The organism is Deltaproteobacteria bacterium, from assembly GCA_021737785.1.
Lineage (GTDB): Bacteria > Desulfobacterota > DSM-4660 > Desulfatiglandales > Desulfatiglandaceae > AUK324.
This window is the reverse complement of record JAIPDI010000043.1, coordinates 1-47,856: the sequence shown is the minus strand read 5'-3', so window position 1 is coordinate 47,856 and position 47,856 is coordinate 1. Positions and strand designations below refer to the sequence as shown.

General features: G+C 55.5%; 31 protein-coding genes, 1 tRNA gene and 1 pseudogene. 8 read left to right on the top strand and 25 right to left on the bottom strand.

Features of this window, described 5'->3' with window-relative positions:
• Positions 1-110: 110 nt before the first annotated feature.
• From K9N21_18375 to K9N21_18325, 11 genes and pseudogenes are all read right to left on the bottom strand, one after another.
• Positions 111-3,677, bottom strand: a complete 3,567-nt coding sequence (locus tag K9N21_18375; protein ID MCF8145879.1) for a response regulator — start codon at positions 3,675-3,677, stop codon at positions 111-113.
• A 394-nt stretch (positions 3,678-4,071) separates the two neighbouring features.
• Complete coding sequence (locus K9N21_18370; protein ID MCF8145878.1) at positions 4,072-7,077, bottom strand: PAS domain S-box protein; 3,006 nt, start codon at positions 7,075-7,077, stop codon at positions 4,072-4,074.
• A gap of 409 nt (positions 7,078-7,486) precedes the next feature.
• Positions 7,487-9,400 carry an MCP four helix bundle domain-containing protein gene (locus tag K9N21_18365; protein ID MCF8145877.1) on the bottom strand — a complete coding sequence of 638 codons (1,914 nt, stop codon included), beginning with the start codon at positions 9,398-9,400 and terminating at the stop codon, positions 7,487-7,489.
• A gap of 79 nt (positions 9,401-9,479) precedes the next feature.
• The gene (locus tag K9N21_18360) at positions 9,480-9,992 is read right to left on the bottom strand and encodes a chemotaxis protein CheW (GenBank protein ID MCF8145876.1); all 513 of its coding nucleotides are present in this window, start codon (positions 9,990-9,992) and stop codon (positions 9,480-9,482) included.
• Positions 9,993-10,141: 149 nt separating this feature from the next.
• Entirely contained in the window at positions 10,142-10,555 is a 414-nt protein-coding gene (locus tag K9N21_18355; protein MCF8145875.1) for a hypothetical protein, read from the bottom strand.
• A gap of 413 nt (positions 10,556-10,968) precedes the next feature.
• Positions 10,969-12,368, bottom strand: a pseudogene (locus K9N21_18350) (sigma-54 dependent transcriptional regulator).
• A 342-nt stretch (positions 12,369-12,710) separates the two neighbouring features.
• Entirely contained in the window at positions 12,711-12,950 is a 240-nt protein-coding gene (locus tag K9N21_18345; GenBank protein MCF8145874.1) for a CCDC90 family protein, read from the bottom strand.
• A 604-nt stretch (positions 12,951-13,554) separates the two neighbouring features.
• On the bottom strand, positions 13,555-16,239 hold the full coding sequence (locus K9N21_18340; protein ID MCF8145873.1) for a PAS domain S-box protein: 2,685 nt from the start codon (positions 16,237-16,239) through the stop codon (positions 13,555-13,557).
• 44 nt (positions 16,240-16,283) lie between these two features.
• Entirely contained in the window at positions 16,284-17,648 is a 1,365-nt protein-coding gene (locus K9N21_18335) for a PAS domain S-box protein (GenBank protein MCF8145872.1), read from the bottom strand.
• A gap of 277 nt (positions 17,649-17,925) precedes the next feature.
• Positions 17,926-19,335 carry a DNA repair protein RadA gene (gene radA, locus K9N21_18330; protein MCF8145871.1) on the bottom strand — a complete coding sequence of 470 codons (1,410 nt, stop codon included), beginning with the start codon at positions 19,333-19,335 and terminating at the stop codon, positions 17,926-17,928.
• Between the two features lie 263 nt (positions 19,336-19,598).
• The gene (locus tag K9N21_18325; GenBank protein ID MCF8145870.1) at positions 19,599-19,991 is read right to left on the bottom strand and encodes a phage holin family protein; all 393 of its coding nucleotides are present in this window, start codon (positions 19,989-19,991) and stop codon (positions 19,599-19,601) included.
• Between the two features lie 213 nt (positions 19,992-20,204).
• On the opposite strand from K9N21_18325, the gene K9N21_18320 reads away from it, so the two are divergent.
• The 3 genes from K9N21_18320 (at position 20,205) to K9N21_18310 (ending at position 22,520) form a co-directional block, all read left to right on the top strand.
• Positions 20,205-20,966, top strand: coding sequence for a Sir2 family NAD-dependent protein deacetylase (locus K9N21_18320; GenBank protein ID MCF8145869.1), 762 nt, complete (start codon positions 20,205-20,207; stop codon positions 20,964-20,966).
• 247 nt (positions 20,967-21,213) lie between these two features.
• A complete protein-coding gene (gene asd / locus K9N21_18315; GenBank protein MCF8145868.1) occupies positions 21,214-22,329 on the top strand; it encodes an aspartate-semialdehyde dehydrogenase in 1,116 nt (371 codons plus the stop codon).
• Between the two features lie 93 nt (positions 22,330-22,422).
• Positions 22,423-22,520: transfer RNA gene (locus K9N21_18310), tRNA-Sec, on the top strand.
• A gap of 69 nt (positions 22,521-22,589) precedes the next feature.
• On the opposite strand, the gene K9N21_18305 is transcribed toward K9N21_18310, so the two are convergent.
• From K9N21_18305 to K9N21_18245, 13 genes are all read right to left on the bottom strand, one after another.
• Positions 22,590-23,792, bottom strand: coding sequence for a Tm-1-like ATP-binding domain-containing protein (locus K9N21_18305; GenBank protein ID MCF8145867.1), 1,203 nt, complete (start codon positions 23,790-23,792; stop codon positions 22,590-22,592).
• 135 nt (positions 23,793-23,927) lie between these two features.
• A complete protein-coding gene (locus K9N21_18300; GenBank protein MCF8145866.1) occupies positions 23,928-24,437 on the bottom strand; it encodes a response regulator in 510 nt (169 codons plus the stop codon).
• A gap of 232 nt (positions 24,438-24,669) precedes the next feature.
• Positions 24,670-25,749 carry a phenylphosphate synthase subunit beta gene (locus K9N21_18295; GenBank protein ID MCF8145865.1) on the bottom strand — a complete coding sequence of 360 codons (1,080 nt, stop codon included), beginning with the start codon at positions 25,747-25,749 and terminating at the stop codon, positions 24,670-24,672.
• A 150-nt stretch (positions 25,750-25,899) separates the two neighbouring features.
• Complete coding sequence (locus tag K9N21_18290) at positions 25,900-27,582, bottom strand: phosphoenolpyruvate-utilizing protein (protein ID MCF8145864.1); 1,683 nt, start codon at positions 27,580-27,582, stop codon at positions 25,900-25,902.
• 252 nt (positions 27,583-27,834) lie between these two features.
• Complete coding sequence (locus tag K9N21_18285; protein ID MCF8145863.1) at positions 27,835-28,200, bottom strand: hypothetical protein; 366 nt, start codon at positions 28,198-28,200, stop codon at positions 27,835-27,837.
• Positions 28,197-30,008 carry an aldehyde ferredoxin oxidoreductase family protein gene (locus tag K9N21_18280; GenBank protein MCF8145862.1) on the bottom strand — a complete coding sequence of 604 codons (1,812 nt, stop codon included), beginning with the start codon at positions 30,006-30,008 and terminating at the stop codon, positions 28,197-28,199. Before K9N21_18280 ends, K9N21_18285 begins: the two co-directional genes overlap by 4 nt.
• Positions 30,009-30,343: 335 nt before the next feature.
• Complete coding sequence (locus tag K9N21_18275) at positions 30,344-33,412, bottom strand: FAD-dependent oxidoreductase (GenBank protein ID MCF8145861.1); 3,069 nt, start codon at positions 33,410-33,412, stop codon at positions 30,344-30,346.
• 48 nt (positions 33,413-33,460) lie between these two features.
• Complete coding sequence (locus K9N21_18270) at positions 33,461-34,609, bottom strand: (Fe-S)-binding protein (GenBank protein ID MCF8145860.1); 1,149 nt, start codon at positions 34,607-34,609, stop codon at positions 33,461-33,463.
• A gap of 276 nt (positions 34,610-34,885) precedes the next feature.
• A complete protein-coding gene (locus K9N21_18265) occupies positions 34,886-35,650 on the bottom strand; it encodes a 3-oxoacyl-ACP reductase FabG (GenBank protein ID MCF8145859.1) in 765 nt (254 codons plus the stop codon).
• Positions 35,651-35,768: 118 nt separating this feature from the next.
• Positions 35,769-37,412: an NAD(P)/FAD-dependent oxidoreductase gene (locus K9N21_18260; GenBank protein MCF8145858.1), complete on the bottom strand. Its 1,644-nt coding sequence runs from the start codon at positions 37,410-37,412 to the stop codon at positions 35,769-35,771.
• Between the two features lie 137 nt (positions 37,413-37,549).
• Positions 37,550-38,341, bottom strand: coding sequence for an electron transfer flavoprotein subunit beta/FixA family protein (locus K9N21_18255; GenBank protein MCF8145857.1), 792 nt, complete (start codon positions 38,339-38,341; stop codon positions 37,550-37,552).
• On the bottom strand, positions 38,338-39,327 hold the full coding sequence (locus tag K9N21_18250; protein MCF8145856.1) for an electron transfer flavoprotein subunit alpha/FixB family protein: 990 nt from the start codon (positions 39,325-39,327) through the stop codon (positions 38,338-38,340). Before K9N21_18250 ends, K9N21_18255 begins: the two co-directional genes overlap by 4 nt.
• Before the next feature lie 213 nt (positions 39,328-39,540).
• A complete protein-coding gene (locus K9N21_18245; GenBank protein ID MCF8145855.1) occupies positions 39,541-41,517 on the bottom strand; it encodes a respiratory nitrate reductase subunit gamma in 1,977 nt (658 codons plus the stop codon).
• 236 nt (positions 41,518-41,753) lie between these two features.
• Here K9N21_18245 and K9N21_18240 point away from each other — a divergent pair, with 236 nt between their 5' ends.
• Entirely contained in the window at positions 41,754-42,641 is an 888-nt protein-coding gene (locus tag K9N21_18240) for a LysR family transcriptional regulator (protein ID MCF8145854.1), read from the top strand.
• On the top strand, positions 42,638-43,300 hold the full coding sequence (locus K9N21_18235) for an HD domain-containing protein (GenBank protein ID MCF8145853.1): 663 nt from the start codon (positions 42,638-42,640) through the stop codon (positions 43,298-43,300). Before K9N21_18240 ends, K9N21_18235 begins: the two co-directional genes overlap by 4 nt.
• Before the next feature lie 72 nt (positions 43,301-43,372).
• Here K9N21_18235 and K9N21_18230 read toward each other — a convergent pair whose 3' ends face one another.
• Positions 43,373-45,457: a molybdopterin-dependent oxidoreductase gene (locus tag K9N21_18230; GenBank protein ID MCF8145852.1), complete on the bottom strand. Its 2,085-nt coding sequence runs from the start codon at positions 45,455-45,457 to the stop codon at positions 43,373-43,375.
• Between the two features lie 326 nt (positions 45,458-45,783).
• Here K9N21_18230 and K9N21_18225 point away from each other — a divergent pair, with 326 nt between their 5' ends.
• From K9N21_18225 to K9N21_18215, 3 genes are all read left to right on the top strand, one after another.
• Positions 45,784-46,557: an ADP-ribosylglycohydrolase family protein gene (locus K9N21_18225; protein ID MCF8145851.1), complete on the top strand. Its 774-nt coding sequence runs from the start codon at positions 45,784-45,786 to the stop codon at positions 46,555-46,557.
• A gap of 124 nt (positions 46,558-46,681) precedes the next feature.
• On the top strand, positions 46,682-47,107 hold the full coding sequence (locus K9N21_18220) for a hypothetical protein (protein ID MCF8145850.1): 426 nt from the start codon (positions 46,682-46,684) through the stop codon (positions 47,105-47,107).
• A 297-nt stretch (positions 47,108-47,404) separates the two neighbouring features.
• Positions 47,405-47,722 (top strand): hypothetical protein, encoded by a 318-nt coding sequence (locus tag K9N21_18215; protein ID MCF8145849.1) that lies wholly within the window; start codon positions 47,405-47,407, stop codon positions 47,720-47,722.
• Positions 47,723-47,856: the final 134 nt, after the last annotated feature.

Genomic DNA, 47,856 nt, shown 5'->3' with positions numbered 1-47,856 from the left:
ATCATGCTTTTCACCTACAATGGGTTAACAACTGGTCTATTTCTATACCAAAATGTAGGGCAAAAAGCAAGCTAAAAATGAGTCTATTTACAATTATTTCAATCGTTTAATTAACTTTTACTTTTTACGAGACCATCATTCTTTAAGCGCTGAAACTGCGTTTCCAGTTCTTGGATGGCTCTCCCGACCGCGTCCAGATCTCCGTCCACGGCCGCTTTTTCCATCTCAAAGGCCACCGAACGCAGGGCCTCGGCGCCCATGTTTGCAGCCGCTCCCTTGATGGTGTGGATCTGAAGCCGAACGCCCGGAGCGTCTACCCTCGACAGGTGTTCCTTAAGAGTCTGAATCTGCCTTGGGATCTCCAACAGATAGGCTCCCACAATCACCCCGGCCACTTCATCATCCCCCATCATCCGTTCCAGCATGCCGGAACGGTCCCAAATCAATGAGGCATGTGAAGAGATGAGTGATGCGGGTTTCGCGGGTTCATTGTCCATTGCTCTGAGTTCATTATTCTCTTTAGGGAGCCACTTCTTCAAGGTCTCTGCCAGGATCTGGGGCGAAATCGGTTTCGCCATGTAGTCATTCATTCCCGCCTTCAAGCATCTCTCCCGGTCCCCCTGCATGGCGTGGGCGGTCATGGCGATGATGGGGATGCCGGAAGTCGGAGCCCGGAGCCCGGAGCTCGGAAGACGGAAGTCAGAGGTCGGAGGTGCCTCTTCCCCCTTCCCCGTTCCGCGTTCCGCGTTTCGAATTCTCCTCGTGGCTTCCAGCCCATCCATCACGGGCATCTGAACATCCATGAGGACCAGGTCGTAGGGAATCGTCTGGAGCGACTTGATGGCCTCGGCGCCGTTGGTTACGGCGTCGGCGTCCAGGCCCAGCTTCTTGATGATGGCCAGTGCCACCTGCTGATTGGTGATGTTGTCCTCGGTTAGGAGGATACGGGCCCTGCGGCCGGCAAAAAGATTCTGGATTTCGCGGACCGTGGGACGCGTGGCTATGGGACGGGATATCGGCGTCTCATCCCTGCTTTTTTCCAGTACCTGGGAAAGAGCATCCTTCAGTTCCAGGGTTTGTGCCGGTTTCGTCAGGCAGGCGTCAAATCCGATCTCAATAAATCGGCCGGTGTCGCCGCGAACCCCCATGGAGGTCAGAATGACCATTCGGGTACTTGCCAAACGGCTGTCGGATTTGATGATGCGGCCGAGGGCCTCACCGTCCATGCCCGGCATTTGCATGTCGATGACGGCAAACTGAAAGGGATCGTTCTCATCCAACGCCTTGTTAAGCGACTCGATCGCCCTTTCGCCGTCCATGCTTTCGGATACGCGCATCCCCCACGATGTCATTCGGGCATTCAGGATTTCTCTGTTGGCGGCGTTGTCATCCACAATCAATACGCGTATCCCGTGCAGGTTCGCGGGAGGATGCGGTTGGGCCATCCCTCCCTGGGGTTGTTTTTCCAGACGCGCCGTAAACCAGAACTCCGAACCTTTTCCCGCTTCACTTTTCACGCCGATCTTTCCGCCCATCATCTCGGCCAACTGTTTGGAGATGGACAGCCCCAGCCCGGTGCCGCCGTACTTGCGGGTGGTGGACCCATCCACCTGGGTAAAGGGAGAGAAGAGATCCTGCAACCGGTCGGAAGGAATCCCGATCCCGGTGTCGCGCACCGAAAACCGAAGAAGTATATCGCTCTCACCCTTTTGCTTATTTTGTAGTTCCTCCACCATCGAAACGCGGATCAGCACCTCACCTGCATGGGTGAACTTGACCGCGTTGGCCGCTAGGTTGATCAGGATCTGGCGAAGGCGCCCGGGGTCGCCCCGTAGGAGGGCCGGGACATCCGGGTCCATGCCGCACACCAGCTCCAGGCCTTTTTTGTGCGCCTGGAGGGCCAGGGTGTCCGCAAAATCGTCAATTAGAGATTGCAGGTCAAAATCGAGGATTTCAAGATCGAGTTTGCTGGCCTCAATCTTGGAAAAATCGAGGATGTTATTGATAAGCACCATCAGCGATTGGGCGCTGGCCCGTACGGTCTCGGCATACCGTCGTTGCTCCTCGGTCAAATTCGTATCCAGCAGGAGTTCGGTCATGCCGATCACCCCGTTCATGGGGGTCCGAATTTCGTGGCTCATGTTGGCTAAGAACTCGCTCTTGGCCGCGCTGGCCAGCTCCGCCTGAACAGCCATCTCGTTGGCGCGGACCGTAGCGGTTTCAAGTTCCAGGTTGATCTCCAGAAGTTGCGCCTCTGCCTGTTTCAATTGGGAGATATCCACAAAGCTTTCGAGGAGATATTCCCGGCCATCGATCCACAGTCGCGTGACGGTCTTCAGCACCGGGATCGTCCCGCTCGAAGTCAGGATGCTTCTTTCCGCATTGTCCATTTCCTGCCCAAGGTCCATCACCGGGCATTTCCCGGTCTCTGCAGGGCATATGAATTCATTGCAGACCCTGCCGATCACACGATCGGCCGTGGCCCCGATCATTCGTACGGCCGCGGGATTGGCCTCCACAATGACGCGGTCTTCAACCCGGACCAGAATGATCCCGGCCTGAACCGACTCCATCACGGCACGCATCCGCGCGTTGGCGCTTTGCATGGCGTCCTGCGCCTTTTTTCGATCGGTAATGTCCAGAAACGCGGTATGGGTGGCAGGGGCGCCTCCGTGCATGATCCGGGTGCTGTAAATCAGGACCCACCGGGTTTCCCCGGTTTTATGGATGATCCGGGCCTCGTACTGGGTGGGCGCCTCTTTTCCTGCAAGACGGTCTCTGAGATGTTGAAAAAGCCTTCCCCGGTCTTCCGGATGGATCAGTTCCATGATTTGCTCGGAACCGAAGGCTTTCAATTCTTCATGTGAGTACCCTGTAATGAGTGCCATCGGTTTGCTGACAAAGCTGAGTCTCAGCGGGTCGGCCTGTGCAACGACCACACCTTGAAGCGAATCTTCCACAAGGTGTCTGTAGCTTTCTTCTCTTTCTCCGAGCCGTTTCTGTTCCCAGAATAATTCTTTTTCGATCATCTGGGAGTTCAACTGTATCAGACCGATAATAAACAGAACCGAAAAGACAAATACGCCAAGCAGGGCCATCCCGTGAAAAGCTCCCGAAGACATAAAATTATCGACGGCATTTGCAGGGATCAGGAAAAAAATCCCCCGGAGTGCCATGACCATGGACATTCCCAGTAGAGACCCCATGAGGAGCCTGTTCAGGCTTCCAAGAACCTGACGGATATCCCTCGCAAGGACGACGGCACAGGAGAGGAAATAAAAAGCCGATGCAGCGGAGATGATGCAGATGCGCGCATTCACACTCGGCCTGATATAGGTAAAGAGAGGGAAAAAAATCAGCATGACCAGAAATCCTACAACAATATGGAAGCGGGGTTTCACAGGCCATCCGGCAAAAGACCTGAACCCGAGATAGAGGAGGATCAAGGCTGAATAATTAAGTGAATTTGCAACAATAATCGTGATGGCATCAGGGAGAAGGTGACGCAGTGCAATGAGCATGAAGGCCAGACATTCCAGGAGGATTCCCACAGTCCACGCCTTGAATCCGGGATATGTCTTGCTGCTCACCGCATAATAGACCATTGAAAGGGCGAAGACGAAAAACGTCGCCCCCATGACGAAGGATAGGGTTCGAATATCAAGAAATTGCGTCATACAAACAGTCCTTCCCTGAGATGCCCTTACGAGCACTACAAACGGGCGCCCTGCAACACGGTGCCTCATTCGCTGTTCATAGTGACGCCGTCACGTGTTTGCCGGCTTCACTCCTCATGCCCTCACGGGCACATTACAAACGGGGCAGCAAGGAGCAGAGGTCAAAAGTCAGAGAAACAAGCTCTAAGCTGAAAGCTGAAAGCAAGATGTAAACCAAGAAGCGGTAACCAGCAACGAGTAAGCAGCAACGAGCAACAAAGACGGAGGTCGGAAGACAGAGGCCAGAAGTCAGCTAAAACCCAATGAACTCAAGAAACCCAACGAACCAGCAACGAGCAACCCGCAATCCCGCGTACCGCGGGATCTACGCTTCGCTCGGACCAGCAACCTATGCTCAATTTTCCCCAAGAGCCTTGTTCACGGCCGCCTTTAAGCTTGCCATCTGATACGGCTTGGAGAGGAAGACCTGGGGATTATCGGCATGGTCTCCGCACATGGCCCGGGCCTCATCATAGCCGCTGGCCAGGATCACGGGGATATCGGGCCGTATCTTTCGCAGAGCCTTAAGTGTCTCCCAGCCGTTCATGCGCGGCATGCTCAGGTCGGTGAGCACCAGACGGATATCTGCCTGCCTGTCGCGGAAGATATTTACGGCCTCGATCCCGTCTCCGGCCGTGAGCACCTCGAACCCGAAATGCTCCAGCATGGCTTCGGCTGCATCGCGGACCATCTTCTGGTCCTCCACCAGCAGGATAACGCCGCCCACGGCCATCTCTTGCTCGGTCACCGGTTTCTCCAGGACTGTCTCGGGGAGCCGTTCGGACGACATAGGCAGAAAGATCCGGAACACACTCCCTCCATATCCCCCTCCCGGATGCGAAGTAACTCCGAGCCCTATTTGTTCCGCATTGGCCCCGTCCCGCGTTCCGAGATCCGGGTTCCCCGTTCGCCGCGTTCCGACGTGGCTCTCCACCGCAATGCATCCCTTGAACGATTTAACGATCCCCAGAGCCACCGCCAGCCCCAGTCCCCTCCCTGTGAACTTTTCCGTAAAGAACGGGTCAAAAATTCGGTCGATAATCGCGGGACTTATCCCGCTGCCGCTGTCAGACACGGTCAGACAGGCGTAGACATCCGTTGAAGGTTGCCAATTTACAGGGAAACGGTGATCTCCCCGAATATCGCGCCTGTTTGCTGTTGAAAGCGACACGCGAATCCGAACTCCTGCATCACCCATGGCCTCCCAGGCATTGGTGACCAGGATGGCAAGAACCTGACCTATCTGGCCCGAATCGGCCTTGACCACCAGCCCTGGCATGGGAAGATCGGTTTCCACGGCCACCCGATCCGGGATCTCTCCCCGAAGCTCTGCCAGGCGGTCCAGACAGGTTTTGGAAAGATCGATGAGAATAGGGCTTGAAGGGGTTTGCCCCAGGAAGGTCAGCATCAAACGGCTCATATCCGCCGCCCGCCGCGTCGCCTTATGAGCTTCTGTGAGCCGTTTGGCAACACCTTCTCCTTCCGTGAGATCCATCCGGGCCAGCTCCAGGTTGCCCATAACAGCGCCCAACAGGTTATTGAAGTGATGGGCCACGGCCCCGGCCATGCGCGAAAGGCTTTCGGCCTTCTCCACCTGTTGAAGCCGACGTTCCAGGACGAGTCGCTCCGCCTCTGCCTCCTTGCGCCCCCTCACATCCAAGTGGGTCCCGGTCATCAAGAGAGGCGCCCCCTGCTCAGACCATTTGACCACCTTGCCCCTGTCCTCTATCCACACCCAACGACCGTCCTTGTGCCGCATCCGGAATTCGCACTCGTAATAAGGAAGCTTACCCGAGAAATGTTCCTTCAGCAACCGATCGGACCGTTCAAGGTCTTCCGGGTGGCATAAATCCATCCAGGTTCGGATGCTGATGGGCTGAAGTTCTTTCAGGGTGTACCCCAGCATTTCAGCCCAGCGATCATTGAACACCGTCTCCCCTGTCTGAACGTACCACTCCCATGTCCCCGCACGGGTCCCCTCGATGACCATGGCCAGCATTTTCCGCTCGTGGACCAGTTCATCCTGCACGCGTTTTCGCTCGGTAATGTCATCGCATACAAATACGATCTTTCTCAGCTCCCCCTTGCTGTTTCGAATTGAATCAAAGTTCCCTTCATGAATAAACGTGCTGCCGTCCTTGCCTATGGCGCGGTACTCTGCGGTGGTTCTGGAGAGTTCGCGGTTGGGCCCTTTCTGATGAAGGATCCCGGCCAGCCGCTCTACATCCCCGGGATGGACCAGGGCGAAGGCGGAAGTGCCTACCAGTTCTTCAGGTTCATATCCCAGTATTCGATGAGCCGGATTCACGTATTCATAGTTTCCCAGTGCGTCCATTACGCCGATCATGGATCCACTGTTTTCTGCAATCATGCGGAACCGTTCCTCGCTCTCCTTGAGCCGCTGTTCCCTGACGATCCGCTCGCTGATGTCCTCAACAAATGCGACGAAGTGCCCGCCTTCCTCAGCGCTGTACTGGGCGCTCACCTCCACATCAAATATGCTCCCGTCCTTGCGCCGGTGCCGGGACATGAACCGGTCCTGGCCCTGTTCCGCTATCCTTTGCATGCGCCGGGCACTGTCGTCCGCCTCCTCGAAGGCATCCAGATCATGGATATGCATGGTCAGGAGTTCCGCTTCGCTGTACCCGGTCAGGCGGCAATAGGCGTGGTTGACCTCCAGGATGCGGCCTTCCGTGTCCGTCATGAGAAACCCGTTCATGGCGGTATGGAGGATGGTCCGATGACGCTTCTCGCTTTTTTGAAGCGCCGCCTCCATCCGTCGACGCTCCCCCCGGATTGACATTAGCCGCCCCAGGAGCACAGTGCTCAGGGGATATATCAGCATGACCGGCAGACCGATTTTGCGGACCACCCCCAGGCCCACGGGCCAGGGCAGCAGAAGGAGCATGCACAGGAGCATGGCCACATGGGTCGCAACGCCCAGGAGAAACAATTCGCCTATGGAGGGTTCGCGGTCTTTGTTGCGCCGCAGATGTCGCCATGCCAGGCCGATGCCTGCCGCAGCCGCAATTGCGGCGACTGCCGGCCATGCCCCTGCCCCGCCCAGGGAGAGGCGGAAACCGGCCGTCATGAGCGCAGCCAACAGTGTCGGCACCGTCCCGAAGAAAAGCCCCGACATGCTGAGCAGGACCGAGCGCGTATCGAATACAATCCCTGGTGCAAACTGCCACGGGTTCATCATGACCGCGATGCCCATGAGGCCGATAATCATGCCGGTAACCAACTGCCGGGGCTCCGGCTTCCCGCCGCGAGGCCGCATTCCCAACATGTCGTATATCAAGGCCAGGGCCAGCAGAAGCGCTCCATTGTTGACCAGGCCGATGATGCTTGAGGAATTCATTGGATTCAGTTACCCGCAATCAAGATATCCCGAACAAAGACACACAAAGCACACAAAGGATTTTTTTGTAGAGAAACGGGAGCATGCCCTTTTCTCTGTGTTCTTTGTGACGCCGTGTGACCCTATACGACGCACCGGGATACAAACAGATTTTCTTGTTTTTTTTGTTAATTTGTTAAAGGGGTATTGGGAATAAGGGACTAAACCAAGAGGGCCCTTACACCCGTGAATTAAATATCAAAATACAGACAAAAATGAAATGAAAAACCCCACCTAAAGAGATGGGGCTATTCTTTAAAAATTGAATATCGGTTAATCGTCTGAGTCTGGAAAATCAAGAGGCGTTATATCGCCATAGTTGCACTCGCCTCTCCTTTCCCCTTTTGTCGGTTAACCTCGCTATTTGGGTCTAAAAATCATCGAAATCGTCACCATCCATGGGGATGATCTCTTTCGGATTCGTCTTTGCCTTCCCCATCGGACCGACAAGTGCCTTCAGGTTTGCTTTGCCTGTTTTCTGTGTGGGCTGGGTTGTGTGGGGTTTTGAAGACCGGGGATCTCCACCTGATGCGTTCCCTCCAACCATGTTGACCAGTTCGCCCACAAAGGACTGCATCTGTTCGGCCTGGGCGCTCATCTCTTCAGAGGCGCTGGCAGACTCCTCGGCATTGGCAGCCACCTGCTGCACCACCTTGTCCATCTCCGCCACGGCCTTGTTGATCTCCTCGATCCCCTGGGCCTGCTCGTTTGATGCCGCAGAAATCTCATCCACAAGACCTCCCACCTTTCGGGCGATTTCCATGTTCTCTTTAAAGGCCTCCTGGGTGGTTTGCGTGAGTTCATTTCCGTTTTTGACGGCCTTGATGGTATTCTCGATCAGATCGGCCGTGTTCTTGGCCGCGTCCGCGGCCCTCAAGGCAAGGTTCCGGACCTCGTCCGCCACCACGGCAAAGCCCGCTCCCGCCTCTCCTGCCCGGGCGGCTTCCACCGCGGCATTCAAGGCCAGAAGATTGGTCTGAAAGGCGATTTCATCAATGGTCTTAATGATCTTTCCGGTCTCTTCACTGGACTTGGTGATCTCCTGGATGGCGCTCAGCATGTCGGCCATATGGCGGTCCACCTTCTCCACGATCTTTCCGGCCTCTCCCATTCTGGACCTGGCCTCATTGGCGTTATCCGCATTCTTCTTGGTCATGGACGACATCTCTTCCAGAGACGAAGAGGTCTCTTCGATGGACGCCGCCTGCTCGGCCGCACCCTCTGCCAGAGACTGGCTCCCGGCCGAGACCTGCTGAGACGCGGAAGACACCTGGTCCGAACCCTCGCTCAGACCTTCGATCACACGGTTCAGGGGTTTGGTGATCCCCCGGGTGATGATAAGCGCCAGAAAGGCGCCGAGTAGCAGGGCAATGCCCCCAACCACCCCTACAATTAGCTCTGCCCGTTGGTTGGATGCCACCATCTTCGGCCCCAGCTCGTCTTGTGCGGATTTGATGTCCAACTTGACCTCCTCAACCGCCTCTGCGATCTCCGGTCCGATTCTGTCCAATGTCCCGGAAATGACCTCATTCCGCTCAAATATGATGTTGACAAGCTCCTTAAAGGCATCTTGATATTCCTGATCCGCTCCGTCGACCTTGCTGAGCAATTCTCTCCGCTCTGCGTTTTCCAGATGCCTGTCCAGTTTCTCCAATTCTGCGTCAAGTTGAGCAAATTCCGCGTCCACTCTGTCGACGTCCTTCTGGACATTCGATTCCATAAAATTCAGCACGTACAGACGGGCCAACAATAGACTCCTCAGGGCAAGCCCCGCATGAAAGCCCGCTTCTACATCCTGATCCCTTTCCGCCGATAACATGATAGCGGACAGATCTTTTTCCATCTTTGGCCCGTCAACACTCAAAATATCTTGGAACAGATGATTTCGTTGCTTTTTATACTCGACGACCTTCTCAAATGCCCCCTGGTACTCCTCCACTTCCTTATCAACAAAGGCAATCTTCTTGGCGCGTTCGGGATCTTCTATATTCTTCTTCGCCGCCTCTAAATGGTTATGCATATCTTTTAGATGCTCCTGGTATTCGTGGAGATCCTGGTCATTTCCTCTGATAATAAAGTCCTTTACATTCATCCGAACCATGAGCATGTCTGATTCAAGAAGACTGGCGAGATTAGTATCCCTTGCCATTTCACGGTACTCCGTGAAGCCGTCCGAAGCGGTTATCAGTCCGTTGTATGCAGCGACCCCCACAATAACCAGCAACAGGAGGACCGCTGAAAATCCAAGAACAATCTTCTTTCCTACCCTCATATTTTTGACCATAATCTTTATCCTTTCTCTATTTGTGTTGTTTTTTTTGGGTGAATCATCAACGGGTATAACCGGTAAAGATCATATCCCATTATGCCGCCTGCTCCAGCAGATCTATCTCCTGATCGCTGAGGACCCGGTCGATATCGAGCAGGATCTTGACGCCCCCTCCCACTTTTGCCATGCCGAGGATATAATCCGTATTGAGCCTCGCACCAAAGGTGGGAGTGGCCTCAATGTCTTCCCCTTTGATGTTCAGGACCTCGGACACCGAATCCACCACAATGCCGATCATGACCGTCCCGGTCTCGCCTTGAATCTCCACCACAATGATGCAGGTCCGTTCCGTGTAATCGATCTCGTCCATCCCGAACCTGCGTCTCAAATCCACCACCGGGATCACCTGGCCCCGAAGGTTAATGACCCCTTTCACAAAATCGGGGGTCCGGGGCACGGATGTGATCGTCATCATCCCGATAATCTCCTTGATCTTCAGAATCCCGATGCCGTACTCCTCTTCGGCCAGGGTAAAGGTGAGATACTTGCCCTCCTGGTGCGCCATGGCCTTTACGGCCTGGTCCATCTTTTCCGCCAATTCCGACATTTCTGTTTCACATCCTTTCTTGATAATTTCCCAAAAATACGAGAGACTCCCGGGTGTCGACGTGTCGCCGGATCCCCACCCCTATCTAAATCCCTCAATCCCTCAATCCCTGAATCCCAGAATTCCTCAATCCCGGAACCCCTCAATCACTAGACCACATCCATCTTCACCACCTCCCCTGTTCCCTGATTAAGATTGATACGTTCGCGACGGAGCATATTTTGAAGGGCCAGCGACAAATCGGAATAGTCGCCGCCCGTAAAGGTGATGAAGCGGGGATAGAATTTGTGGCCCTTTAACATGGTCTCCCTGCCCGCATCAGGAAGTATCAGGGCAACGGGCAAATTGTATATCTCGCCTCTCATCAATAACAGGTGGTTCAGGATATCCTGGCTGCCTACGACAAAAATCATCAGACAGATATTGCCCCTTGGCTGCTCAAATCTGCGGGACAGTCTGTGGACGGACCTGTAAACCTCCACATCCTGATCCAGTTTCCGCAGGATTTGTCTGACCTGGTGCTCCTCTTTCCGCATTCCAGATGAAAACAGCAAGACGGACATCGTTAAAAAAATTCCTTTGCAATGGGCCAATATTCTGAAGGTTGATCAACGGTTTTATCCACCCCCACGACCCAATACAAGTTACATGCCAGGCTGTCACAGGAATGAAATAGAATAGATATTCAAAATGATTACAATTGCTTAGATAAGAAACGTAAAGATATTTGAAGGGCTGGGATGGCGGATGACTTCAGGGTCCGTCCTGATTTCAGGAAATGCCTTGTCCTGAAATCAGTATAAATGTGAGGGTGTGATTATGATGAGAGCTTTAGAGTTACGCAACAAAACATTTTAAGGTCGTAAAATAAAACCCCTTTGTGGCTCCGTGGCTTTGTGTGAGTCCCGTCTGGGGGGATTAGTTCCGGGTATCCGCGTCAACCTTAAGCCACTGACCACGCGAACACTTGACAAAATCATGAAGGGGTTTTGGAGAGGTTATATTTTTTGAACCGGGCGTACACATTGGAGCGGGTGATTCCGGAGATGCGGCAGATCTCCTGTATATCCCCGCCTGTAATCGCGATCAGGCGCTCAAAATAGTCCTTTTCGGCCGATTCTATGAATGCTTTCAATTGAGGCAAGGGCCCACCCGTGGCCCCGTCCTTATCGTGCTCGTGCGACGTCCGGCGGTCCCCGCCGACGGACGCCCTGGCCAGCCTGGACCGGATGTAGGTTGGGAGGTGAATCGGAAAAAGGGTCGGGTCATCATAGGATGATGAAAGGGCGCTTTCAATGGCGTGAATCAATTCGCGGACATTTCCAGGCCAGCGGTATTGCGTAATCGCCTCCAGAAACTCGGGTGAGTAGCCCTTTTGACCTGGCCCGTATTTGCCGGACAGCCTCGCAAGGTAAAATGAGGCGATGTCCCGGATGTCTCCTGAGCGGTCTCTCAAGGCCGGGACCTGTATGGCCAGGGTTTGGAGGCGAAAAAGGACATCCTCCCTGAATGTTCCGTCCTTGACCATCCCGTCGATGTTGCGATTGGTCGCGGCGATCAGCCTGAAATCACTGGCCGTGTCTTTTTTGCCCCCCACCGGCCGGAACCGCCGTTCCTGCAAGACCCGCAGAAAGGCCCTCTGTTGCGCCGGTGGAAGCTCCCCCACCTCGTCCAGAAAAAGGGTGCCGCCGTCCGCCTCCTTGATCAGGCCTTCCGCGCACGGTCTGCGCCGGTAAACGCTCCCTTTTCGTGCCCGAAGAGAGTGCTCTCAATCAGGTTCTCCGGAAGGGCCGCGCAATCCACTACCACAAAGGCATGTTCCCTGCGTTGGCTGTTATCGTGTATTGCCCTCGCAAACAGCTCCTTTCCGGTCCCGGTCTCCCCGGTGATGAGCACATTGGCATCGGTATCAGCCGCCTTGGCCACCAGGTCGAGGCACCGCTTGATCTCAGGACTATTCCCGACAATCCCTTCCCGGTTCAGAACCAGGGGGGTCTTCCGTGTGGATTTTTCCTCGCGGTATTGAAGCACTCGAATGAGGGGGAGTTTTATTTTTTCAGCATACAGGGGTTTTTCAATATAATCCCATGAACCGCTCTTGATGGCCAGTTCGGCCCCGTCCCTGCTTCCCTCTCCTGTAATGATCACCACCTCAGGAGAACCGAAAACCTTCTTGATACGCGAGATGGCCTCGATCCCATTTCCATCAGGGAGGTTGACGTCAAGAAAGACAATGTCAAAACTACCCGCGGATGCCACCGCCATTCCTTGTTTCAGGCTCAAGGCATACGCGGATTCATGCCCCATGGAGATGCAGAACCTTGAAAGCGCTTCACACAGGGCCGAGTCGTCATCGATGATCAGAATGTGGGCCATGGTTGGTTACTCGTTGCTGGTTGCTCGTTGCTGGTCGAAGCGTAGCGGAGATCCCGTCTTCAGCGGGATTGCTCGTTACTGGTTGCTGGTTTTTGCTGACATCTGACCTCTGGTTTTCTGGTTTTTGCTGACATCTGACATCTGACCTCTGGTTTTCTGGTCACGGCAGACGTTCTTGTACGGCTCTTTTGAGCCTGCGGTTCGTATGTCTTTATTTTGAGGGCCGAATTTTGGATGCAATGGAATGCTTGCAGTGCAAAACGACACTGCTGATGCCAAATCTCAACCCTGAATCCCGCTTCAGCGGGAAACCTCTGAACCCGTGAACGGTTACCAGGATGGTTAAAGCAGTTTAACCAGAGTGGCAACAATAGCGGCCTGGGCAATGAGCATCCCTGCGACCCATCTGATAATTTTCATTTCAGTTAAGGCCAGCTTTTCATCCAGATATTCTCTTGTAACAAGTCTGTCTTCAACGAGTTCTGCAATAATTTTAGTCTGCTCTGCAGCCTGCTCTTCCGTAAAGCCGACGGCCTTGAGCCGCTTCACGTTCTCAAATGTGTCAAAAGTTATTGTACCCATAAGACAAGCCTCCACTTATGCGGTATGGGGCACGACGGAAAATATTCAACCTCATCTGGTTTTCGTTTGATAGAAATTTCTCAATACGTATCGGAGACACACAATACAAGGAATTTAGTCTTTCCGGATAAGGGGTGTAACATGTCTCTCTAGTCTTCGTTTAACATCGTCCTTCTGGCTTAAGGAGACAAATTCCTGCGTCAAAGGCCAAACAAGACTGATTCGCTCTGCGGGTGTCCCGGGAACGGCCATCTCATTTCTACGCTCCGACATTCGAAAAATAGCTGTCTCATCCCTGTCCGTGATTTTACCATACCACTGTTCTCAAACAACATCAACCATATAATATCACTGAAAATAAACGGGAAAGACAGCGACACCTAATGCCCTTACGGGCGCATCACAAACTTTGCGCGTATACGAAACAGCTAAATCGTTCCTTTGTTCGTAGTGACGCCGTCGGGCGTTTGCCGGGTTCGCAGCGGAAGCCAGCAAAAAACCCAATGAACTCAAGAAACCCGACAAACCCCAAAAACGAGCAACCAGTAACCAGCAATCCCGCGTACCGCGGGATCTACGCTTCGCTCCGACCAGCAACCCGTCATCAATCCAACGCCTTTCGAATGGCATGGGCCATTTCGTGCATGGCAATCGGTTTCGGGACAAAGGCGCGGATACCCATCTCTCTGGCAATATCTTCATCGATCTGTTCACTGAATCCGGTGCAGAGGATGATGGGGATGTCGGGTCGGATGGCCATGAGTTCCTTTGCCAGATCCTTGCCCGTCATATGGGGCATGGTCTGGTCGGTAATCACCAGATCGAACCCTTCGGGCGCTTCACGAAAGAGACCCAGGGCGTCCAGACTGTCGGTTTTTGCCAGCACCCGATAGCCCAGCTTTTCGAGCATCTGCTTAATCACGGTCACCGTGGCCTGTTCGTCATCCACAAACAGAATCCGCTCCGTGCCCGTGGGAAGATCGGCGCTCACTACCCGCTTTAGGGAGACGTCCGCATCCACCACCGGGAGAAGGACATGAAAGGCGCTCCCCTTGCCCTCCTCACTCTCCACCATAATGTGGCCGTCACAGTTCTTCACAATCCCGTGGATCACGGCCAGTCCCAGGCCCGTCCCCTGACCCTGCTCTTTGGTGGTAAAATAGGGTTCAAAAATCTTGTCGATGATCTCCGGCGGAATTCCCGAGCCCGTATCGCTGACCGACATCCTGAGAAAACCTCCCGGGGCAATCTCCCCAAGTCTGCTTGCCTCCTCCGGTCCCACATGCGTTTCCGTCAGGGTCACCATTAATTCACCCCCTTTCTCCAGCATGGCATGGGCCGCATTGGTACAGAGGTTCATCAGGATCTGGTGCATCTGGGTCGGATCGGCCAGGATCGTATCCCGGTCGGTCTTGAGTCTATAGCGGATTTGAATGGTGGAGGGAATGGTGGATCTCAGAAATTTAACCACCTCTTTCACGATCAGGGAGGCCTTCAAAGGGATTTTTTCTTCCTCTTTAACCCGGGCAAAGGTCAGGATCTGCTGCACCAGGTCTCTGGCCCGCTCACCTGATTTGTAGATCTGTTTCATATTCATCTGCAGCGGGCTTTCCGGCGGGAGATCCATCATGGCCATCTCCGCATGGAGCATGATGGGGGAGAGGATGTTATTGAAGTCGTGGGCGATTCCCCCAGCCAGATTGCCGATGGCCTCCATCTTCTGGGCCTGGGTCAGTCTCCTTTCCATCTCCATCTCGGATGTCACATCCCGCTTGACCGCCACAAAATTAGCGATGACGCCTCCCTTGTCCCTGACCGGCGAGATGGAGGCCTCCTCGGTGTAGCGCGATCCGTCCTTCCGTCTGTTGACCATGCGATTCGTCCATGTCTTTCCGCTGGTGATGGTCTGCCACAGGTCCTTATAAAACGCCTCATCCTGTTCACCGCTCTTCAAGATCCGCGAGTTCTTTCCCTTGATCTCGGCCTCCCTGTACCCGGTGATTCGTTCAAACGCAGGGTTGACGTACTGGATGTTTCCCTTGTCATCTGTAATGACGATCGCCTCGCCGGCTTGCTCGATGGCGGACATCAGCCGTGAACGTTCCTCCTCAGCCAACTTTTCTCGGGTAATGTCCCGACCGAGGATAAGGGCCGCGGGTTTCCCTTCAAAATCAATGACGACCGAGGAGGACTTGAACCATACCCGTTCGCCGTTACGTCGTAAAACCTGGAAATCAATGGGTGGATTTTCCTGGCCCATGTGGATTTGCGAAATTCGTTCGCGAATGAGGTCTCTGAACTCCGGCGCGACCCTGTCAATGGCGTCCAGGCCGATCATTTGGTCGGGGCTTTGATATCCGTAAAGACGCGCACCCGCAGGGTTCACAAAAACGAACTTTCCATCGCGCACAGCAAGGATGGCAAGGGGCGCCGACTCCACCAGTGTGCGGAACCGCCGCTCGCTTTCCTTCAGCGCCGCTTCAGCCTTTTTTCCCTCCTCTAAGACCCGAGCCAGCTTCAGGCTGCTATAGCTCAAATTGGAAATGAGATCGGCAAAACGTGCATAAAAGCCCATCACCGCATCGATGGTCTCCCGGCCCCACCGGGGAACCCGATCCAGGGCTTCCATATAGGCTGTCTCATCAAAACCATAGCGCCGGGCCTGTACCTTGAATACGTCATAGTCCGGCGTTTCGTCCTCAAAAAAGAACTGACCTAAAAACAGATTTCCCAGATGTTTACCGCCCACCACAATTGGGGTGGCAATATCCCACATATTATTTTTGCAGCGATAGATTTTGAATTCTCCGGGTTTGATGCCTGAGGAGAGTTCAAGGTCGCTTTCCATACAATTCTTCCGAGTCTCCGGATGGATGCGATGAAACCTGGTGCAGATGTCCTGCCACCCGGTGGCCACCAGGACCTCCCCTTTCATGTCTATCACTGCAACACCGATATTTGTGAGACGATAGAAATCGTCCATTATGGTCTGAACGACCCGCGCATTAAGGATATCGGCCAGGTCAAGTGCCCCCACATCTCCTGCGGGGGACAGAAGGGCGTCCAATTTGGCCCTGATACGGCACTCGCTCTCCTCCAGAGCCTCCTCTGCCAGCTTTTTCTCTGTAACATCGGATAGAACACCCCGGACGCCCGTTACCGCCCCACCTTTGAAAACCGGGCTGCTCGATGTCCTCACCCACACCACATCTCCCGACTTGTTCAGAACACGGTACTCACTGGGCTGGAGGCGATCCTTTAACACATTCTCCCAAGCCAGTGTAACCATAGCGCGATCCTGAGGATGAACAAATTCGATATAATCCCCGCCTACTATATGTTCCGGCTCATATCCCAGGACCTCCCGCCTGAAGGACTCATATAAGAGATGCGGCCATCCAGATCGACGCTGAAGATGACGTCGTTAATCCTCTCCACAAGATCACGATATTTCTCTTCACTCTGTTTAAGCAGTTCCTCTTGTCGTGTCTTTTCGGTGATATCCTCTGAAGGCTCGAGAGCCCGAATGATCTCTCCTTTTTCGTTCAGTATGGGGATGCCCTGGATGCGCCATATCTTACCGTCGGGCGTGGTCTTGACTACTGTTTCCAATTTTCCCGTTGCAAGTGATTTTCGAACCGGGCAGTCCGGACAGGCATCTTGACGCCTTTGCCATATTTCATAGCAAAATTTTCCGGTTAATTCCTCCCTTTGCATCGCCACGGATTGACAGGCCGCCAGATTGGCCCACAGAATGCGGCCTCCCACGTCCTGCAAAACAGCGTGGTCAGGCTGGTGATCCAGAATGGTCGTTTTTTCAATCTCAGCATCTTTAATGGCCTTCTCAGCCTCTTTGAGTTTGGTGATATCAATTGCGACGCCCAGGATGCAATTCTCTTTGTCCGGCAGCGACAGAGGGGCTTTGACCGTATAAAACCAGCAGGTCGTGCCATCCTTTCTTGTCAACGGTTCATCGGTAATTATCTTTGAGCGTTTCGTTTGCATGACCTCTTGATCGTCCGCTATGAATGATCTGGCTTCGTCTTCGCTCAGTTTTCCCAATTGCGCCAGTTCCATGTCCGTTCTGCCGACCAGCTCATCCGGCGAGGCATGATAAAGACTGGCAAGTGCATTGTTTGCCAACAAATATCTGCCGTCTTGGTCTTTTACAAACACACCATTCGGTGTCGCATCAACAACCGTCCTCAAAATGATTTGGGATTCTTTCAGTTCCATAAGCGCGCGGTTGATTTCAGTAATATCCCGTACAACGCCGATAATGCCTGTCGGCTCGTCGTCCGCACTGTACACAAAATTTGCCTGTACCTCGGTCATGACCGTTACGCCGCCTTTGCCGACAAGTTCAACCTTCACTTGGACAGGCTCCTTGGTTCTCGTCCCTTTATTGTGTTCCGCGAGTTCTTCATCATAAACCTTTATACAGCGTTCATACGAATCAAGGGTCATCAATTCCCTTAGGGTTCGAGCCATCGCTTCTTCAGGGGTAAACCCCAGCAGCAGCCCGACAGACCGGCTGAGATAAGTGAGTCTCATCTCCATATCCATGGTCCAGATGACATTCGTCACGTTTTCAGCCAGGAACCGGTATTTCTCCTCACTTTCCCGAAGGGATGCTTCAGTCCGTTCGAGATCACGTACCTTCTGTTCCAGTTCTTCGTAAGTAGGTTTTTCAGGCATGTTGAACCTCGGTGCTGGTCGAAGCGTAGCGGAGATCCCGTCTTTAGCGGGATTGCTCGTTACTAGTTACTCGTTCTTGGGGTTTGTTGGGTTGATAGGGTTTATTGAATTCGTTGGGTTTTTGCTGAACTCTGACTCCTGGCGTCTGACCCCTGGTTTTCGTTAATCGTTACTGATTGCCGGTTGGGGGTCTCACCCTCTCACCCTCTCAACTTCTCACCTTCTTCTTCCAACAGCCGGTTACTCATTTCCCTTCATTGCTCACACTGTCTACTGCTTACTCCCTACCGCCTACTGGTTTTTCCCGATCTCCGGTCACGTCATCCCCAAACAGGCAGTCATAAACGTCCTGGACCGATCCCACCCCCGATACCTTCATCTTCTTGGGAGATTTCAGGCCCTCAAGGCTGGTTCTGGGGAGAATGGCGTGTAAAAATCCTAACTTGGCGGCCTCGTTGAGCCGCATCTCAGGCTGACTCACCCCACGTACCTCGCCGGCAAGTCCTACCTCGCCGAACACCACCAGGTCACGGCTGATGGGCCGGTTCAGGAAGCTCGACATCATGGCCGAAACAATCCCCAGGTCCGCGGCCGGTTCGTCCACCTTCAGGCCTCCGGCCACGTTCACGAAGATATCCTGATCCCCCAGTTCCATGCCCAGCCGTTTTCCCAGTACGGCCACCAGGAGGGAAATCCGGTTGTGGTCCACACCGATGGACGTTCTTCGGGGCATGCCCAACGGGCTCGGTCCGACCAGGGCCTGGATCTCCACCAGGAGGGGCCGAGTCCCTTCCATGCACGAAATCACCGCTGATCCCGGCACGTCTTCGGGTCTCTCTTGAAGGAAGATCCTGGAAGGGTTTCCCACCGCATCGAGCCCCGAGTCCGTCATCTCGAATACGCCGATCTCGTTGGTGGAGCCGTATCGGTTCTTTACGGCACGCAATATCCTGAACAGGTGTCCCCGGTCCCCCTCGAAATATAGGACCGTGTCCACCAGGTGCTCCAGGACCTTTGGACCGGCAATGGCCCCGTCTTTGGTCACATGGCCCACCAGGAAGACCGGTATCCCCGTTCCCTTGGCATAGGCCATCAAGCGGGAAGCCACCTCCCTGACCTGCCCCACGCTTCCGGGGGCTGAGGGCATATCCTCCGTATAGAAGGTCTGGATCGAGTCGACGGCCACGATGTCCGGCTTCAGCAGGGCCACACGCTTAAAAAAATCCTCGATACAGGTGCCTGTCATGACATACAGATCCTTCGAATGAAGGCTCAGCCTCTCGGCCCTAAGCTTTATCTGCTGGGGGGATTCCTCGCCTGAAAGGTACACGGCCCGCAAGTCCTGATGCGCCAGTCGATCCAGCACCTGGAGAATAATGGTCGATTTCCCAATTCCGGGGTCCCCGCCGATCAGGATCAGAGAGCCGGGGACCACGCCGCCCCCGAGGGTCCGGTCGAATTCGGAAAGCCCGGTTTTCAATCGCATCTCCGGGGCCAGGGAAATGGCCTCCAGACGTTCCGCCTGCCCCATTCCAGAGGCCGGGCCCCGGGTCTCCTTCCCCGGTTTCTTGCGGAGTTCCTCCACCATACTGCTCCACTGACCGCAGTCAGGGCACCGGCCCATCCACTTGAGGGCCTCATACCCGCAGTTCTGACAGACAAAGCTGGTTTTTTCTTTTTTAGTCATTTCTAAATAGTTGAATGAATCCTGAGACGAAAATGGATATCCTGATTATCACCGCAAGGCACGGGGAACGCAAAGGGACTTATGTTTATGCTTTTGCTGATCGCGGTTCAATAGACAGAGAAATATGAACAGGGCACGGAGGCCGCAAAACAGGAAATCGGCCCTTGTGGTATTTCCAGCCCTGGGAAACCTTTTACCGTTGTTTCACCGGGGTGGCTTTGTGTGAGATAGTTTTGACTTACGGCTATGCCGGAGATTCGATCTCACTCCCACCGGCCGTCATCCCTCTTCCTGAGATCCGTGTACCCCACCCTCCCCTGGTCCGTGATAAACGAACTCAGGAGCCAGTTTACCAGGCTGATAATCAGGGCGCCCCATACGGCCGACCAGAACCCTTGCACCACGAAGCCGGAAATGACGCCCGAGGCCATCTTCAACAGGAGCGCATTGATGACAAATGTAAAGAGACCGAGGGTCAGGATATTGATGGGGAGGGTCAGGATGAGGAGGACCGGCCGGAAAAAGACGTTCAGGACCCCCAGAATAGCGGCCGCAAAAAACGCGCTGAAAAAGCCGCTCACCTGGATCCCGCTTATCAGATAAGAGGCAACTGTAATCGCAGCAGTCAAAATCAACCATCTTATGAGTAATCCCATGGATTTTTCTCCTGATGTGGACCCATTTTCTGTATTGTTTAAGGGGTGAGTGCATCCGCACTCCTCTGAACAGACGCATTGTATGCATGACCGTTTGGGATGTCAAACAATTCACTCAAATCGACTTAAATGGATGGCATCAATGCCGCAGATCTGTTATAAAATGGATCAAAATTCAGGAATTCAGGAATTCAGGGATTGAGGAGCTCAGGAATGGAACCATTGATCGCAAAGGGGGCCGAGATCATCGCTGCGGCCCAAAAGATCCTGGTATTTACCGGGGCCGGACTCAGCACGGAATCGGGAATTCCCGATTTCAGAAGTCCCGGGGGCATATGGGAGAAGTATGATCCTGCGGACTTCTATTTTCAGAGGTTTATTTCTGATGAAACCGCCCGGGAAAAATACTGGCAGATGAGCACCGAGTTTTACGGCGTCATACAGGATGCAATGCCCAACCGGGCGCACGTTGCCATCAAAACCCTGGAAGACCAGGGAAAACTATTAGCCATCGTGACACAGAATATCGACCATCTCCACCACAAGGCGGGCAACTCCCCGGAAAAGATCATTGAACTCCACGGTACGGCAATCTCGGTATCGTGCCTGAGCTGCAAAAAGAGATATGACAGGGATGAGATCCAGGGCCGGTTGCGTTCAGGGACCAAGGTCCCCTATTGTGATGACTGCGGCGGCATATTAAAGCCCGATACCATCTCGTTCGGCCAGGCCATGCCCGAGGCGGAGATGGAACAATCCATCCGCTATGCAGGCGAATGCGACCTCTGTATCGTCCTGGGCTCTTCCCTGGTGGTCTACCCTGCAGCATCCGTGCCCCTGCACGCGGCCCGGAGCGGGGCCAGGCTGATGATCGTCAACCGGGACCCCACGCCTCAGGATACGGAGGCGGATGTCGTCATCCGCATGCCGGTGTCAGAGGCCCTGGACCAGATGCTGGGGAGTTTTTTTTCTTGAAACCATGATGTATTCAGGCTATTTATCGTATAAACAGGTTCCAAGATTCAAGGGTTCAAAGTCCGCCCTGGTGCGACGTGTCGGAAAATGCTCAGTGTGTGCATTCGCAGGCTTGTACAACGCCTCTCGGTTATAGTCGTCATCATCGGTCTGGCCCACGGGTTCAATGTCGAGGCGTTTTTGTTTCTATGTTCGATGTTGGGCGTTCGATGTTGGATGTTTTTTTAATACGGTAAGGAGATCTTTCATGTTGCGAATCGGGTTTGTTGGATGGCGGGGCATGGTTGGATCGGTCCTCATGGGCCGGATGAACCAGGAGCAGGATTTTAAAGATTTTGAACCGGTCTTCTTCACCACCTCCAATGTGGGCGGAAAAGGTCCGGACGTGGGTCTCAATATCCCGCCTTTAAGGGATGCCTATGACATCAGCCTCCTCTCCTCGCTCGACATCATCGTCACCTGCCAGGGGGGCGACTATAGCAAAGACGTCTATCCCAGGCTCAAAGCGACCGGTTGGGATGGCTACTGGATCGATTCGGCCTCGGCCCTGAGGCTGGCCGACGATGCCATTATTGTCCTCGATCCGGTGAACAGGCCTGTCATTGAGGCCGGGCTGTCAGCCGGCATCAGAACCTATGTGGGCGGCAACTGCACGGTCAGTCTCATGCTCATGGGGCTCTCAGGCCTGTTTTCAGCGGGCCTGATTGAATGGATTTCGGCCATGACCTATCAGGCCGCGTCGGGCGCAGGGGCCAAAAACATGAAAGAACTCATCGCCCAGATGCGTGTGCTGGGCAACGCCTCAAAGGAACTCCTGGATGATCCGGCATCTTCGGCCATTGACATCGACCGGATCGTAACCGAGCAGATGCGGGGGGCCGCCTTTCCCACGGACAACTTCCTGGCCCCCCTTGCCGGGAGCCTCATCCCCTGGATCGATTCGCCCATGGAATCGGGCCAGACCCGGGAGGAATGGAAAGGCCAGGTCGAGACCAACAAGATTCTGAACAGCAAAGCGCCAATACCGGTGGACGGCCTCTGTGTGCGGGTGGGGGCCATGCGGTGCCACAGCCAGGGTCTTACCATCAAACTGACCCGGGACATTCCTTTGAGCGAGATTTCAGAGATCATTCAAAAAGGGAATCCCTGGGTAACCCTGGTTCCCAATGACAAGGAATCCACCTTGAAATACCTGACTCCCGCAGCGGTGAACGGGACCCTGACGGTCCCGGTGGGGAGACTTCGGAAGATGCTCCTGGGACCCGAATACGTGACAGCCTTCACCGTTGGGGATCAGCTCCTGTGGGGGGCGGCCGAGCCAATACGGAGAATACTCAACATCGTCATTGAACATCTGTCCTAGCTGTTCAGCCTCGGCCGGTTTTCTGATCCGGGAACGGGAATATGTTGACAAACCGAACCCTGTGACTAAAATAGGATCTCCATACAGCCATGGGGAAGTGGAAAGCTCACTGGTGGGGCTCCCGGACTTCAAATCCGGTGTACCGGGCTAAAACCTCGGTAGGTGGGTTCGATTCCCATGCACTTCCGCCATAATGATATCAAGTAATTAAGGCACTTTCTTAAAGGGAAGTGCCTTTTTTATTTCAGGGCCGAAAAATTCTAAAAGCGATCTATGGCGTCCAACACGCTGGCGGCAAATTCCGGGTCATTGATATGGGCGGGGGATTCGATGCACCGGATGCCGGCAGGGAGGTTGGCCCGGAGTGTTTCTGAAAATACCCGTCTTACCTCCGGGGCTTCCAATGGACCTCCGGGTGAATCAAAGGCGGAAAAGCCGCCCATCGGGATGAGGACCGATACCGGACCTTTTGCCCTCCGGCACAACTCCGCGACGCGGCCTGCAATGGCTTTCATCTCCTCCGGACCTGTCGCCACGGTACTGATGGCCGCATTATGCGCATGGAGACGCCGGCCGGGATAGCGTTCCTTTGCCAGGGCAAGGGGGCCTGTCACCAGGAAGTCTGTATTGCCCGGAACCAATACCGTAGGCACCCCCTTTTCGAGGGCCGCCAGGCCCCTGGCCGGACCCGCGTCGTAATCCCCGCCGAACAGGTGATCGCCCAGTTCATGGAGCGAAAGGTCCACCACCACCTCCACCTCTTCATCGCGGATCAGCTCATCCATGGCCTCGCCGCCGGAACCCACCGTATGGAATGTAATAACCTCTTTTCCCCTTTTCTCAAACCCCGCTCTCACCTCCAATGCACACGCCTCAGTGGTCCCGAGGGTGGAGAGCGCCACCAGGGGAGACGTTTCACTGAGATTCTTCCGGATCCCCTTTACCATCCCGGCCAAGGCCAGTCCCCCCTCCCGGATCACCTTTCTGGTGATCCTGTTGAGACCGGAGAGGTCGCAGACCGAATGAAGCATCAGGATATCCTTGGTACCCACAAAGGGCCGTGTATTTTTGGAGGCCATGGTGGAGATCATGACCTTGGGAAACCCGATGGGGAGCGTCCGCATGACTGCCGTGCCGAGGGTGGTTCCCATGGAACCGCCGATCTCTATGACGCCCTCTATCTCCCCCTTCTCGTAAAGGGGAGCAGTGCATTGGATTGCCCCCCTTATCATGACATCCAATGCATCTCCCTCGTGACCGATATTCTGAACCTCGCTGAGAACGCTCCCGGCCGATTTTGCCACACGGTCTCTGCTGATTTCCACAGGGAAGGGGCTCTGTCCCCGTATCCCTGCATCCATGACGATGACGTCCAGGCCTTCCTCTTCCAGGCACTCCTTCAGGAACATCGTCTCTTTCCCCTTTGTATCCATGGTGGCGATAATCAGAACGCGATGGGTCATGTTCAACAGGTCCTCCCTTCCATCCCCAGCCTTCGGATGGCGGTAATCGATATCGTCAATATACAGCGGATTACACCGGATGAATCCGCGTCCTTTTCTTATGGGTAATTCCGGTCACCGGCCTGAGAGACCGGATTACGACGTCCCTTCGATTTTTCCAGCCTTGAATTTATCCCAGAATTCCTTATTGTGACCCTTCCAGTCGCGGCCCCATTTTCTGTCAAAATAGGAAGCGGTCACCTGCCGGCGCCAGGACTCCCACGGGGATTCACCCTTGTCCTGGGATTTCAGTATATCTATCAGGAAGGTCGTGATGTTCGGCATCTCCTCCTTGGGGAGGTAGGAATCGGCGCCTCCCTGCATGGACTTGACCAGATTATCAGGACTTAATGCGTTGGCGGTCAACATGACGGCCGTTATGTTTCTCCGTTTGGCGATGTTCAACAGCTTGTACCCGTCAACGCCCATGATATCCAGGATCGCCAGGTCAAAGGCCTCTCTCTCCAGGAGTTCCCTGGCATCCTCAAAGGTGGAGGCACTGGTGACCTCGCACATATCCAGTATCTCCTCCAGCACATCCAGTACGTCCGGTTCATCATCCACCAGCAAGACCTTCTTGCCATCCAGCAGCATCGTATCCGCCATGACTGACTGACCTCCTTGATTGAGACGGGCAGGGTGAGCCTGCCCGGCAAATTGGAACATTCTCACGCCCGTTTGTATATACCAGAAAGGGACAAATGAGAAGGAAAAAGCGCTTGTGGATACGGGTTGCCGGATACTGGGGTTTAGTGAGCTTGTTGAGTTCATTGAGTTTATTGGGTTTACGGAGTTTGCTCGGCTTTGGGTTTTCAGCTTTGAGCTTCTTTCCTTGCGCCTACCGCTTAAACCCCTTGAGCATCAGGTCGATGATATGATCGGTATTGCCCTTTTCGGGCTGCTTCAGGACCTCTTCAGTGAAATGTGTCTTGCCCGCTGCGGTTACAGGTCGTGATTGGGTTGAAAAGATGTTTTCCGGAAAGGGCAGATCCCTGTCAATGGCCCATTCGATATCCTGGGGGGATCCGTAATGCGCTTCTATGCGAATGCCCATCTTTGCGATCTCCACCACCTCGCCGACGCTGAGGCAGGGGATTGCCTGCTGATCAGAAGGGACACCCTCCACCACCGTTCCGCGCCCATTTGCCACGACCATCTGATCTTTTTGACCGATAATGCTCTGTCTGATGGAGAGGGACTTTTTTGCGATCACGAAATTGTCGGGGGAAACCATCCCCTGTACGATACTTTCCCCAAACCCCCAGTTGGCATCGATGGTAATTCTGGACCGATCGCCGGTGATGGGATCCACTGTAAACATCACCCCAGCGGACCTGGAGTTGACCATCTTCTGTATGCCTACGCTGATGTACACACCGTCCTGGGGAAATCCGACTTTCGTCCTGTAAGCGATGGCCCTGTCGGTAAAGAGACTCGCCCAGCACTGATGCGTGGCGGCGATAACCGCATCGTTCCCCCAGATCCAGAGATAGGTATCCTGCTGTCCTGCGAAACTGGCTTCCTCAAGGTCTTCTGCCGTGGCGCTGGACCTTACGGCCACCGGGAGGTCCCTGCTGCCGCACCTCTCACACAGGGCGCCATAGGCCGATAGGATTTCGGCCCGGACATCATCCGGGATGGGCGTGGAGATGATGGCCTCGCGAATCCTGGTCCCGGCCCTGGATACTGCCTTGATGTCATCGGGAGGCACGCCCGCCACGCTCTCTCGCACCAGATCCCAGAGTCCCGCGCCCTCCATGTAGCGCTGAAACCCCCTGCTCGTTACGGCAAATCCAGGGGGAACCCGGATGCCGGCGTTCACCATCTCTCCCAGATTTGCATTCTTTCCGCCCACCAGGGGAAGCGCCTTTTTGCTGCATTCTTCAAACCAGAGGACATATTGATAGTCGGATACCATGTTGTTCTCCTCCTGCCCATTCGCCGAATTGCCGGACGGGCGTCCCTTCCATCGATGATCAACCGGCAAGCCTGCCTGATCCCCGGCCGATCCCATCTCCGGAAGGAATCACGCGTCCGCTTCTCTACAGAAGTCCTTAACCGGTGACGCTTATTTGTCTAATATATAGACCACGCCGTTGTCTCCATCCACCTTGATTCGTTGGCCTGTCTTAATCTTGCCGGTTCCCTCAAACACGTTGATGACACAGGGGATGCCATACTCCCTGCTGACAATGGCCGAATGGGAGAGGCTCGCTCCCCTGTCCACCACTACCCCATTCAGAAGCCCGAACACCGGGGTCCAGCTCGGCGCCGTGGAGGCAGCGACCAGGATATCCCCTTTCTGGACCTCTTCCAATTGCTCCTCTTTCATAATGACCCTGGCCGGACCTTCTGCAACGCCCCCCGAACCGCAGATCCCATACAGATCCGCGTTCAGTTCAGGCTTGGGCACCGGCATGGCGCCCACCACCACCTTCAGGGCGATGGGATCATTGGACTGAACCAGGACCCCCATGGCGTCGTCCATGGTAAATCCTTCCCTGAGGATGGCTGGTGGGTTCTCCTTACTGCACCATTCCTTCCACTCCTTTTTTCTTCTTTCGGTGATATGGCGGAGGTTGAAACCATCCGGGACCATGGCAACGGCCCGCATCTCATCAGGCATGAGGAAGAAGGTGTCTTCAGGGTCATCGATCACCTGGGCGGCCGCCAGCCGCTTCCCGATGGCCAGACACGATCTTCGCATGAGGGCGTGGGTGTGAAGATCCAGATAATGATTGTGTTCCTCGCTGAAAGCGCCTGTCTTCTGGGCCAGACCGAGAAGCATCTTGAACCATCCCTGCTGGTCCTCAGGGATTCTCTCCAGGACCTCCTCTGTGGCCTCTTCGCGACGTCGCGCCAGCCCTTCCCTCTCCTTGTCCAGGTTGAATTCCCCCCCCTGTTTGAGGAAGAACTTCACACTGGTAATGGCCGGTGTCGGGTCTTCCACCCAGGCCGGGAGGTTGATCTCCGCCATGCGCTGCATGCGCCACCCGTCCTCATCGAGTAATATCTTCAGTTGTCCCAGCCAATTTCTTCCGGCCTCGCTATCCCCCAGGGAAGCCAAGGCCTCTCCTGCCCCGCTGTTCAGTATGACATCGGCAATCCCCAATTCCTCGGCCGTCTTGGAGAGTTTCCACAGTTCCCTGTCCACCTGGAACACCTTGTTGTCGAAGCCCCGCAGCAGGTCGTGAAAGGTGGGATGGGTGTCATCAATTCCCAAGGCCTCCTTGCAGATATTCTCAAAGAGGATGAAGGCGGTGTCCACCCCGTACATCATATGCATGTGGATTTCCCACATCCGCCGGCAAACATTGATGGTGTCCTCGAAATTGGCCAGAAGCTCGGCGTTGGTGGCGGTCTCCACGTCCGTCGATTTCAACCGCTTGTAGTGTCCGAGCATTTCATTTACATATCCCCCCCACAGGCCGTCATAGTCGTCGATGAAGGGGCGAATGGCCTCCCGGAACCGGACTCCCCGTGCGTCTTGTTCCTCCTTATCCATGACCAGGTTGAGGGTCAAATATCCCCCGCCGTCCTTGAAGCGCCAGTCCCATCCCTTGACTGTGGGCAGGCTCAGTTTCTCGGCCCCGTACTGCATCCCGTGACGGCAGAAATTGATCCAGAACCATCCGAACATCGGCGTCCAGGGGGGAACGGAATGGGTGGCGTCCAGAAACCACGCCGGTGATTTTTCAAGGTCCACCTTTTCATCAAACTCCAACCCAGGTACCACGTCATACATTTTCATCTTTGCACCCTCCCTACTCACGAGATTGACGGTTTCTGCCAACGAACGGGTCCCCAATGCGGTCGCCCTCCCTCAAAATATGCAATACGTCAGCGGCATCGCCTGCAAGACATCTCAATCGATCACAGAAAGCACAACAAGAGATGAAGCGCCCTTGTAGGGCTCGCCTGGTTGCAGGTAATTTCCGACGTGGATCATCACATCAAGAAGACACCATCAAACACAAACAGATTTGGTGCGGGTCTCATTTTATTACTCGACGATCGTGAGTGCATCCGCATCGCACCACAAGACGCACTGTGGATCCGGGGGCTCACCGCAAAAATCACATTTCAAGGGGATCGCCGTAACAGGCTCCTTGAATATGGACTTGACCGGGCATGAGGCCCGACACACAACACATCCGTCAACCTCCCTCCCCTCCACCCGCACCACATCCTTTGAATTGCACATGGCCTCGGTATAGGGTCCCGCAATGACGGGGATGCAGAAGTCTTCCCCGAGAAATACCCGGATTCTCGACCTCCGGGGATTGACGGCATCCGTGTGCTGTAGGGAACAGATGACCTCGCAGAGCTTGCATCCCGTGCATTTGGTATAATCGATCTTTATCCTCACATCTCCGCCCCTTCCTTTTCCAGGCCCAACTCCTTCAATTTCGCGGGCGTCGGCACGCCTTCTTCATCCCAGCCTCTGAGGACATAATACTCGGACAGCATCCGATCCAGATGAACCACCTGATTCTTGACCCGGGGCTCATCCGTCATCCTCTTGGGAAGCCGGTCATCCTTCTTGCTGAGTCCCGCCTTCAGATTGAATATCCGTTCCAGGTTCCAGATCCGCTCGCCGATCAGCGACAGCTCCGCTTCGGTATACGCGACCCCGGTGGTGATGCGGAGCCAGGAGAGGAGTTTTTCGCCCCAAAGCGGACCATGGTAAATAATCCAGCACAGGACGCCTGAGTCCACCACGGCCACGTAGTCCTGGTCCTGTTTGGTCTGCGCCACATGGTGCAAGGGGTCTTTCCTCCCTTCATAAAAAGGGAGGGTGGCCTTGGTATGACATCCGCCCACATTATTGGTGGCATACTGAAGCCCGATGACTTCGATTCCCTGGGGATGCCAGGCGGGCATCCCCATCCCCTTGATCCCCATAAAAAGCTCGGGGTGGCCGTATTGCCGGGCCAGGGCATCCCCCCCCTCCGCCAACAGGGCCCCGAAATTTTCCCGAAGGGCCGTCATTTTCATCAGCTGAAACATGGCGTCCGTACTGCCGAATCTCAAAGGGAAGCCGACGTCCTTTTCCGGGAGATACCCGCTTTCAGAAAGTTCCATGGCGCAGGAGATAATGGCCCCGGCAGAGATGGTGTCCATGCCCAGTTCATTACAGAGATAATTGGCGCGAAAGATATCGTCCAGATCGCCGATGCCGCAGTTGGACCCCAGGAGGGCCATGGACTCATGTTCCGGACCTTTGGCCGTGCCCGGATATGCCAGGTCTTGTATCCGGCTCCGTTTCCCGCATGCGAACGGACAGCCGAAACATCCCTCGTCCCTGACACGGAGGCTGTCGCGGATGACATCCGGGTCTTCAAATTTGCAGAAGGGTTCAAAATAGCCGGACTGAAAGTTGAGCGCGGCCTGGGTCCCGGTCTTGTTGGCCCGCCCCGGAAGACTCCATGTCCCGTACCGGCGTCGCTTCTCCAGTGACTGATTGGCCCGGCCCTCTTCAAAGAATTCCATGACCGCCTTCTTGAAGCCGTCCACGTCCGCCACGGTCACATCGCCCGTGCCGCTGACCACAAGTCCTTTCAGCTTTTTGGAGCCCATGACCGCGCCCAGGCCAGACCGCCCTGCGGCCCTCCCCCCATCGGACATGATGCAGGCGAATTTGACCAGGTTCTCTCCGGCAGGCCCTATGGTCACGATGCTCATGTTGTTGAGTTCCCAGTTGTCGAACTCCCCGCTCATCTCCGAGCGGAGCAGGTGCTCGGTCGCTGTGGCCCACTTCCCCCAGAGGTGTGCGGCAGGCCTGATCTCCACCCTGTCATCCCGGATAACCACGTATACAGGGTCCGGTGATTGCCCCTCGATGATCAACAGATCATACCCGGCAAACTTGAGGTTCGGCCCGAAGTATCCGCCGCAGCAGGGGTTGGCGATGGCGCCGCTCAGAGGGGATTTGGATACCACAATATATCTCCCGCCGGCCGGGACCCCGGTCCCCACCAGCGGACCGGTCGCGAAGATCAGTTTATTTTCAGCGCCGAGGGGATCGATTCCCGGGTCCATCTCATCAAAGAGGAGTCTCAGGCCCGCACCGCGACCGCCGATATACTCCCTGAGCAGATTGGACGGGACCTCTTCAACAGAGCAGTTTTGCCGCGAGAGGTCGATCCTCAGCAGTTTTCCCTTCCAGGCAAACATGATGATCCTTTCAGATAGCAAGCGCCGAAAATGCCAAAATTATAAATTCCCAAAGCCACTAAGACACAAAGATCTCTTTTATCCAAAGGCCATTACCGAATAACGAACCCATCAAGACCTCTTCGCGTCCTTTGCGCCTTCGCGGTTCACCAAAACTTCTCCGCACGTTGTCCCGCAAGGCGGGATTACAGTCAAAGACTCTAAAGTGACAGCGTGATAACCACGCTTTTGAACTCGGAGCGCGGAGTTCGGAACGCGGAACGACAAAAAACGAACGCCTCACGCCTCATGCCTGACGCCTCACGCCTCATGCCTGACGGCTTGCGCCTAATGCCTTACCCTGTCGCCGCCTCAATCAAACACAAGGTCTGTTCCTCGCTGAACCCCTTGATGTCCAGGGCGCCGCTTCTGCACGAAGACACGCAGAGCCCGCACCCCTTGCACAGGGCCTCATGGACCACCGCCCTCTGTGTCTCCGGCATCACCTCGATCGCATGAAAGGGGCATATCTCCTGGCAGACCCCGCAACCGGCGCACCTCTGGTCATTGACCACGCAGATGGTCCCCCCCGCCATAATCTCCGATCTCGACAGGATGGTCATGGCCCTGGAGACCGCAGCCCTTGCCTGGGCAATACTCTCATCCATGAACTTTGGGCCGTGGGCCAGACCGGCCATGAAGATGCCGTCCGTGGCGAAATCCACCGGCCGGAGCTTCATATGGGCCTCCATGAAGAAGCCGTCCTCGGTGAGGGGAACCTTGAGGAGCTGCGACAGGGTCCGGTTGCCGGCAGGGGGGATTGTTGCAGCTGCCAGGGCGACCCGGTCTGCATCTATCATCAACCGCTGGCCCAATACCGGCTCTGTTACCGTCACCCTCAGGACAGACCGCCCCCCCGCTTCCACCATGCGGACATCCGGTTTGTCGTCCGCATCATACCGGATAAAGACCACCCCTCGATCAGCCGCCTCTTGATAGTAGTCCTCCCTGAACCCGTAGGTCCGCATGTCGCGATACAGCACGGTGATCTCCATCTCAGGGTGGATGGTCTTCAGTTTCAACGCGTCTTTTACGGCCTGGGCGCAGCATACCCGGCTGCAGTACGGCCTCTCCGGATCTCTCGATCCCACACACAGAATCATGACCAGGGCGCTGCACTCCCTGAACGCCTCCGGATGGGCGTCCATCGCATCCTCCAACTCGAGGAGGGTGGACACCCTCGGGTCTTCGCCGTACAGAAAGGTGTGCGGCCTGAATTCCTCGGCCCCGGTGGCGACGATCGTTACCCCGTGACTGATGGTTTTGATCAGGCGACCGTTTCCCGTGCGTATCCGACTGGAGAAATTCCCCACGTAACCGGAGAGGTCCACCAGTTCCGCCTCCGTATACACCTGTATCCCGAGGTCGGCATACACCTCGCGGATCAATCCCCGGACATAGGCCCCCACATCGCCCCCTTCGATGGTAAACCGGATGCGACGCCCCATGCCCCCCAGTTCTTCATCCTTTTCAACCAGGTGGACATGGACTCCCTGCCGGGCCAGGGCCAGGGCGCTGACCATGCCCGAAATCCCGCCCCCGATCACCAGGGCGGCCTTGGCTGCAGCATAGGATAACCGGCCCAGCGGACTCAGGAGGCGCGATTTGAAAACCGCCATCCTCACCAGATCCTCTGCCTTCCGGGTAGCTGTCTGCCGATCCCCCATATGGACCCAGGAACAGTGCTCCCGGATATTGGTCATCTCAAACAGGTGCGGGTTCAATCCGGCCTTTTTGAGCACACCCTGGAATACCGGTTCATGGGTCCTGGGCGTACATGCGGCCACCACCACCCGGTTCAGACGCTTCTCCCGGATGGTGCCCGCCATCCGGGTAATGGCATCGATGGAACAGGCAAAGGTATCCTCCTCAACATGGACGACCCCCTCCAACCCTTTGGCATATTCAACCACTCCGGCCACATCCACTCCCTTGACGATATTGGTCCCGCAGTCACAGACAAATACGCCGATCCTTGGCGGTTCCCCGGCAATATCCCGCTCAGGGGAATAGGATATCTCTGTGATCTGCGTCCCCCGGCGGTCTGAAAGGAATTCTGACGCCAAGGAGGCGGCGCCGCTGGCCATGGTCACGGAATCGGGGATATCCATGGGGCCGCGAAAGGTTCCGCACGCAAAGATTCCGGGCCGGGAGGTCTCCAATGGGAAAAACCCCCGGGTTTCACAGAACCCGTGTCCGTTGGTCGCGACGCTTAAACGCTTCGCCAGTGCCCGGTTGCCGTCCGGAGGGGACATGCCGACGGACAGCACCACCAGATCGAAGGCCTCATCCTGTACGCCCGTGCCGTTCACGCGATACCTGAGCACCACGTCTCCGGTCCCGGGTGTCTCTGTCAGAACGGAGGTCTTGCTCCAGATGAAGCGGACACCCGGGGTCTTTCTTGCCCGTTCGTAATAGCGCTCGAATCCTTTGCCATAGGCCCGGATATCGTTATGGAGGATAACGGCGTCGAGATCGGGGAGATTTTCCTTTGAGAGAATCACCTGTTTCATGGCGTACATGCAGCAGACCGCCGAACAATAGGTATGGCCGGCGGTGGCATCCCTGGATCCCACGCATTGGATCCATGCGATCTTCTTGGGCGGTTTCCCGTCCGACGGTCTTCGCAATGCCCCCCGATTGGGTCCCGAGGCGCTCAGGAGACGCTCAAACTCGAGGCTGGTAACGATATTTTGAAATCTCCCGTATCCGTACTGGCTCTGCTGTTCAGGCTGAAACGGCTCATAGCCCGGCGCCAGGATTACGCTGCCCACCTCTATCTTCAGTGTTTCTTCATGCTGGTGGAAATCAATCGCCTGATTCCTGCAAGCCGGTGCGCAGATCCGGCATTCTTTTCTTAGGAGAAACAGACAGTGTGCCGGATCGATGACGGAAACCGCCGGCACGGCCTGGGCAAAAGGGAGGTGAATCGATTTGAGGGTACTCAGGCCCTCGTTGTAGGGATCCGGGACACTTACCGGACAATACTCGGAACAGGTCCCGCACCCGGTGCATTTCGCGGGGTCGACATATCTCGGTTTCCGGCTCAGGAAGACCTCGAAGTTCCCGGCATCACCCTCGATCCCGTCCACCTCCGTGTCCGTGATGACGGATATATTGGGGTTTGTGGCACATTCAATGAACTTGGGAGACAGGATGCACATGGAGCAGTCATTGGTGGGGAAGGTCTTGTCCAACTGCGACATCCTCCCCCCGATGGACGGCCCCCTGTCCACAAGATAGACCTTGAAGCCTGAATCGGCCGTATCCAGCGCGGCCTGAATTCCGCTGACACCTCCGCCTACCACCAGGACCGCGCCGACCTTGTGTCTATCTGATGACGGGACAGAATGTGTGGGGTCCATGGGCCGAGTTCCTGTAGGGTTCAAGCGCCGAAATTCGACGTGTAAAATTTAGAGTGCCGACGCCACCACTTCTGAAATATCCTTCACCTGAATGACATCTTCCAGCTCATTGGTGACGATGCTGTCTTTGAAATTGAGGATGCAGTAGGGGCAGGCCGTGGCCACGATCTCAGCGCCCCGGGCCACGGCCTGGTTTATCAGGATGTCGGAAAACCGCTCCCCTTTTTTTGTCTCCATCCATATCCTTCCCCCCCCACCCCCGCAGCAGAGGCTGTTTTCCCGGGAGTCGGTCTCATCCATCAGTTCCAGACCGGGAATGCTCCCCAGAACATATCTCGGTTCATCGTATATCCCGTTGTGGCGGCCGAGATAACAGGGGTCGTGATATACCACCCTTTTGTTAAGTTCCTTTGTAAACCCGAGCCTTCCCTCCTGGATGAGGCCTGCTGCATACTGGGTAAAGTGAACCACCCTGACGTCTCCTCCGAGTCCGGGATAATCCTCCTTGAAGGTGGTATAGCAATGGGGAGAACTGGCCACGATCTCCTTTACGCCGGCATCATGAAACGCGCTGATATTTTCCTTTGCCAGGTTCTCGAAGAGTTCGTTGTTCCCGGCCTTGCGGACACTCTCTCCGCAACAGGTTTCCTTTTCCCCCAGGATGCCGAAAGAGACCCCTGCCGCCTGCAGTATAGACGCCGTGGCACGGGCAATGCTCTTGAGTTTCGGGTCACAGGCAGGAACGCAGCAGGGAAAATAAAGGAGGTCCATGTCCGGGGTGTATGTCCGGACAGGGAGGTCCCGCGCCCAATCGGCCCGTTTCGCCCGCTCTTCCCCCCATGGATTGCCGTTGCCTCCCAGACTCCCCATGGCGCTCCGGAGGCTGGGTTGCGCCATGCTGTACTGGTATTCCAACAGGATGGACCGGACCGACCGCATGATATCCGTAACAGCCACGCCCCGGGGGCATCGGCTCACGCACAGGTTGCATGTGGTGCACAGCCACCACGCCTCATCCTCGATATCCGCCAGTCCGAACCTGGCCTGACAGATCATCTGGTGGGGCGAAAGGCTCCTGACACTGTTCCAGGGACAGCTCACCGTGCAGAGCCCGCATTGAAAACAGAGCCTGAACGCATCGCCCCCTGCATCCCTGATCAGGTCCGAAACCTCTTTGATCGGTGCTACCGCTTCCACGAATCAGCCTCTATCAGTGAATAATGAAGAGTGAATAATGAAGAATGACATGACCCCCCTCATCAACAAACGTTCGAACGCGGAGCTCGGAACGCGGAGCGCGGAACGGTTCGAGCGAGGAGCAGGGAGCTTGGAGCTACGAACATTGAAAGCAGCCTCATGCCCACCCTGTTGAACGCGGAGCTCGGAACGCGGAACGACAAGAAACGAACCACTTTCGTCTCACGCCTTGCGCCTTGCGCCTTTTTTCTCCCCCCTGCTCCCTGCTCCCTGCCTTCAATGCATATACCGCCCCCCATCCACCACCACGGTCTGCCCGGTGATGAAGTCGCTCTCCGGGGAGGCCAGGAACAGGGCCGCACCGGTGATGTCGTCCGGGGTCCCCAGGCGCTGAAGCGGGGTTTTGGAGGTATCATATTTGGTCACATCGGTGAGAGAACGGCTCGATTCGGTGTCGGTGAACCCCGGCGCAACCGCGTTGATGCAGATGTTGTGGGGGCCCAGTTCCACGGCCAGGGCCCGGGTCATGGCCAGGATGCCTCCTTTGGATGTCACATAGTGGACAAAGCCGTGGGATCCGGTAAAGGCCGTTTCCGAGCAGAGATTGACGATTTTTCCATACTGCTGCGCCTTCATGTACGGATAAACCGAACGCACGCACAGGAAGGCCCCCTTGACGTTCACCCTCATGACCCGGTCCCATTCGTCCAGGCCGATCTCGTCGAACGGCTTCCGCACCAGACCCTCGTACACCGCGGCATTATTGATGAGGATGTCCATACGTCCGAATGCCGCTTCGGTTGCCTCGGCCATGGCGCGGCAGTCGTTCTCGCTGGAGACATCCCCCTGAAAATACCGCGCATCCCCCCCTAGGTCCTGGATCTGCCGCACCGTTTCCTTCATATCCTCCAGGTCCTTGTCCCTGAGCACGATGTTCATGACCATGACACGGGCCCCTTCCTGCGCCAACCGAAGCGCGAAGGCCCTGCCCAGTCCCCGCGCCCCGCCCGTCACAATGGCCACCCTCTCCTTCAGCCGCATGTTAAAACTCCTTTCGTGCGCCAAGCGCTAAGGGCAAAGCGCATAGCGAAGCGCCCGCAATGACCTGCCCCATGCCCTGCTCCCCGCCCCTTGCTCCCTGCTCCAAGCCCCCCGCCCCTTAAAACTCCGGCTTCCGGAGCCCGTAGTCCTCGGCGATCACCTGGTAGCAGTTGTAGCTGGACCCCCGTCCGATGGCAGGTCCCCCGGCAACGCCCGAGGAGCACATGTACAGGCCTTTGACAAAGGTCCTGAGTCCGCCCGGCAGCCCCCGGAACCGGCCGCTCTGGGAACCGCCGCAGTTCCCTTCGGACCAGCCCCCTTCCCGCATGTCCAGATGGGTGTCCTGAATATCAATGGGCGTGGCCACACGCTCCCCGATCAGATTGTCTTTGGTCATGTTGGGGGCGTATTTGCGCCACTGCTCCATCATGGCGTCGATGAACTCATCATGGAGTTGCCGCCATTCCTTCCGGGAGAAGATGCGGGCGGGCGCAGTGAACTCTTCCACATGGATGCTGTGCTTCCCTTCCGGGGCACGGGTGAGGTCCCAGATACTGTCCGGGGCCGACAGGAGGTGGAACTTGGAGGGCATGCCCAGGAGGAAGATCTCGTGCATGTATTTGTCTTCCGTGTATGCCAGATCCTTTGGCAGATAATAGGTGCGGGGGGTGCGGTTGATGTCCGGGTTGTCCTTGGCCGCCTTGTAGTTCGGGAGTTCGTGAACGGCGATGGGTCCCCAGAAGAGCTGGGCTCGGTCGAAGAAATAGGTGTCCACCTTGCGCTTCATCGGGGTGTTCAGGTGATCTTCCCCGATCATTCGGAGAAACAACTGGGGGGTGGCATTGTCCGAGACCACCATCTGCTTGGCCTCGATCTCGGTGCCGTCCAGCAGTTTGATGCCCCTGGCCTTCCCGTTTTCGATCAGGACCCTGTCCACCTCGGAATTGATGAAGTACTCCACCCCCAGTTTTTTTCCGGCCGACACCAGGGAGTCTGTAATGGACTGGGTGCCTCCCCGGGCAATGGCCGCGGTCTCCCATCCCAGGACCAGATGGAGGGTGGCAAAGGCATACATGATGCCCGGCACATCGTCCGGGTAGATACCGCATGAGGTGAGGAAGCCCCGCATGGTGAGGATCCGCAACTCCGGGCTTTCAAAGACAAAGTGGGCCCATTCCTTGGCGGTCATGAACTGCATGGAGGGATCCAGTCCGCTCCTGGGATCGCTCATGAGCTTTTCGATTTCATCCGGCACGCCATAGGGCGTGGGCACCGAGTACCTGTGCCTCCCAAATGCCGGACGGATGATTTCTTTGTATTTTTCCGTCCAGTACAGATACGCCTCGGCATCGGCCTTGGAAAAGCGGACAATCTGGTCGTAGGTCTTCTTGACATTGGTCTCGCTGTATTCGGTTGTTCCGGTCTGAGGGTCCTTTACCGGAAACCCGGCATAGGCCACATACGAGGTCCCGTCGTCAAACACGGCCGCTTCATTGGTGTCCGGAAACGCATACTCCAGCCCCTCGTCGCGAAGGTTGAATTCCCTGTAGGCCGGATGGCCGTAAAACCGCGTGAAATGGGCGCAGAAGTTGCCCCGGAAACCGGGGGCCGGCGAGTCGTCAAAGGAAACGGCCCCCCCGCCCAGATGATCCAGCCGCTCGAAGACCCCGACTTTCAAACCGGCTTTGGCCAGATAGGGGGCGATAATCGTCCCGTGATGTCCCCCGCCAATTACTATCGCGTCATAAGATTTGTCCGCCATTCGTTATCCCTCCTAAGATTAAAAATGTAATGAAATCTCTTTCAATAATCCGTCTCGGATTTGCAATTCCAAAAACGTGACACTCCCATTGTCATGCAGGGTCTCACTCGAAACCCAACACGACAACGGCATTCTGATTACTTGAGCCCCATGAACACCGCCGCCAGCTTTTCCGCCATCTCTTCGGGCGCTCCTTCCATGAACTGACAATCCCTCCCCATATCCGGGGGGGATGAGAGGGCCGTTATGGCCATTTTCTGGAGGGCCTCCGGGTTTACGCCGATCTCCACCGCGCTCCATGAAGGGATGGACCGGGCCCCCTGGATCATCTTGAGCATCCGGGTCCTGGAGATGTACCTGAGCTCTCCTACCTCATTACTGACCGTCACCAGGGCAGGCATCTTTGCCCTCACCCGTTCGCAGCCTTCGGGGATGCCCTTTTTTACCACCACGCTGCCGTCTTCGATGGTGATGTCCCGTGCCAGACTGATGCAGGGAAGCCCCAGCATTTCTCCCAGGAGCAAGCCGACCTGGCCGGAATCCCAGTCGCCTGCCTGCCTGCCGGTCAATATCAGATCGTAGTCTCCTATCTTTTGAATGGCTTTTGCCAGGGCCGCGGCAGTGGAATGGCTGTCAAGCTTCTCAAACTGATCGTCCTCCAAAAGGATCAATTCGTCCGCTCCGGCCGCCAGGCTCTTTCTCAATACCGTATCGGAGACTTTTTTCCCCAGACTCAAGACAGTTATCTTCCCACCCATATTTTCCGTCAACCGAACCGCGGCCTCCAGGGCATTTTCGTCAAAGGGGCTGATCACCTGGGGCGCATCGACGATCACCTCCAGCTTCTCCGCATCCACGCTCACGTCGGAAAGGGGCGCCTCCGGGTCCGGGATCTGTTTCGCACATACGATGATGCGTATCTCTGTCATGACAACTCCTCCAGTTTCTCCACCAGCGCGGGAACGATATCTTCATAATCCTCGACAATGCCGTAATCCGCCACCTTGAATATGTTGCATGCAGGGTCCGTGTTGATGGCGATGATCTTCTTGGAATGGACCATGCCCACCAGGTGCTGAATGGCCCCCGATATCCCCACCGCCACGTAGACATCCGGAGAGATCATGGTGCCGGTGAGCCCCACCTGATGGTCGGAGGAGATCCACCCCTTGTCCACGGCAACCCGGCTGCACCCGATCATCACATTGCCGAAGGATCTGCGCAGGGCCGCTGCCAGCTCCTCCAGAAGTTCAAACCCGTCGGCCTCGCCCAGTCCGGCGCCGCCGGCCACCACCACGTTGGCCTTGTCCAGCGAGACGGTTTCCTCTTCGACGATTTCGATGGATTCCACCCGGATCATGGATGGATCGATTTCCACTTGAATATCCACCATCTCCCCCGGCGTTTGACCCGGCTCGGCAGGCGCAAAGACCTTTCCCCTCACCGTGGCCAATTGGGGCTCGCCAGGGCACTTGAACACCGAGATGGCATTTCCCCCTGAAACCGCCTTGGTCCGCAGCAGAAGGCCGTCTTCAGGATCGATGGACAGGTCGATGCAGTCGGTGGTCAGCCGGCTGTTCAATCGGCAGGCCAGCCTCGGACCCAGATCCATGCCCACAAATCCGTGGCTCATGAGAAGCACGGACGGATGGATCCGGCTGCACGCCTGCTCCAGGGCGCTCAACCAAAGATCGGGCTGAAAGCCCTTCAGCAAAGGATGTTCCACCCTGTACACCCTGTGAGGCCCATAGGCCCCGGCCTTGTCCGCAGCCACTGAAACCGCGTCCCCAATGAACAGGACGGAATACCCGCCCCCGGCGCCATCCGCCAGATTCTTTCCCGCGCTCAAAAGCTCAAGGGTCCTCAGATCCGGCAATCCGTCCTTGATCTCTCCCAGTATCAATACATCAGTCATCCTGAACCCCCTATCGGATTGATGATTTATGATTGCAGATTGTCGATTAAAAACCTCGAATATACGCCCGTGGTTCGTCATAGATGGTCATGGGCGGTCATATGCTCCGCCCTTATGAGGTGGTTATGTATGGTCACGGGGGCTTCCGTCCTCTGTCGTCGGTCCTCCGCCTTCTCCTCCCTGCTCCCGGCCCCCTGCTCCCTGCCCTATGCACTATGGGCCTTGCGTCCCCGGTTCCGCGTTCCGCGTTCCGAATTCCGCGTTCGATATCGCCTCCAACACCAGTTCATTCAAATCCATAATCCGGAAAGGCGGTTTCAGCCCCACGGCCTTGCGGGCATCCTCCAGCATGATAAGGCACAGGGGGCAGGCGGTGATGAGGATTTCCGCCCCGGTGGCCGCGGCCTCCCGGATCCTGACATGACTCATCTTGACCTCGCCCTGAAGGTCCTGCCACATCCGCCCTCCCCCGCCCCCGCAGCAGAGGCTGTCGGCCCGGTGGTGGGTCATCTCCTTGAGCCGGATGCCGGGTATGGCGCGGATGATCTCCCTCGGCTCGTCAAAAATCCGGTTGTGCCGGCCCAGATAACAGGGATCGTGATAGGTAACAACGGCCGGGATGTCCCTTTTGAACGAAAGCCTTCCCTTGTCCAGAAGCTCCTTTAGAACCAGGGTATAATGGCGGGCCCTGAAGGGGGCGTCCGGATATTCATTTTGGAAGGTGTGGAAGCAATGGGGAGAAGAGGTAACCACCTCGGTAATGCCGCAGGTGTCAAAAAGCGCCATGCATCCTTCCTTCTCCTCCTCAAACAGGCCCAGTTCCCCTACTCGGCGGGCGATATCGCCGCAGCAGGGTTCTTTCTTACCCAGAATGCCGAAATTAACGCCCGCAGTCTGAAGGACGCTTGAAAAGGATCGGGCGATCCTCTGGGCCGTGTCATCAAAGGAGGTGGTGCACCCCACAAAATAGCAGAGATCCGCCTCCACCCCCTTTTTGGTGAGATCCATCAGGTCCAGCCCGTCGGCCCAGGCCCCCCGCTTTCGTTTGGATGACTCCCAGGGGTTATTGTACTTGAAGAGCTTCTCAAGGGTCTGGCTCAGCAGGGCGGGGACCCCGGTCCCCTCTTCCACGGCCAGCACCCGCTCTTTGGTCACCGCCTCGAATGCAGCGCCGTAAACCGGGCAGACCTCGAGACAGGCACGGCAGGTGGTGCAATACCAGAAGACGTCATCCGCCAGGGGATCTTCATTCCGGCTCATGAACCGGATATCCCCCCATGGAAACTCTTCCCGCCACAATCTGTGCCGCATGGCCTGAACAAACGCCCGGGGGGAAAAGGGTTCTCCTGCCCCTGCGGAGGGACAGGCCGCCACACACCGGCCACACCGCATGCAGCCGTCAAAAAAGATCGCATCCCCCAGGTCGAACCCGCCTTCCCCGTCTTCCATCCCCAGTATTGCGGGTTTGGCCGCGCCCTGGAAATAGATGGCGGTAGGGGCCCCCAGGATATGAAACAGCTTTGTGAAAGGGATGACGGCGATGAAGCTCAAAGAGAGGAGGGTATGCAGCCACCAGAGCGATGGATAAACGGTCTCGCCGGTTGAGACTGTGAAAAGGCTGCTCGCCCACCAGCCTGCAAAGGACCAGGCACCCCATTCCGGTTGTTGAGCAGACAATCTCGCCCCTTCCACCATAAAGCCTGAAACCACCATCATCAGGAGCCACAGGGGCACGACCCCATCCTCGAGCCGGCGTTCAAGCCGTGGAACGCGCTGAAGATACCGGCGGATCAAGGCCCAGATGATCCCTGCCAGGAGGAGAAGCCCGGCCGCGTCCATGGCGATGGAGAAGATCAGATAGGCCGTACCCGCCAGGAACGAAGCAGCGTAATGATGGATCGAGAGGATGGCGGTGCCGACAAAAAGCGTCAGGAATCCCCAGAAGATGAAGAGGTGCATCAGACCTGCGGGCCAATCCCCCAGGAAAAGGCGCCTTCCCAGTAGTGCGTCCAGGATCATTCTTTTGAGGGCCTCTGCTGAAAAGGAAATTTCCCGGGATCCTGAAGATGATCTCCATACCCGGACATGAGCCCCCAGACCCGCCAGGAACAGGATCGTCGCAAGGGCAGCCAGGGTATAGAACACCCAAACATGGTCGATCTGCCAGAACATGGTGCGATGCGGCGTCACAGAAGTCCTCTCCCCCTCAATCCCATCCGCAGATTCGCCGGATTACAGAGGTTCCTGCACCTGATTGCTTCAAAATTTCAATTCCTCAATCCCTCGATTCCTCAATCCCCGAATCCTCGATTCCTCATCTAATTTTCGAGAATACTGCGAATTTCTCCCTTGACTTGTCAAAGCATTTATTTTTATAGTCACATAAGTTTTTCTTATACACTCAAAGTTTTACTTATAGACTTGATATGCGAATCAATCTCAACCAGCTGAGGGCATTCTTTCTGGCCGCCAGGGAAAGGAGCATCACAAAGGCGGCAGAATCCCTCTATGTGACCCAGCCTGCAGTGACCATGCAGATAAAATCCCTGGAGCAGGACCTGGAGGTAAAACTCTTCAGAAAGTACGGTAAGAGTCTTGAACTGACCGGGGCGGGCCATGCCCTCTTCGGCTATGCAGAAAAGATCTTTGAAATCGTCGAGGAAATGGAGTATGTCCTGAAGGGACACGCAACCTCGGCCCATGGCTCCCTCACCATCGGAACCACGCGAAGTTTCGCGCGGCATCTCATGCCGGGTCTTCTGTCCCGGTTCCAGAAACGTTTTCCAAAGGTGAAGGTGATTCTCAAGGTGGGAAGCTCTCAGGAGGTTGCGGACGGAGTCCTGGACTTCACCTACGACGTGGGGACCATCGGCAGGCTCCCCTATAAAAGCAGGTTGAACGTTATCCCCTATTCGAGAGAGGAGTTTTCCCTGGTCGTTTCCCCCCAGCACCGTTTCGCCAAATGCGAGGCCGTCTCCCTCGGCGAACTGGAGAACGAGCCGATCATCATACGGGAAAACGGCTCGGGTTCCAGATATGCCATCCTATCCCTCCTCAGCTCTCACGGGGTGAACCCTTCGGTGCTGTTAGAGGCGGGCAGCGTCGAATTTATCAAGGAATATATCATGAAAGGACAAGGCATATCCTTCCTCTACAGACCTGAAATCCGGTTGGAGGCCACCTTGGGGCTGCTCAAGCCTGTGCCGCTGAAGGAAGGCCCCATCTTTGTACAGACAGACACCATATTTCCCAGGGGAGCCGATCTTTCACCGCCAGTGAAGGCATTTCTCCAGTTGATCGAGGAGGAGGCATGATGCACCCTTCGGCATTTCCTTCAGAAGGCGGAAGGATACTGCAATGGTCCGAATTCACCGGAAGATTATTTGAAACAGCCGATCCTTATCTCGAAATCAGAGGAGATTCGGAGCATGCGGTAATTTCCTACGGATACGCGTTGACCCTCCTGCAGCATGAGGGAGGAGATCGGAAGATAGTGGAACCCGCCGTAATCCTCCACGATGTGGGGTGGTCGGCGCTGAAACCCGAGTACATCTCTGTGGCCTATGGGGTCCTGGCAAATGGTGAAGAGGCCGAACGCCTCAACCGCATTCATGAAATAGAAGGCGCGGCTATTGCAGAAAGGATACTGGGTGCATTCAACTATGATCCCGGACTGATCCAAACCATTCGGACCATTATCAGCAGACATGACTCGGGAGAAGACGTCTCGTCCCTTGAAGAGGCCCTGGTCAAGGATGCGGACAAGCTGTGGCGCTTCTCCCGAACCGGTTTCTGGCGGGAGACCGAACGACAGCATCTGAAACCCGCCACCCTTCTTGAGTTCCTGGCAGAGAAGTGCAAGGGGTGGTTCTTTTCCGCCACCGCAGTGACGCTCGCACGGAAGGAACTTGTCAGCCGGAAAGATGAAATCAATGACCTGCCTTCCCAGGGGAATGAGACCTGCGGCCGCTGAAGGTACGCACAACAAAACCCCTCTTTGCTCCCTGCTCCCTGCCCCTTGCTCTGCGCTCCCTGCTCGCAGCAGCTATGCCCCTTTCGGCAGGATACGTCCGTTTGGACTTACAATGGACAGCTTCCTGACCGCGCACCTCACGGACTTCAGGTTGGGAAAGCCTGAAATGGGATCGGAATCTTCAACGGATGTTAACAGATTGGCATTGCTGTTCTCCCATCCCTGGGCCATGTGTACGGTCCCCGGGCATATGTTTTCAGTCACACGGGCCTTGATTTGGAGGGTGCCGGTCTCGGTCATCACTTCAACCCTATCGGAATCAGAGATTCCCCATCGGGCGGCCGTATCCGGATGAATTTCGAGAAACGGCTCGGGCGCCCTTTTATTGAGCCGGGGGATGTATCGGAATTGCCAGTGGGTATAGGGAAGCAGATTTCCGCCGGTGCTCAGGATCAAGGGAACCTCGCCCATCTCATTTCGATCTGTTTTTTCCGCCATCTGTCCTTGGATCGGAAGAGAATCATATCCAAAACTCTCGAGACGTTCCGATAACACCTCCACCTTGCCGGAAGGGGTGTGAAACCCCTCTGTTTCATATTTTCTGTAAGTCCTTTGCGCATATTGGTGGATTCCCCCGTCGGCCGCAAGCCCTGCATAGGATATCCCCAGATCCTTCAGGAGATCATCAATCCCTTGTTCGCAGGTACGCCACGGGAAATACTCGCCGTAACCCATGGCCTGCGCCAGTCTTATCCAGATCATCTGATCCGGGATACCGTACACAGGCGCTGTCACCGACCTTCGCAGGGTGATATGGCTCAGGTTCAGATAGACGTTTGAGCGATGCTCATCCCGCTCCAAAAAAGTGCAGGCAGGAAGGACCACATCCGCGAAACAACTGTCCGGGGATTTCACCACATCGATGACCAGAAGAAATTCCAGTTTTTTTAAGGCATCCCGGGTGCGGTCGCTGTCGGGCCATTGAAGGGTGGGATTTCCTCCGGTGACGGTCAATCCTTTGATGGCATATGGTTTTTCCTCCAGGATGGCCCGGGTAGCACAGAGTGCATGGGCTTCTCCGCGGGCCTTGCAGAAAACCGGAAATTGTTCCGCACCGATAGCCGGGACCTTGGATGGGGGAAGGGGGGCGGTGATGTCTTTGATTAATGGCTTCGGCGTAAACAGGTCACCCCCGGGAACATCAAGATTTCCGGTAACGGCCTTCAGCACGGCCAGAAGTCTTGCGGTATTTACGCCCGAAGGATGATGCTCCACACCGTTTCCCGTAAACATGGAGGCGGGCCTGGTTTCAGCATAGGCACGCGCCACACGCCGGACCGAACCCGGATCGATTCCGGTGATGGCGGCACCTCTTTCGGGCGAAAACCGGGCGGTTATTACCACCGAACACAGGGTCTCGAACCCGTTCACCCATCTGTCTGTAAAGTCCCGGTCCCAGAGCCCTTCGGTGAATATGACATGAAGCATATTGAGAATCAGCGTGTGGTCGGTTCCCGGACGGACGGCCAGATGCACGTTCGCCTTGGAAGCGGTCTCGGTCTTTCGAGGATCAACCACAATAAGAGGAACACTCGATTTTGCGAGGCGGTGTATGATCTTCGGCGGGACCGGTTCGTGTGAAACCAGGGGATTTGCCCCCCAGACCAGTACGAGCCTGGAATGGGCCATGTCAGGTTTGGTGAGCCCGCCAAGGGTCAGGGTCTCACCGAGGGTTCTGGAAGCATTGCAGATAGACCCGACACTCATGAAATTGGGTGTGCCGTAAACATTGGCAAATCGCTTCATATAATATCTGATTTCCTGGTGCCCTACCCCTTCTCCATAATAGATTGCCAGGGCCTGAGGACCCCATCTTTCCTTCAGCCTTGCAAGCTTTTCAGAGATATGCCCGAGCGCTTCATCCCACGTGGTCTCAAGGAGTCGGCCCCCCTGTCGAACGAGGGGGGTTTTCAAACGGATGGGCGAATAGTAAAGGTCCAGGCAGGCCTTGCCCTTGACGCATATCCACCCTTTATTGAAAGGATGGGCCGGATTTCCCCGGACATGGACGGGTTTTCCGTCTTCAACAGTAACCAGTATGCCGCACCCATGGTCACACATCCTGCAAAGGGTGGGAATCTCAGCTTTGTTCGTCATAACGTTCCGATCAAATAAAGATGAAAAAAGATTTACCCGTCCCGGAATTTTTCTGCCCGAATCGGTGAAGGACCCGGAACACGCCTGTTAAAATTGAATATTTCAAGGCTGAGTTCCGAGTGATGCCGGGGCCGGCAGTGAAAGCGAAGCGGTAGTTTAACATTGACTCGCCTTGTGGTAGAGTAGGACGAGGCACCTACTGTGAGCTTCCCGGCCAAAGAAGCGACCAAAAAAAATGAAGCGTATCATATGCGGTGCGCGAGTGCAAATACTGCATCGATCGGGTTTCAACGAATCTGCTCAAGTGATATGTCAGGAGGGAAAAGATGATTGGCGCTATTGCCGGAGATATTATCGGATCGGTATATGAAGGGTCTCCCATCAAGACAAAGGACTTCCCCCTGTTCAGTCCTTCGAGCACTTTTACGGACGACTCGGTCCTCACAACAGCCGTTGCAGAGGCGATCCTGACCGGCCGGTCATATGGGAGTTGTCTTCGGGAGTTCGGGAAGCGGTATCCTCACGCGGGATACGGCGGGGCGTTCATCCGCTGGCTTCTCTCCGACGATCCCCGTCCCTATAACAGCTGGGGGAACGGGTCGGCCATGCGGGTCAGCCCGGTGGGCTTTGCCTTCGGCGACGAGTCCACAGTCATAAGGGAGGCGGAGAATACGGCTGCCGTGACCCACAACCATCCGGAGGGGATCAAAGGCGCACAGGCCACGGCCCTCGCCATATGGATGGCTCGAACCGGTCATCTAAAAGAGGAGATCCGAAAGCGGATCAGCACTGATTTTTTGTACGATCTAAACCGAAGCCCGGCCGACATCCGGCCGACCTACACCTTTGACATATCCTGTCAGGGCACCGTCCCCGAGGCGATCATCTGTTTCCTGGATTCCACCTCCTATGAAGACGCAATTCGAAATGCCGTTTCTCTGGGCGGCGACAGCGACACCCTTGCCTGCATTGCCGGGGGCATTGCCGAGGCCTTCTACGGTCCGGTCCCGGAACCGATTCAAGAAACGGTCCGACACATCCTTCCCTCCGATCTCCTGGAAATCATTGACAGGTTCTACTCAAAATTCATGCATTGGTGAAGATATGCGCAAATCGCCGATTGACATTGCTTCTGAAGAGGAATAAAATCTGCCGGGAAAAAAAATGAAAAAGGTTCCTCGGCGGCTTTTCCTTAATCCCTAAGCGTTTGAAAGGAGAGACATAATGATTTTCAAAAGCGTAAGAAAATTCTGTCTGCCGCTAGCGTGTTGCCTGGCCCTTGCGCTGGTTCTGTTCCAGATGCCTTCCCAATGCCATGCCTTCGACATTGAGATTGATGTGTCTCCAAATGTCCTCAACATTCAGAGTAACAGCACTATTGTCACTGTTCATACGGACATTGCCTATAATCTGGTGGTTGGAGCGTCTGTATTTCTCAACGGTGTTGCAATCGATTGGTGGAAATCTGATGATCGGGGTAACTTTGTTGCCAAATTCGTGTCAGATGAAATAAAAACATTGGACGGACTGATCATTGGCGACTATAACACACTAACGTTGACTGGGTTCACTACTGGTAACGAGGCATTTATAGGAACGCAGGATATCATGGTGATTGACGTCCAACCTTCAGGGGCAGGCGGTAAGTGATAGATAAAAAAAATCGTCCCTATCAGGGCTTCTGACGCACCTGACTGTTGTCAACGCCCTTTGGCCTTCTAAAATGGGGGAGCCTGTTCATCCAGTTCCCCCATTTCTTATTATCCGATGACTGCGAATTCATAAGCTCCCGCTCCTCCTCACACGCACAGAACACTCGCGGATTTGCTCATCCGGATCCTCGCCAGGGTGTTCTGGATACTCACCCGATTGTCAAAGGATTGCCGTGACAAACCCCCTTATGATATTCTCACCTGTATGCCGACAGAAGCGATGATCTCCTCTACCATGCGTACACACGTATTAATCGTGGGGCCTTCCTACAGGGGGCTGGCGTTTAATCAGAGGGAACAGGTCAGGGAAATTCTCAGGATCCGGCTGGAGGAACAGGGCATCCGGTTTGTTGAATACTGCTGGGTCTGGGACGAACAGGACAGGTGCCTCCTCCTGGTGGGCACTTATGAAGACCTGGATCAGGCAACTTATTGGATGGAGGCCCTCCGGTCCATGGGATTCGACCTCTGCCTGCGAACGCATCTCCCCGGCGAGAATGCTGAAGATGACCTGACACATGACCCTGCAGAAGAGACAGTCAATAGATCCTAATGCGGGCTGTGCCCGCAACCCAGAAGTGACTAAAATGTCTAAAGTGATCTAAAGTGCCTAAAGTTAAGGAATTCTGGCAATTAAATGAAAAACTCTGAGGACTATGCCCTAGCGCGGTCTAACCACCGCACCCA

Excerpts from the sequence above, each read along its gene's own strand:
- K9N21_18230 (MCF8145852.1), bottom strand. The coding sequence starts at position 45,457 with ATGACGAACAAAGCTGAGATTCCCACCCTTTGCAGGATGTGTGACCAT.
- K9N21_18295 (MCF8145865.1), bottom strand. The coding sequence starts at position 25,749 with ATGGTATCCGACTATCAATATGTCCTCTGGTTTGAAGAATGCAGCAAA.
- K9N21_18255 (MCF8145857.1), bottom strand. The coding sequence starts at position 38,341 with ATGACAGAGATACGCATCATCGTATGTGCGAAACAGATCCCGGACCCG.
- K9N21_18340 (MCF8145873.1), bottom strand. The coding sequence starts at position 16,239 with ATGGTTACACTGGCTTGGGAGAATGTGTTAAAGGATCGCCTCCAGCCC.
- K9N21_18360 (MCF8145876.1), bottom strand. The coding sequence starts at position 9,992 with ATGTCGGAATTGGCGGAAAAGATGGACCAGGCCGTAAAGGCCATGGCG.
- K9N21_18345 (MCF8145874.1), bottom strand. The coding sequence starts at position 12,950 with ATGGGTACAATAACTTTTGACACATTTGAGAACGTGAAGCGGCTCAAG.
- radA (MCF8145871.1), bottom strand. The coding sequence starts at position 19,335 with ATGACTAAAAAAGAAAAAACCAGCTTTGTCTGTCAGAACTGCGGGTAT.
- K9N21_18280 (MCF8145862.1), bottom strand. The coding sequence starts at position 30,008 with ATGTTTGCCTGGAAGGGAAAACTGCTGAGGATCGACCTCTCGCGGCAA.
- K9N21_18215 (MCF8145849.1), top strand. The coding sequence starts at position 47,405 with ATGCGTACACACGTATTAATCGTGGGGCCTTCCTACAGGGGGCTGGCG.
- K9N21_18370 (MCF8145878.1), bottom strand. The coding sequence starts at position 7,077 with ATGAATTCCTCAAGCATCATCGGCCTGGTCAACAATGGAGCGCTTCTG.
- K9N21_18320 (MCF8145869.1), top strand. The coding sequence starts at position 20,205 with ATGGAACCATTGATCGCAAAGGGGGCCGAGATCATCGCTGCGGCCCAA.
- K9N21_18265 (MCF8145859.1), bottom strand. The coding sequence starts at position 35,650 with ATGCGGCTGAAGGAGAGGGTGGCCATTGTGACGGGCGGGGCGCGGGGA.
- K9N21_18335 (MCF8145872.1), bottom strand. The coding sequence starts at position 17,648 with ATGCCTGAAAAACCTACTTACGAAGAACTGGAACAGAAGGTACGTGAT.
- K9N21_18365 (MCF8145877.1), bottom strand. The coding sequence starts at position 9,400 with ATGGTCAAAAATATGAGGGTAGGAAAGAAGATTGTTCTTGGATTTTCA.
- K9N21_18300 (MCF8145866.1), bottom strand. The coding sequence starts at position 24,437 with ATGGCGGATACGATGCTGCTGGATGGCAAGAAGGTCTTGCTGGTGGAT.
- K9N21_18325 (MCF8145870.1), bottom strand. The coding sequence starts at position 19,991 with ATGGGATTACTCATAAGATGGTTGATTTTGACTGCTGCGATTACAGTT.
- K9N21_18220 (MCF8145850.1), top strand. The coding sequence starts at position 46,682 with ATGATTTTCAAAAGCGTAAGAAAATTCTGTCTGCCGCTAGCGTGTTGC.
- K9N21_18240 (MCF8145854.1), top strand. The coding sequence starts at position 41,754 with ATGCGAATCAATCTCAACCAGCTGAGGGCATTCTTTCTGGCCGCCAGG.
- K9N21_18355 (MCF8145875.1), bottom strand. The coding sequence starts at position 10,555 with ATGTCCGTCTTGCTGTTTTCATCTGGAATGCGGAAAGAGGAGCACCAG.
- K9N21_18305 (MCF8145867.1), bottom strand. The coding sequence starts at position 23,792 with ATGACCCATCGCGTTCTGATTATCGCCACCATGGATACAAAGGGGAAA.
- K9N21_18275 (MCF8145861.1), bottom strand. The coding sequence starts at position 33,412 with ATGGACCCCACACATTCTGTCCCGTCATCAGATAGACACAAGGTCGGC.
- K9N21_18235 (MCF8145853.1), top strand. The coding sequence starts at position 42,638 with ATGATGCACCCTTCGGCATTTCCTTCAGAAGGCGGAAGGATACTGCAA.
- K9N21_18260 (MCF8145858.1), bottom strand. The coding sequence starts at position 37,412 with ATGGCGGACAAATCTTATGACGCGATAGTAATTGGCGGGGGACATCAC.
- K9N21_18290 (MCF8145864.1), bottom strand. The coding sequence starts at position 27,582 with ATGAAAATGTATGACGTGGTACCTGGGTTGGAGTTTGATGAAAAGGTG.
- K9N21_18225 (MCF8145851.1), top strand. The coding sequence starts at position 45,784 with ATGATTGGCGCTATTGCCGGAGATATTATCGGATCGGTATATGAAGGG.
- K9N21_18375 (MCF8145879.1), bottom strand. The coding sequence starts at position 3,677 with ATGACGCAATTTCTTGATATTCGAACCCTATCCTTCGTCATGGGGGCG.
- asd (MCF8145868.1), top strand. The coding sequence starts at position 21,214 with ATGTTGCGAATCGGGTTTGTTGGATGGCGGGGCATGGTTGGATCGGTC.
- K9N21_18250 (MCF8145856.1), bottom strand. The coding sequence starts at position 39,327 with ATGACTGATGTATTGATACTGGGAGAGATCAAGGACGGATTGCCGGAT.